General features: G+C 70.5%; 51 protein-coding genes and 2 pseudogenes (2 of these 53 running past the window's edge). 16 read left to right on the top strand and 37 right to left on the bottom strand.

Annotated elements, in window-relative coordinates:
• A protein-coding gene (locus EW117_RS23940; RefSeq protein ID WP_129789225.1) for a hypothetical protein crosses the window boundary here: on the top strand, positions 1-230 show its 3' portion. It extends 136 nt beyond the left edge of the window; 230 of the gene's 366 nt are visible here — the last part of the coding sequence; its start codon lies off the left edge, out of view; the stop codon is at positions 228-230.
• Positions 231-476: 246 nt separating this feature from the next.
• On the opposite strand, the gene EW117_RS23945 is transcribed toward EW117_RS23940, so the two are convergent.
• Positions 477-1,652, bottom strand: coding sequence for an MFS transporter (locus EW117_RS23945; protein WP_165362841.1), 1,176 nt, complete (start codon positions 1,650-1,652; stop codon positions 477-479).
• Between the two features lie 38 nt (positions 1,653-1,690).
• Positions 1,691-2,035, bottom strand: a complete 345-nt coding sequence (locus EW117_RS23950) for a VOC family protein (RefSeq protein WP_129789227.1) — start codon at positions 2,033-2,035, stop codon at positions 1,691-1,693.
• 54 nt (positions 2,036-2,089) lie between these two features.
• On the opposite strand from EW117_RS23950, the gene EW117_RS23955 reads away from it, so the two are divergent.
• On the top strand, positions 2,090-2,533 hold the full coding sequence (locus EW117_RS23955) for a MarR family winged helix-turn-helix transcriptional regulator (protein WP_129789229.1): 444 nt from the start codon (positions 2,090-2,092) through the stop codon (positions 2,531-2,533).
• A 1,084-nt stretch (positions 2,534-3,617) separates the two neighbouring features.
• Here the strand turns inward: EW117_RS23955 and EW117_RS23965 are convergent.
• Both EW117_RS23965 and EW117_RS23970 read right to left on the bottom strand, forming a co-directional pair.
• A complete protein-coding gene (locus tag EW117_RS23965) occupies positions 3,618-4,463 on the bottom strand; it encodes an RCC1 domain-containing protein (RefSeq protein ID WP_129789231.1) in 846 nt (281 codons plus the stop codon).
• 19 nt (positions 4,464-4,482) lie between these two features.
• Positions 4,483-5,013, bottom strand: a complete 531-nt coding sequence (locus EW117_RS23970) for a GNAT family N-acetyltransferase (protein ID WP_207212022.1) — start codon at positions 5,011-5,013, stop codon at positions 4,483-4,485.
• A gap of 690 nt (positions 5,014-5,703) precedes the next feature.
• Between EW117_RS23970 and EW117_RS23975 the strand changes: the two genes are divergently transcribed.
• Both EW117_RS23975 and EW117_RS30695 read left to right on the top strand, forming a co-directional pair.
• On the top strand, positions 5,704-6,333 hold the full coding sequence (locus EW117_RS23975) for a M23 family metallopeptidase (protein ID WP_129789234.1): 630 nt from the start codon (positions 5,704-5,706) through the stop codon (positions 6,331-6,333).
• A 78-nt stretch (positions 6,334-6,411) separates the two neighbouring features.
• A complete protein-coding gene (locus tag EW117_RS30695) occupies positions 6,412-6,798 on the top strand; it encodes an ABC transporter permease (RefSeq protein WP_340641110.1) in 387 nt (128 codons plus the stop codon).
• A 216-nt stretch (positions 6,799-7,014) separates the two neighbouring features.
• Here the strand turns inward: EW117_RS30695 and EW117_RS23985 are convergent, their stop codons facing one another.
• Together EW117_RS23985 and EW117_RS23990 are read right to left on the bottom strand one after the other, a co-directional pair.
• Positions 7,015-8,385: a sensor histidine kinase gene (locus EW117_RS23985; RefSeq protein ID WP_129789237.1), complete on the bottom strand. Its 1,371-nt coding sequence runs from the start codon at positions 8,383-8,385 to the stop codon at positions 7,015-7,017.
• Positions 8,382-9,059 carry a response regulator transcription factor gene (locus EW117_RS23990; RefSeq protein ID WP_129789239.1) on the bottom strand — a complete coding sequence of 226 codons (678 nt, stop codon included), beginning with the start codon at positions 9,057-9,059 and terminating at the stop codon, positions 8,382-8,384. The genes EW117_RS23985 and EW117_RS23990 overlap by 4 nt, the downstream gene beginning before the upstream one ends.
• Positions 9,060-9,222: 163 nt before the next feature.
• Between EW117_RS23990 and EW117_RS23995 the strand changes: the two genes are divergently transcribed.
• Entirely contained in the window at positions 9,223-9,654 is a 432-nt protein-coding gene (locus EW117_RS23995) for a hypothetical protein (RefSeq protein WP_129789240.1), read from the top strand.
• A 180-nt stretch (positions 9,655-9,834) separates the two neighbouring features.
• On the opposite strand, the gene EW117_RS24000 is transcribed toward EW117_RS23995, so the two are convergent.
• On the bottom strand, positions 9,835-10,347 hold the full coding sequence (locus tag EW117_RS24000; RefSeq protein ID WP_165362842.1) for a helix-turn-helix domain-containing protein: 513 nt from the start codon (positions 10,345-10,347) through the stop codon (positions 9,835-9,837).
• A 47-nt stretch (positions 10,348-10,394) separates the two neighbouring features.
• Positions 10,395-13,028, bottom strand: coding sequence for a right-handed parallel beta-helix repeat-containing protein (locus tag EW117_RS24005; RefSeq protein ID WP_165362843.1), 2,634 nt, complete (start codon positions 13,026-13,028; stop codon positions 10,395-10,397).
• A 372-nt stretch (positions 13,029-13,400) separates the two neighbouring features.
• Here EW117_RS24005 and EW117_RS24010 point away from each other — a divergent pair, with 372 nt between their 5' ends.
• Both EW117_RS24010 and EW117_RS24015 read left to right on the top strand, forming a co-directional pair.
• Positions 13,401-14,387: an IS630 family transposase gene (locus tag EW117_RS24010; protein WP_242504504.1), complete on the top strand. Its 987-nt coding sequence runs from the start codon at positions 13,401-13,403 to the stop codon at positions 14,385-14,387.
• A 41-nt stretch (positions 14,388-14,428) separates the two neighbouring features.
• Positions 14,429-14,989, top strand: coding sequence for a hypothetical protein (locus EW117_RS24015; protein ID WP_129789244.1), 561 nt, complete (start codon positions 14,429-14,431; stop codon positions 14,987-14,989).
• A 121-nt stretch (positions 14,990-15,110) separates the two neighbouring features.
• On the opposite strand, the gene EW117_RS24020 is transcribed toward EW117_RS24015, so the two are convergent.
• Positions 15,111-15,518 (bottom strand): hypothetical protein, encoded by a 408-nt coding sequence (locus EW117_RS24020; RefSeq protein WP_129789246.1) that lies wholly within the window; start codon positions 15,516-15,518, stop codon positions 15,111-15,113.
• Between the two features lie 374 nt (positions 15,519-15,892).
• Here EW117_RS24020 and EW117_RS30865 point away from each other — a divergent pair.
• Positions 15,893-16,219 (top strand): annotated as a pseudogene (locus EW117_RS30865) (transposase family protein); the annotation flags it as partial.
• Positions 16,220-16,295: 76 nt separating this feature from the next.
• Positions 16,296-16,532, top strand: coding sequence for a hypothetical protein (locus EW117_RS24030; protein WP_129789248.1), 237 nt, complete (start codon positions 16,296-16,298; stop codon positions 16,530-16,532).
• A 643-nt stretch (positions 16,533-17,175) separates the two neighbouring features.
• On the opposite strand, the gene EW117_RS24035 is transcribed toward EW117_RS24030, so the two are convergent.
• From EW117_RS24035 to EW117_RS24090, 12 genes are all read right to left on the bottom strand, one after another.
• Entirely contained in the window at positions 17,176-18,324 is a 1,149-nt protein-coding gene (locus EW117_RS24035; protein WP_165362844.1) for an MFS transporter, read from the bottom strand.
• Positions 18,325-18,810: 486 nt separating this feature from the next.
• Complete coding sequence (locus EW117_RS24040; RefSeq protein ID WP_129789252.1) at positions 18,811-19,302, bottom strand: hypothetical protein; 492 nt, start codon at positions 19,300-19,302, stop codon at positions 18,811-18,813.
• 1,304 nt (positions 19,303-20,606) lie between these two features.
• A complete protein-coding gene (locus EW117_RS24045; protein ID WP_129789254.1) occupies positions 20,607-20,828 on the bottom strand; it encodes an excisionase family DNA-binding protein in 222 nt (73 codons plus the stop codon).
• Positions 20,829-20,930: 102 nt separating this feature from the next.
• A complete protein-coding gene (locus EW117_RS24050) occupies positions 20,931-22,046 on the bottom strand; it encodes a tyrosine-type recombinase/integrase (RefSeq protein WP_340641111.1) in 1,116 nt (371 codons plus the stop codon).
• Positions 22,047-22,474: 428 nt separating this feature from the next.
• Positions 22,475-22,852: a metal-sulfur cluster assembly factor gene (locus EW117_RS24055; protein ID WP_129789258.1), complete on the bottom strand. Its 378-nt coding sequence runs from the start codon at positions 22,850-22,852 to the stop codon at positions 22,475-22,477.
• A gap of 10 nt (positions 22,853-22,862) precedes the next feature.
• Complete coding sequence (gene sufU / locus EW117_RS24060; RefSeq protein ID WP_129789260.1) at positions 22,863-23,345, bottom strand: Fe-S cluster assembly sulfur transfer protein SufU; 483 nt, start codon at positions 23,343-23,345, stop codon at positions 22,863-22,865.
• Between the two features lie 31 nt (positions 23,346-23,376).
• A complete protein-coding gene (locus EW117_RS24065; protein WP_129789262.1) occupies positions 23,377-24,714 on the bottom strand; it encodes a cysteine desulfurase in 1,338 nt (445 codons plus the stop codon).
• A gap of 41 nt (positions 24,715-24,755) precedes the next feature.
• On the bottom strand, positions 24,756-25,526 hold the full coding sequence (sufC, locus tag EW117_RS24070) for a Fe-S cluster assembly ATPase SufC (protein ID WP_129789264.1): 771 nt from the start codon (positions 25,524-25,526) through the stop codon (positions 24,756-24,758).
• Between the two features lie 38 nt (positions 25,527-25,564).
• Complete coding sequence (locus tag EW117_RS24075) at positions 25,565-25,909, bottom strand: non-heme iron oxygenase ferredoxin subunit (RefSeq protein ID WP_129789266.1); 345 nt, start codon at positions 25,907-25,909, stop codon at positions 25,565-25,567.
• Positions 25,906-27,111: a Fe-S cluster assembly protein SufD gene (gene sufD / locus EW117_RS24080; RefSeq protein WP_129789268.1), complete on the bottom strand. Its 1,206-nt coding sequence runs from the start codon at positions 27,109-27,111 to the stop codon at positions 25,906-25,908. The genes EW117_RS24075 and sufD overlap by 4 nt, the downstream gene beginning before the upstream one ends.
• Position 27,112: 1 nt before the next feature.
• Positions 27,113-28,549, bottom strand: coding sequence for a Fe-S cluster assembly protein SufB (gene sufB, locus EW117_RS24085; RefSeq protein WP_129789270.1), 1,437 nt, complete (start codon positions 28,547-28,549; stop codon positions 27,113-27,115).
• Positions 28,549-29,316 carry a helix-turn-helix transcriptional regulator gene (locus tag EW117_RS24090; protein WP_129789272.1) on the bottom strand — a complete coding sequence of 256 codons (768 nt, stop codon included), beginning with the start codon at positions 29,314-29,316 and terminating at the stop codon, positions 28,549-28,551. The genes sufB and EW117_RS24090 overlap by 1 nt, the downstream gene beginning before the upstream one ends.
• 337 nt (positions 29,317-29,653) lie before the next feature.
• Here EW117_RS24090 and EW117_RS24095 point away from each other — a divergent pair, with 337 nt between their 5' ends.
• The 6 genes and pseudogenes from EW117_RS24095 to EW117_RS24120 all read left to right on the top strand — a co-directional run bounded on the left by EW117_RS24095 (position 29,654) and on the right by EW117_RS24120 (position 36,420).
• Positions 29,654-30,631 carry an ABC transporter ATP-binding protein gene (locus tag EW117_RS24095; RefSeq protein ID WP_422891551.1) on the top strand — a complete coding sequence of 326 codons (978 nt, stop codon included), beginning with the start codon at positions 29,654-29,656 and terminating at the stop codon, positions 30,629-30,631.
• Positions 30,628-31,395 carry an ABC transporter permease gene (locus EW117_RS24100; RefSeq protein ID WP_129789276.1) on the top strand — a complete coding sequence of 256 codons (768 nt, stop codon included), beginning with the start codon at positions 30,628-30,630 and terminating at the stop codon, positions 31,393-31,395. The genes EW117_RS24095 and EW117_RS24100 overlap by 4 nt, the downstream gene beginning before the upstream one ends.
• 275 nt (positions 31,396-31,670) lie before the next feature.
• On the top strand, positions 31,671-32,900 hold the full coding sequence (locus EW117_RS24105; protein ID WP_129789278.1) for a S8 family peptidase: 1,230 nt from the start codon (positions 31,671-31,673) through the stop codon (positions 32,898-32,900).
• A gap of 159 nt (positions 32,901-33,059) precedes the next feature.
• Positions 33,060-33,983 (top strand): COX15/CtaA family protein, encoded by a 924-nt coding sequence (locus EW117_RS24110; RefSeq protein ID WP_129789280.1) that lies wholly within the window; start codon positions 33,060-33,062, stop codon positions 33,981-33,983.
• An 18-nt stretch (positions 33,984-34,001) separates the two neighbouring features.
• Positions 34,002-34,097: pseudogene (locus EW117_RS24115) on the top strand (ATP-binding cassette domain-containing protein); the annotation flags it as partial.
• A gap of 310 nt (positions 34,098-34,407) precedes the next feature.
• A complete protein-coding gene (locus EW117_RS24120; protein ID WP_242504505.1) occupies positions 34,408-36,420 on the top strand; it encodes a glycoside hydrolase family 48 protein in 2,013 nt (670 codons plus the stop codon).
• Positions 36,421-36,553: 133 nt separating this feature from the next.
• Here the strand turns inward: EW117_RS24120 and EW117_RS24125 are convergent, their stop codons facing one another.
• The 13 genes from EW117_RS24125 to EW117_RS24180 form a co-directional block, all read right to left on the bottom strand.
• A complete protein-coding gene (locus EW117_RS24125) occupies positions 36,554-37,537 on the bottom strand; it encodes a hypothetical protein (protein ID WP_242504506.1) in 984 nt (327 codons plus the stop codon).
• Between the two features lie 163 nt (positions 37,538-37,700).
• The gene (locus EW117_RS24130) at positions 37,701-38,333 is read right to left on the bottom strand and encodes an NUDIX domain-containing protein (RefSeq protein ID WP_129789282.1); all 633 of its coding nucleotides are present in this window, start codon (positions 38,331-38,333) and stop codon (positions 37,701-37,703) included.
• A gap of 42 nt (positions 38,334-38,375) precedes the next feature.
• On the bottom strand, positions 38,376-40,052 hold the full coding sequence (locus EW117_RS24135; protein WP_129789283.1) for a CTP synthase: 1,677 nt from the start codon (positions 40,050-40,052) through the stop codon (positions 38,376-38,378).
• 126 nt (positions 40,053-40,178) lie between these two features.
• Positions 40,179-41,921 (bottom strand): murein biosynthesis integral membrane protein MurJ, encoded by a 1,743-nt coding sequence (murJ, locus tag EW117_RS24140; RefSeq protein ID WP_129789284.1) that lies wholly within the window; start codon positions 41,919-41,921, stop codon positions 40,179-40,181.
• A complete protein-coding gene (locus EW117_RS24145; RefSeq protein ID WP_242504507.1) occupies positions 41,918-42,877 on the bottom strand; it encodes a hypothetical protein in 960 nt (319 codons plus the stop codon). Before EW117_RS24145 ends, murJ begins: the two co-directional genes overlap by 4 nt.
• 101 nt (positions 42,878-42,978) lie before the next feature.
• Positions 42,979-43,938 carry a copper transporter gene (locus tag EW117_RS24150; RefSeq protein WP_129789285.1) on the bottom strand — a complete coding sequence of 320 codons (960 nt, stop codon included), beginning with the start codon at positions 43,936-43,938 and terminating at the stop codon, positions 42,979-42,981.
• Between the two features lie 91 nt (positions 43,939-44,029).
• A complete protein-coding gene (gene steA, locus EW117_RS24155; RefSeq protein WP_129789286.1) occupies positions 44,030-45,253 on the bottom strand; it encodes a putative cytokinetic ring protein SteA in 1,224 nt (407 codons plus the stop codon).
• A gap of 5 nt (positions 45,254-45,258) precedes the next feature.
• Positions 45,259-47,013 carry a DNA repair protein RecN gene (recN, locus tag EW117_RS24160; RefSeq protein WP_129789287.1) on the bottom strand — a complete coding sequence of 585 codons (1,755 nt, stop codon included), beginning with the start codon at positions 47,011-47,013 and terminating at the stop codon, positions 45,259-45,261.
• Between the two features lie 8 nt (positions 47,014-47,021).
• Entirely contained in the window at positions 47,022-47,963 is a 942-nt protein-coding gene (locus EW117_RS24165; RefSeq protein ID WP_129789288.1) for an NAD kinase, read from the bottom strand.
• On the bottom strand, positions 47,960-48,940 hold the full coding sequence (locus EW117_RS24170; RefSeq protein WP_129789289.1) for a TlyA family RNA methyltransferase: 981 nt from the start codon (positions 48,938-48,940) through the stop codon (positions 47,960-47,962). The genes EW117_RS24165 and EW117_RS24170 overlap by 4 nt, the downstream gene beginning before the upstream one ends.
• Positions 48,941-48,951: 11 nt before the next feature.
• Positions 48,952-49,128: a hypothetical protein gene (locus tag EW117_RS29540; RefSeq protein WP_165362845.1), complete on the bottom strand. Its 177-nt coding sequence runs from the start codon at positions 49,126-49,128 to the stop codon at positions 48,952-48,954.
• Between the two features lie 280 nt (positions 49,129-49,408).
• Positions 49,409-50,422, bottom strand: coding sequence for an HAD-IIA family hydrolase (locus EW117_RS24175; protein ID WP_129789290.1), 1,014 nt, complete (start codon positions 50,420-50,422; stop codon positions 49,409-49,411).
• The gene (locus tag EW117_RS24180; RefSeq protein ID WP_129789291.1) at positions 50,419-51,621 is read right to left on the bottom strand and encodes a hypothetical protein; all 1,203 of its coding nucleotides are present in this window, start codon (positions 51,619-51,621) and stop codon (positions 50,419-50,421) included. Before EW117_RS24180 ends, EW117_RS24175 begins: the two co-directional genes overlap by 4 nt.
• On the opposite strand from EW117_RS24180, the gene EW117_RS30560 reads away from it, so the two are divergent.
• Positions 51,565-53,118: a hypothetical protein gene (locus tag EW117_RS30560; RefSeq protein ID WP_129789292.1), complete on the top strand. Its 1,554-nt coding sequence runs from the start codon at positions 51,565-51,567 to the stop codon at positions 53,116-53,118. The two genes, EW117_RS24180 and EW117_RS30560, sit on opposite strands and share 57 nt — an antisense overlap.
• A gap of 34 nt (positions 53,119-53,152) precedes the next feature.
• Here EW117_RS30560 and EW117_RS24190 read toward each other — a convergent pair whose 3' ends face one another.
• The 3 genes from EW117_RS24190 to EW117_RS24200 form a co-directional block, all read right to left on the bottom strand.
• Entirely contained in the window at positions 53,153-54,970 is a 1,818-nt protein-coding gene (locus EW117_RS24190; protein WP_129789293.1) for an L-lactate permease, read from the bottom strand.
• Positions 54,971-55,144: 174 nt separating this feature from the next.
• Positions 55,145-56,464, bottom strand: coding sequence for a glycolate oxidase subunit GlcF (gene glcF / locus EW117_RS24195; protein WP_129789294.1), 1,320 nt, complete (start codon positions 56,462-56,464; stop codon positions 55,145-55,147).
• On the bottom strand, positions 56,464-57,671 hold the 3' portion of the coding sequence (locus tag EW117_RS24200; protein WP_129789295.1) for an FAD-binding oxidoreductase. It continues 55 nt past the right edge of the window; 1,208 of the gene's 1,263 nt are visible here — the last part of the coding sequence; its start codon lies off the right edge, out of view; its stop codon occupies positions 56,464-56,466. The genes glcF and EW117_RS24200 overlap by 1 nt, the downstream gene beginning before the upstream one ends.

The following is a 57,671-nucleotide window of genomic DNA, read 5'->3' on the forward strand; positions in this document are numbered from 1 at the left end:
TCGGCAGGGCTGTATCCGGGACCAGCGAGAGCAAGTCGGGTCTCCTCGACACGCTCTACATACCGGGTCGGCACGACCCCGTAGAGGTCAGGGAATTCGTTGACGCGAGTGCACCCGATCTGGCACTTCACTGGTGGGCCAACGCCCTTAACCGCATGTTCGGCGTTGTCACCGACCCAGTGACCTTCGCGAACCGGTCGGATCCCGATGAGCTCCGCCCCAGAAGATGAACCTCGACCAGTCGTGTATTTCAAGTGCACCTTGGCCTCGCGCGCCGCACTCTCGTCTAGATCATGGCGCCAGATATCTCTGAACTCGAGCAACGCCGTATAGATCCGCTCCATCTCCGGTGCGATACCCGACGCCGTGCTTTCGCTGCAACGCACGATTCGACATCCCAACGCGAGCATCACACCGGATTGCAGCAAACAACTCGACTCGACTCTGGTCCATGGCTTTCGGCGCACGCCTTCGTCCTAGCGGGCGCACTCGACCCGCCCCGCTACTCGTCCCACACGGCCGCCTCGTCGCCCCTCGACAACGGTCACCAGCGTGGCGATCAGTGCCATGGCGGCTGCGGGAACGCCGAGCAGAGTAATGGCAAACCACTCCTGAGACACGCCACCGAGGACACCTCCAATCGCGACGCCGACATAGATCGCTGAGGAGTTGAGCCCGAACAACAATGGCGCTGAGGCTGGCGCGATCGTCACTAGCCGGTGTTGCTGCACCACCGAGGCCATCCCGTCAGCCGCTCCCCAGAAGACAGCCCAGACGATCACGATCACCAGATGGCCGACGGTGAGCGGGCTGACCGCGAGCAGCACGGTGCCGCCGCCGAGAGCGACCATTGCGACTCCCATCCCTGAGTGCTTGTCCACCCAGAGCCCGGCGAGGAAGTTGCCGGCCAAGACGCCTAGGCCCCAGGCAAAGAGGATCAGGGTGAGCGCTTGGGGAAACGAGTCGGTCGTGGCGTCGTCGGTGATCGCGCCGATGTAGGTGTAGACGGTGTAGTGCCCACCCATGACGAACGCCATCGCAACCAAGATTGTGAGCACCTTGCCCTGGCGCAGCGGCGCGAGGCGAGCGGTCAGGCCAACGGCTGGGAGTGACACCCTCGGCAACCACACCGAGATTCCCAAGGCCGCGAGCACGCCCAGTCCCGCGACGGCCCACAACGTGAGTCGCCAATCGACGCTGCCGATCAAGTTGCCGAGCGGCATGCCCAGCGCGGTCGAGAGGGTCAGGCCGCCGATGACCAGGGCCATCGCGCGACCGCGGCGTTCCTCGGGAGCGATCGCGACAGCCGCACTTGATGCCGACGCCGTGATCGACGCAGCACCCAGAGCAGTGAGAACCCGAGCCGACATCATGGTCGGATAGTTCGGACTCAACGCTGTCGCGATATTCCCGACAACGAACACGGCTAGCGCGAACTGGAGCGCCTTCCGGCGATCAAAAGCACTCAGCAGCCAACTCAACGCCGGGGCCGCGACCGCAATTGTGAACGCGAACACGGTCACCAGCTGCCCGGCCGCGGCGACACCCACGTCTATGTCCGCAGCGATGGCCAGCAGAAGACCCGCGATAACGAACGCGTCGGTCCCGACCGCGAACGTCGCCAGCGCTAGCGGCAGTAGCGGTTTGACCAAGCCCGGCGACCTAGCAGCACTCATTCGGGTGGTCCCGCTCAGGCCTGTTGTCCCGGCTCCTGCGAGAGGCTGAACTCCACGCCCTGATCATCGACACAGTGCGCGAACGCGCCGGACGGGATCGTCACGGGATCCTCGGCGGTGCCACCCAGTTCGCGTACCCGCGCTACCGCCGCGTGGATGTCTTCGACGGCAAAGAAGATCCGCGGGTGCCGCGACGAGTCCTCGTGGGGCGCACCGCCCATCGGCGTGGGCCCGTCGATCATCGAGTAGCCCGGAAAGTTCCCCTCGCGGAACGCCCAGCCGAACAGCGAGCCCCAGAACCGTTGGGTCGCTTCAATATCGCTGCTGGGGACCTCGAAGTACGTGACGTTGCCAGCCATGATCTACCTCCTGATGTCAGTGTATTGACATCGACTGTATGTCAGACTGCTGACATGGATCAAGAGCCAGTCGGCGAACTGGAACTCTCAGTGGGCTACGTCCTCAAGCAGGTGCATGCCTCGCTACGCTCTGCAATGGACGTGGCCCTGCGGCCGCTGGACCTGACCGTGCCCCAGTACGCCTGCCTGGAACTGCTCGGGCAGAGCTCTGGACTGTCCAACTCCGAACTAGCCCGCCGCGCCTTCGTGACCCGGCAGTCAATGAATCTCGTCCTGCGCCGGCTGCAAGAACGCGGGCTCCTCACCCGACCCGACCAGGCACCCCACGGGCGCGCGTTGCCGAGCATGCTCACGCGGGACGGGCAGGCGGTCCTACGCCGCGCCAGCACTGCAGTTCGCACCGCGGAGAAGCAGGCGTTCGCCCCCTTGTCCCCAGAACAGCAACTTCGGCTACGCCGGGACCTCGCAGCGTGCGTCGCCTCCACGCCAAGCAGCTAGGACCTCCGCGCCTGACCGACACACTCCCTCGCGGCCCTGGCGGAGCTGTCGCTGGGCGCCGGGCCCGGACCCTCCGGCGCGGAGGCGGCCGGTCACCAGTAGCCACCCACGGACGGCTCGCTGACCGGCCAGCTTGACCTCGGGCCGGTCAGCGTTCATCCCGTACCCCAGGGCCGCGCGACAGGGTCCGCCCTATTGTGGACGCTCCTCGGTTCGACCGACTCTGACCCTGATCTAGCAGCATCGCGCGCTTGGGCACGCTAGCGCGGACGATCTATCGCGACACACGGCGAGAGATCCAATCCTGACCTCTGGGCTTCCGGCGCGGGCCGCGGCGCACACGGTGGCAGCGGCGGTCGGAAACACCCAGCAACTGTCGGAAGACCTCGCAGCACCGCTGCTACGACAGGCGTCCGACGCCTACATCCAACGCTTCACGACGCCCGCGGACATCGGCGCGACTGTCCTCACGAACGCCGCGATCATTGCCGGCGTCACAATGCGCGGGGCGACGTCTCAACCTGGCGTCAAACCCCGGCAGCCGCAGGCCGACATACCCTCGTAGGCCTGCGAGCCGCACCGCCAACCCGAGGCGAGGAGCCAGAAGGATGCGTACCCGTGACGGCCGGTTGTGCGCCGGGTCGGACCGGCTCGGCGCCCGCCCCGACCTGGCACACGACGTGGCGTCCCGGACGTTCTGCGCGCGCTCGGCCCCCGCTCAGGCGGTCCGTCGCACTGCCTCGGCTGTCCAGCCGCAGAACCCTTCCTGGACGGGCACTGTGCGGCCTCCTCGAGGCTGCCCCCGCGCACAGCGTGGCGTCGTCCACTTAGCTCTGGGCTGCGGTGAGTGCGGGCGCCGTCCAGCGTGCTGTACATCAGGACCGCGTGTTCGGCGATACCGCCGTTGTGAGTGATCACTGCGCCGCCCCTGTCCGTCGGCTGGACGAAGGCGCCGAGGCCATCACCGGCTTGGGGTGCGGCGTGTACATCTCTTCCTCTGCTGGTACCTGGCCGTTGCGTTCACGGAACGGGCGGACGGCCGTTACGCAACTCTGCCCGTGTTCGAGGCGAGCAGCGGTTGGCTCTAGGCGGATAGTCGGAGCGGCGGCCATCCCGCGACGTCGCACTGACCGCGCTCGTTGCTCCCGCTAGCGACGACCGACCCGTCCGCCCGCAGCCCGAGCGTGTGCCTGGACCCGGCAGCCACCGCGACGATCTCGCACCAGTCGGCGACATCGCACTGACCGGCGTCGTTGCTGCCGACGGCCACGACTTTGCCAGCCGTGGTGACGGCGACGGTGTGGTAGCTCCCGGCGGCCACTGCCACGACGTCCGTCCAGGCCTCGACCTCACACGCACCGCCTGTGCGGTCTCCCACCGCGACGGCGCGTCCGGTGCTGGTCAGGCCGACCGTGTGCAGGTAGCCGGCTGTGACGGCAGTCAAGCCACGCCACGCGTCGACCGCGCACTGCCCACGGCGATCATTCCCGACGGCGATCGCGGTCCCGTCCGCTCTGAGGCCTACCGAGTGCCAGTCGCCGCACGTCACCGCGACGATCTCGCGCCACGGGCTCACGTCGCCCGCGCCTTCGGTGAGCCTTCCCACGCCAAGCACGGTGCCGTCGGCACGCAGTCCCAGCGTGCGGCGCCACCCCGCAGCGACAGCGGTCACCTCGCGCCAGGAGGTGACGTCGCACTGGCCGTCACCGTTCCAGCCCGTCGCCACCACCGTGCCGTCTGATCGGAGTCCAACGGTGTGGGACCGTCCAGTGTTCGAGGCCGTGTGCACGTTGCCTGCCGCCACGCCGATGACATCGAACCAACCATCGGTACGGCACTCAACCGCGTTTCCCGCACCGGCGGCTACCACGGTGCCGTCCTCGCACAGCCCGAGCGAGTGGCGCGGCCCGGCCGCAAGGAAGTGACCCACGAGCGCAGCCTAGGCCAGGTCAGCTCGTAGCCTCTTCGACGACACGGACCTCGCCATGTGCGGTCCGGAGGTCGCGAACCATCTCGTGATTGACCCCGTCGACCATCTCGACCCGCACCCCGGTATCGACGTACCCGCACTTGCGGTAGGCACCCTGCGCGCGGACGTTGTGCTCGTTGACGTGGAGACGCACCTGCTGGACGCCGACAACCCGGAGCCAGGCCTCCGTCTCCGACAGCACCGCTTGCAGAACACCGCCGCCACGGTGCCCGGGCCGCACGTAGACACCCACGACGGCGGCACGCAGGTGCGGACTGGTCTCGCCGATGTAGTCGGGCTCCCCCGGTGCCGTCACGCGCGCCGTCACTGTGCCGGAAAGGTCGCCGTGCTCATTGACCGCGACGAACTGCCCCACCGAGGTGCCGGACGCTGCCATGCGGGTCAGCTCCTGCCAGTAGCTGTCCGGACGCTCGAGTGCGACCTCGATCCTCTCGAGGTAGGCCAGGTGGGCGATCGGGTCTCGCAGCGCCTCGAGCCGCAGCTCCCGCAAGCTCCGCCACTCCTCGACGCGAACCCTGCGCACAGTGAACGACCCCAACACTTCACGTCCCCTTACTGTCATGGCGCAATCGTCGCAGAACATGTTCGAGCTCCAGGAACGTATCGCCGGCGTCTCGAAATAGCGGACGCATCACTCAGGTGGTCCTCTTGCCCCGAACCGCGCGGACAGTCGCGACGACCAGCAGCCACCGGACCACGGTCCGCATAAGGACGACCCCGCTCGCGTGCCCATCAGCAAGAACGCCGAGGCGTACAGGATTAGCGGCGCAGGGTCCTTCAGGCTGGCGGCCACTCCGGCCCGCAGCGAGCCGCTCGGACCTGGCAGGCGACAGAAGTTCCGCGCAGCGGGCGGCAACAAGACCGCGAGCAGCGCTCCAAGAGCCGAGAGAGCGGCAACACCAGAGCGCCGGCACGCCAGTCGAGCAGGTCGTTCACCGGGGCGGCGACGAGCCGTCCGGCGAGCCCGCCGGGCACCGTTTCCAGAGATACATGTTCCCCCGGCCGCGATTCTGGGCGGGCGGTTCCGATGCACCTCTGGGTACTGGCCTATGGAGCCGCAAGGACGGCCATGTCGATGCGGTTCCGCCCGGCGCCCGTGCCCACCGCCCACGCTGGCAGTTGATGCCGGGCTGCCCGGACGCGCCACGATCGGCCATTACGCCGTCGGTTTGCCGGTGATGTGGGGTGGCATGACACTCCTGACCTCTGTATCCGGGAACCCGTCGCGCGCGCCATCCTCGACAAGCTCACCGCATCAGCCGCGCCGCATGCACCCGTCCCGGCAGATGGGCAGGCGGTGTCGTCGCGGGTGGTGTTCCCGTTGCCGGCCGGCGCATGGATCCGCACCTCGGGCTTCGGTATGCGGGACCTCGGCGATACCGGGCATTACAAGCTGCATGCCGGGGTGGACTATGCCGCAGCGGCCGGCACGCCGGTTCTTGCGCTGGCCGACGGCGTGGTCGCTTCCGTCGAGACCAGCCCGACCGGTGGCAACATGATCGTCCTTGACCACACCATCGCCGGACCCGACGGGACCCAGCATGTGGGCTCGGCATACCTGCATCTGAGCGACGGCTCCGCCACTGTGACTGACGGGGACAGCGTCGCTGCGGGGAACCAGATCGCTCAGGTCGGTTCGACGGGACGCTCGACCGGTCCGCACCTCCACTTGGAGATCAGGCCGGGCGGACCGTACTCCACCGCGGTCGACCCCGAACCGTGGCTGACGGCGTACTCCCCCACCACCCTCGATGGCTCGGCTGTTGGTTCTCATCAGACCTGCCAGTTTCTCAATGACTTACCAGAGTAGATGTCATTCCGAGATTTCATTGAGTATCTCCGGCGTTGCAGCCTGCGGCGGACAGACCCGCTTAGGATCGTCGTTGGCGTGCCGACAGCCTCTGTTCGGTTTGACTCGCTGCCGCTGACGTACTGCGCGGCGACTGGAGAGCGGGTCGAAACCAGCCTGGGGCGGGTCGCTGTCTCGGAGCTGGTGGGCGGTGGGACCTGTTCGGCAGTTCCGCTGGTAGAAGGGCCGCACGTTCTACTCAGGCTGGTACTGGGCACCTCGACCGACCAGACCCGCACCACCGGAGTGGTCAGCCTGCCCGGTGCGTTCGTCGGCGCGGTCTTCGCCGGGTCGCCGCCGCTGGAGGTTGCGGGCTTCCAGCTGCTCCTGCTGGCCAGCATCCTGGCCGTCGGCGGGATCCGCGTGGCCGCCCTGGGCTGGAGGCTCGGCGCCCCGGCACATCTGCCGGAGGGCACCGCCCGGTGAGCCTCACCCGGGCATACGAGCCGTCCGCGCTGCCGGACCGGTCACGCGCTGCGCCCACAGCGCAGCATGCTGACCAGGCTGATACCGCCGGCCGTCCCTAGCACGCCCACAGCGATGTTTCCTGCGGCGTGAACAGGGCCGCTAAAGCCAGGGCAATCAAATCGAGCACACCGCAAATCCCCCCGTCGTACCTGCACACAACCTGAACAGCGTGGGTCATCGGCCCACCGCACCGGCGCCCGCGGGCAGGACCAGGACCAGAAGCGCTCCGGCGGGACTGCTCTCCACGCAGAGCACACCGCCGTGCGCGACGGCAATCTCACGAGCGATCGGCAGACCCAGGCCGGTACCGCCGTCGGCGCGCGAGCGGCTCTCGTCGAGGCGCACGAACCGGTCGAAGACCCGTTCCCGGTCGGTCTCCGGAATCCCCGGACCGTCGTCCTCGATCTCCAGACGGGCGCCTGGAGGGTCCGGCGCGAGCCGGATCCAGACAGTCGAGCGCGCGTGCCGGACGGCGTTCTCCACGAGGTTGCGCACGGCGCGGGCCAGCTGATGTGGGTCGCCCTGGACCCTGGTTGGCGGCGTGGTGACGACGAACCGCACGCCGATGGACCGGCTCAGCCGGTTCGCCTCAGTACGCACGAGATCGTCGAGATCGACGTCGACCACGTTCAACGGCAGACCTCGTTCGTCCACGCGGGCCAGGAGCAGCAGGTCGGCCACCAGCCGGTCGATGCGGTCCAGGTCGGCCAGGACGTCGTGACCGGTCGACTCCCAATCGGTGCTCTGCGGGTGTCGTGCGGCGACCTCGTGGGCGGCCCGGATGCTCGCCAGCGGGCTGCGCAGCTCGTGCGAGGCGTCACCGACGAACCGCCGTTGCGCGTCGCTGGCGTCCTGGAGCCGGCCGAGCATGGCGTTCATCGTGACGGCGAGCCGGGTGATCTCGTCTCCGCCGTCGGGCACGGGCACGCGGGGGGCGAGGGTGGCGTTGCCCTGGATCTCGGCGACCTGGGACCGGATCGCCTCGACCGGTGCGAGCGCTCGACCGGCGAGCCAGAACGAGGACAGGGCCACGGCGACCAGTACGATCGGGTAGCCGATCGCCAAGAGGTTCACGACGACGGCGGTCGACTGCCCGACCAGCTCCAGGCTCTGCGCCACGAGTACGACCACGTGTCCGTCCGGGCCGGCGACGCCGTGCGCGACGACGACGAAGGCCTGCCCCTCTCCGATCGGCAGGTCTTCCGACCGCACGACCTTGTTGGTGCCGGGTGCGGAACGGTTGTCGATCACGGGCGGCTCGCCGTCGATCTGCGGGCTGGCGGCCAGCACCGTGCCGTCCGTCGCGACGACCTGGACCAGGGACTGGTCTCCACCGCCCGAGCCGAGGTCGGCAGGGACGCCGCTGACCGCGATCTGGCCGGCGGTGTCGGCCGCCTGCTCTGCCGCAGACTCGGTCAGGGACTGTTGGAGCTGGTCACGCTGTACGAACACGAAGACGACGGCGGCAATCGCCAGGAAGATCGCGACGGCGGCGGTGGCGGCCGCGGTGGTGCGGAACCTGACGCCGCCCAGCGGGAGGGTCATCCGCCGTCGCCCATCAGGCGGTAGCCCGCGCCCCGCACGGTGCGGATCGCGCGCCGGCCGAACGGCCGGTCCACCTTGCGGCGCAGGTAGCCGATGTAGACCTCCACGACGTTGTCGTCGCCGTCATAGTTCAGGTCCCAGACGCTCTGCAGGATCTCGCTCTTGGACAAAACGACCCCGGGGTGGCGCATGAGGAACGCCAGCAGCCCGAACTCGCGCGGCGTCAGCTCGACCTCCGTGTCGCCGCGCCGTATGAGCCTGGTCGCGGGATCCAGGCTCAGATCGCCCGCGACCAGCACCGTCGGCCGCTCCGGAGCCCCGCGGCGTACCAGCGCCCGCAGCCGGGCCACCAGGATCATGAACGAGAACGGCTTGGTCAGGTAGTCGTCGGCGCCGAGGTCGAACGCGTCGACCTGGTCGTAGTCACCGTCCTTCGCGGTCAGCATCAGCACGGGCGTCCAGTTGCCATCCTCACGCAGCCGGCGGCACACGTCGTACCCGTTCAGCGTAGGCAGCATGATGTCCAGGAGAATCACGTCGTACCGGGTAGCCATGGCGGCCAGCCGTCCCTGCTCGCCGTCGTGGACGGTGTCCACGACGAAGCCCTCTGCGGTCAGGCCCCGGCTGACCGTCCTGGCCAGACGGACCTCGTCCTCGATCATCAGCACCTTCACGGAGCCTCCCTCTGTCACCCCATGGTGGCTGCGCGTGGCTGTGAGCGCGCTGAGAAGACGTTACTGAGCGGCTCTCAGGTCGTCTCAGCGTCCTCACAGCGACGTTCTCGCAGGATCGGGACTGCCGGTCACACCGGGTGACCGCCTACCGAGGAGAGACCTCATGAAGAAGATCACACGCAAGGCAACGGCCGGCACGGCCGCGGTGCTGCTGGCCGGGCTCGGCGTCGGCGGCGCGGTCGCGGCGCACGCCCAGTCGCAGGCGCAGATCAGCCAGCCCGCCGTGCACCAGAGCGTGGAGCAGTCCGACGGCGACGGCGAGCAGGACCCCGCCGCGGAGGCCGCCGAGGAGGCCAAGGGCGGCGCCGAGACCAACGACGGGCCCGAGGCCGTCGAGACGAACGACGATCCGGACAAGGGACCGGACGCCAACCCGAACGAGCCGGGCCACCAGGACGCCGACGAGTCCGGGGAGTCCGAGGCGGAGGGCGGCGCCGAGGCCACCGAGGAGAACGACGGCCCCGACCGGGGGCCGGACGCCAACCCGAACCAGCCCGGCCACCAGGACGCCGACGAGAGCGGCGAGTCCGAGTAACGGACACCCGTGGGTGGGGCTCCTCGCATCCAGCGGGGAGTTCCACCTCTTCCTCGGTGCAGACCGTTGGCGCAAAGACGATGAGAAAGCACGCCGAGACTCGCGTCACCCGGCCCGGCCACCGACAAGTACGACGAGAACCTACAGGCGGTGTGGGCTCTCATCCAACTTGTCGGTTTCTCACAGATTTGTCGAGTAGTTGCCATTGCCGACATTTTGTTGACAATCTGCGGCGTGCCTGCCGACGGCGGGGAGGACTTGCTGAGGATGATCGTAGGCGTGTCGATGGCCTCCGATCGGTTTGATTCGCTGCAGCTGACGTACCGCGCGGCGAGCGGGGAGCGGTCGGGACCGGCCTGGGGCGGGTCGCTGTCGAGGAGCTGGTGGCGGCGGGGCCGGTTCGGCAGTTCCGTTGGTACAAGGGCCGCAGGTTCTACTCGGGCTGGCACTGGTCGTCCACGACGGGCGCGATGGTCGTCTACGAGAGCCGGCTGGACCGATCCCGTGCTCGACGAACCGGGCCCGCCACTTGCCGACCGTCACGACGTGACAACCCAGCTTCTCGGCCACCTGCGTGTTGTCCAGCCCGTCGGCACAAGCGAGGACGATCTTCGACCGCAACGCCAACGCCTGAGACGACTTCGCCCGCCGAGCCCACCGCCCCAGCTGCACACGATCAACCTCGCTCAGCACCAGCTCGGCCTTCCGCCGCCCTCTTCTCGCCCCACCCCATCGGACAATTATTCACTCAAATTCAGGCGCAGGACACTAGACCGCGGGTTCGAATCCTGCCGGGGGCACCAAACGGATAGGCGACGCCGCCTCGTACGGCGGGTGGGGAGATCTTTGGGGGCCGACCGATGAGGCCACACCGACAGCAGTTGGTCGTAGAGCGTCACGGGCTGCGGCCAGTCGGTCTGCTCGAAGGTGGGCGCCTGGGCGTACCGCGCTGCGCGGCGGAGCGGGCAGGCGCACGACTCGGTGCACCTGCCCGCTCCGCCACGCCCGCCGCGTGATGTTGCGGCCGCTACTTGCGCACGCCGGTCGCGCTGAACTCCTGTACGCCGACGCGTCCGTTCTGGTTGCTGTTGCGCACGTAGAGCCGGATGTTGGTGGTGGCGAGGTCGGCCGGCGGCCGGTAGACGACCGGCGCCGTCGTGCTGATCGCCTGGTAGGGGAGGATGTCGATCCAGGCGTTCTGGCTGGCGCTCCAGCGCTGCACCTTCCAGTGGGTTGTCATCCAGGTGCAGCAGTTGTCCTGCTGGATGGTGAAGGCGAACCGCTCGTAGTCGGCGCCCAGATCGAACTGCACCCAGGACTCGTTCATGTTGGAGCTGGCTTCGCCGGTCTCGGTGACGCCGTCCCAGAGCTTGCCGAGGCCGCTGTCCCAGGCACTGCGCTGCGACACGGTGGAGTGGTCGGCCAGGTTCTCCCTGGGCACACTCCACCGCAGCCCGGCGTACGCCGGTTCCAGGCCCGCCTCGTTCATGATGGTCTGCGCCTCGGCCGGCCACGCACCATCTGTCACCACGTGCGGTGGCCCGTCGCTGTCGAAGATGGCCCCGTTGAGCCAGTTGTTGGCGAAGTCGGTGTAGTTGTGCGACGCGTACACCGACAGGGGCCGGCGGTAACGCGGGGAGAAGTCGAACCGCCCGCCCTTTCCGACGTTGTAGTCCCAGCGGGTCTGGTGACTCTGGTTGTCGCTGTAGTAGTTCGCTGTCGACGTCGCCTGGTGCACGTAGTTGTGGCTGATCACGCTGCCCGGCCACGACCCGAACGAGTAGACGGCCCCCGAGTCGTGCACCCCCCCAGGACTGCTTGGACGTGGCGTTGTACACCTCGTTGTGACTGAACGTCGTCTTGCCGATCCCGTCTACCCCGTCGAGGAGGCTGGTCTCCTCCGCCTTGCGCTGATGGAAGCCGCTGTATGCGGTGTCGTAGACGAGGTTGTGCGTGACGGCCACGTTGTAGGTGTTCATCAGGCTGATCCCGGTCGCCGGGAAGAAGTCGTCACCGGTGTCGGTCACGACGTTGTTGCTGATCTTCACGTTCTTGGTGCGCTGGGCGCCGCTTACGTGCACGTCCATCCACCGGCCCACGATGATGCCGGCGGCGGTCAGGTTGTGGAAGAGGTTGCCGGTGACGGTGACGTCCTCGGCCCCGGTCAGCAGCTGCAGGCCGCCGCTGCCCATCTTGCGCACGGTGTTGTCGGTGAAGGTGATGTCGCGGGCGTTGGTCAGCTTGATCTGACCGGGCACCTCGCCGCCGTAGCCGTCCTGGTTCGGATCGTTGAAGGGGTCGTCCGCGTACTGCGCCTCCGCCTGCGTGCCACCGATGAACCGGTCACGAGGCAGCAGCCAGTTGCCGTGCTCGAACGTGATGCCGTCGAACGCGATCGCGCTCGCCTTCGCGGACGGGCTGGACCCGGCCACGTTCACCAGTGTCTCCACCGTCGGTACGTACGCCCCGGCCTGGTTGACGTCCTCTCCCGCCCGCGGGTAGTAGAACACCTTGTCCGTCGCCCGGTTCAGGTACCACTCGCCGGGGGAGTCCAGCTCCTCGAACGCGTTCAGCACGTAGAACGTGTCGTCGTAGTCCAGCGAGAAGCCGTCGTCGCGGTTCAGCCGCGCCTGGAAATGCGGCTGCGCCAGGCGCACCCGCTTGTCGGCGCCGCTCGTGCTGATGTCCACGACCGGGAAGTAGTCGACCTTGAAGCCGATCGCGATGTGCAGCAGCCGAATGTCGCGGACGTTGGTGTACGCCGGAACACTGGCCGCCGGGAACTGCACGCCGTCGTAGGAGCGGGTCGGCCGCTCCGGGTTGGCCGGCGGGTTGGGGATCGATGCCTCGTCGAAGAAGCCGTTGCCCACGATGCCCTTGCCCATTGCCAGCTGAGCGCGCCGGTCACCGACGTAGAGCTGCCGGAAGTAGTCGGCGTAGCCCGCCGACTCCGGCACGTCGGCCACGAGGTACGGCCGGTCGGTTACCTGTTTCCAGCCCGTGACGGCCTTACCACCGTCAATGATGGGCGTCTCACCCGGATACGCCTGGTAGACGACCTTGAACCCGTTGGAACCCGAGTCCGCCTCGCTCAGGCTGAAGGTGGCCGTCCGGGTATACCGGCCCCCGCGCAGGCAGACGTGGAGGTCGGCCTGCATCTCCCTGTTGAGCCTGTGCTGTCGGACGTGGTTCCGGGCCCGTTCCAAGGTCGCCCAGGGCTGATCCGGTGAGGTTCCGGCGTTACGGTCGCTGCCCGACGCGGAGACGTAGAAGTTACAGGGGCCCGCCGTGTGCGCCGGAGCGGCGGGCACCAGGCACGCGGCCAGTACGAGTCCGGCGACGGCCGCCATGGTCGCTCGCTTACGAATGGTCATGCCGTTCCACTCCTTGCGCGGTGGTTGCGGGAGAGCGGTGATCCGGATGGATCTCGGTGTACCGCCCGGCGAGGACGTCGGGCCGGGCGCACACCCGCGGTACCGAGCTTGATGGCTTGCCGTCTGGTCACGTCTGGCATCTCGGTCCTCCATTGGACGTCGTCAACGCGAGGGCCCCGCTCTGGGGGCTGGCGGCGACGAACCTACAAAGATATGACGTATATTGTCAACGACTCGATCGCGTATGGACGAAACGGGACCAAGAGGGTAGGCGCTGCGGCCTAAACATCTAATCTTCTGGAGCCCCGGATCTGCCTAGTGTCTTGCGCCTGGCGGTGGGCTCGGCGGGCGAAGTCGTCTCAGGCGTTGGCGTTGCGGTCGAAGATCGTCCTCGCTTGTGCCGACGGGCTGGACAACACGCAGGTGGCCGAGAAGCTGGGTTGTCACGTCGTGACGGTCGGCAAGTGGCGGGCCCGGTTCGTCGAGCACGGGATCGGTGGCTTGCACGACGAGGACCGCCCGGGTCGGCCTGCGTCGATCACGGTTGATCAGGTCGAGGACGTGGTGATCGCGACCCTGGAGGAGACGCCGAAGAACGCGACGCACTGGACGCGGTCGAAGATGGCCGAACGCACGGGCTTGTCGAAGTCGACGATCGGGCGGATCTGGAAGGCGTTCAACCTCAGGCCGCACCGCACGGGCGGGTTCAGACTCTCCAACGACCCGCTGTTCGTGGAGAAGGTGCACGACGTGGTGGGCCTGTACCTGAACCCGCCGGAGAACGCCGTGGTGTACTCGGTGGACGAGAAGTCGCAGGTCCAGGCACTGGCGCGGTCCCAGCCGGCGTTCCCGATGATGCCGGTCATGCCCGAGAAACGCACCCACGACTACGTGCGCCACGGGACCACCACGCTGTTCGCCGGGATGAACGTCGCCGACGGGACCGTGATCGGCAAGACCTACCGGTCCCACCGGGCGAGCGAGTTCAAGAAGTTCCTCGCCCTGATCGACAAGAACGTTCCCGACGGGCTGGACGTGCACGTGATCTGCGACAGCTACGGCACGCACAAGCACCCCACCGTGCAGCGCTGGCTGACCGCCCACCTCAGGTTCACGATGCACTTCACCCCGACCTACAGCTCGTGGCTCAACCAGGTCGAGCGCCTGTTCGCCCACGTCACCGATGACCTGCTGTGCCGCTCCGACCACCGCTCGGTCCAGGCCCTGGAGGCCGATCTGCACGCCTGGGTCAAGGGCTGGAACGAGAACCCGAAACCCTTCGTCTGGACCAAGACCGCCGACCAGATCCTCGAATCACTCGGCCGACTTCTTCACCGAATCTCAGACGCGGGAAACTAGGAGGTGACACTGTGAACACAACTTTCACTCGTGCCGTCGCCGTGCTCGCCAGCGGCGTACTGGCACTCACGCTGGCGGCCTGCGCCACGGGATCCTCCGGAGACCAGGTCACGGACGCGCATGCTCCCCGGGTCAAGCTCTATGACTCGGTTGCCGATCTCGCCGCGGACAGCGGCCTGGTCGTCACCGGTCAGGTGGTCGACCAGACCACCGCGACCGATATCGATGACGTCTCTGAGTTCACGCTGTCGACGTTCGAGATCTCGACGGTGATCGCAGGGGCAGCGGATGTGGCCGGGCAGCAGGTCGTGGTCCGTCAGCACGGCTCGGCCGAGCACCTGCCGCCGGCACCGCTCTTGGAGAAAGAGGGCGCCTACCTCCTCTACCTGACGCCTTCCGGCCTGGACGGCGAACTCGCCAAGCACTACTACATCACTGGCGCCAATGCCGGTATGTACCAGGCCACTGGTAGTCTCGCTCGCACCGCGACCGACACCTTCACGCAGATCGCTCCGGAAGAAGGAGAGAACCTCCGGAGCAACTCACCTCTGTGGACGCCCTCGGCTGAGCACGCCCGTCGTGAGGGCCCGCCGAGGAACTGAACTCGTCCCGGGCCCTCACTGCTTTCCGGTGCGCACTGCCCACGGAAAGCCGCCGGCCATCGCAGCGCGAGGACCGGCGGCTTCCTGTCTCGATCGCCCCGGGCCGGGGCCACCGCGTGTGTTACAGCAGCACGGAGACGACGGCGTTCGCCACGACGGCGGTGTTCACGTCGGCGTCGACCTCCACGACGGCGTCCACGATGGCGCCCACGAGGACGTCCACGTCGACGTCGGCGTCGGCGTCCACGCTGGCCTCGCCGGTCACCTCCACGACGGCGGCGACGACGGCGTTCGCGATCACCGTGGCGTCCGCGTCGGCGTCCACGGTCAGCACGGCGGTCACGACGGCGTGCGCGATCACGTCGGCGTCCACGGACGCGTCCGCGTCGAGGTCCAAGTTGATGATGGCGGAGAGCGTGGGCTCGATCGGGTCAGCCTGGGCCGGGAGTGCTGCGAGGCTCATACCAGCGAGTGCGATGGCCGAACCGGCGATGATGCGGCGGCCCGTCTTCTTGAGAACCGAAACCATGAATCTCTCCTCCTACGTACGGTGACATCGGCGAAGGGATGATCTCCCCGGGAATGATCGTAGGGAAATTTTGCGCGAACCACATCTTGAGTGGCGAATATATTCGGCAATATGTCGGAATGAGCCCCTTTCGTAAGGGCGCCTATCCACTATCGAATGCCGCGACCTCCTCTCGGTTATTAAACGAATCAGTTCGGCGCAAAGGGGTGCCGCATCGGGCCCAGGGCTCCGGCAAAGTCGTGACTATAGGAGCGGTGGGAGGGGTGCTGCGTTGCGTCTTTGCTGGTGAGACGAGGCGCGGGGACGTGTGACCGGCGAGTTGGATCGGAAGTTCTCACGCTCACCGGTCCGTCTCGAAGGAACACGCCCCCGCTATGCCATCGTCTCGCACGCGCTCGACTGCGTCCAAGTCCGTCTCGTCGAGGGCCGTCGCCCGCGATGTCCTGCTGCTCGACCCGCTGGGGAAGGTGCCCGACCCGCGTGCACGGCGCGGGCGCCGGCACAGTGTGACCGCGTTGGTCGCGGTAGCGGTATGCGCGGTCCTGACCGACGCTCAGGGATTCACCGCGATCGCCGAGTGGGCCCGCAATGCCGGCAAGCGACGACTGGCCCGGCTGGGTATGACACGCCCGCCGGCGGACGAGTCGACGTTCCGGCGCCTGTTCGCCAGGCTGGACGCGGACCTGCTGGACCAGATCCTGTGCTCGTGGACGTGCACGAAGGCCGCGGTGATCGACGGGCTGCGTGTCTGCGCGATCGACGGGAAGTCGGCCCGCAGTGCCCACAAGAAGAGCGCGACGACATCGTTTCCTGGTCTCCGCGTTCGACCACGCCACCGGGATGGTCGCCGCCCAGGTCGGTATCGGGTCCAAGGACTCGGAGATCACCGCCGCCCGTACCCTGCTGGACCTGCTCGACCTCAAAGGCACCCTGTACAAGGTCACCCGTACCCGGCGTCGCCTGCGCCCCGCCACAGCCCAGGCCGCACAGGCCGGTTCGGGGCGTGCATCGTGAGCAGCCCGGACCAGGCATCTGGCACCGACTCGACCGAACCCGATCTGCCCGGAGAGGAACCCCAGGACGAGCCACTGGCCGCCCAGGACGGCACACCGGTTGATCCGTCTCGCCTCTCGCTCCTGCGGATGCTGGGCTGGCGACCCGGCGAGCCCCTGCCCGACGTCGACAGCTTGGGCAACGCACTGGGCGAGGTCGGTAACGACGCACCGCTCCCTGCTGCCCCGGGCATGGGCGGGGCCGGGGCGCACTCGAATGCTGACCTGCTGCTTCCGGCGGAGCCGGAACCGGTGGTGCCGATCAACTGGAACACCCTGGACGCGGAGCAAGCCGAGCAGGAGTGGTGGCAGCTGGACGCGTTCGTGTACTGGCTGCGCGACAACTTCGGGCTCACACCACAGGAGCTGCCCCCGATGTGGCACCGGCACCCCGAGCTGATCTGGGAGCTGTCCGCGCTACGCACCTCGTGGCTGGCCGGGCACGCCGAGGACGCCCACCCCGGATCACCGAACGCGATCGACTACAGGCTGCACGCCGAACCACGCCGGCCACCCGCCCAGCGGCATACCGTTCATCCGCCGCACACGTGTCCTCTCAGAGAGCTGGGGATCAGTCGTGCAGGACGGCGCTCCGTGGGGTGGTCTCAGTCGGGGTTGCGGCGGGCGAGGGCGATTCCCGCGCAACTGAGGGCCACCGTGGCGGCAAAGGTGAGGGGAAGACCGATGCCATCGGCGACGAAGCCGATCACGGGAGGCCCACCGAGATACGCGAAGTACCCGACAGCGCTGACCTGCGCGGTCATTGCCGCGGCTCGGCCGGGCGCGGATCGGCTGGCACGGGAAACTGCTATGGGGAAGACCGGGCCCAGTACCAGCCCGACCAGGCCGATGGCCACAGCCATGGCGACGGGATGGGAAGCCACTGAGCCGAGCGGCACGAGGCAGATCACGACCACAGCAATGGTCGTCAGGACTGTGCGTTCCGTGAAGCGGTTCAGCACGGTGTCGCCTGCTGAGCGGGAGACGAACATCGCCAAGCTGAACAAGGCCAACGTGTTGGCCCCCAGGGAGGCGGGCGCTCCCAGGTCGCGGGTGATCAGCAGAGCTGACCAGTCGGTGATTAGCCCCTCGATGAGCAGGCCAGAGACGGCGAGCACGGCGATCGTCACCGGCAGGCCGAAGCGCCTGTTCCGCACGAAGACCGGGGTGTCGTGGGCTTCTCGTTCTGTAGGAGTCCGGGGCTGGGACCACAACGTCGGAGCACACACCAGCGTCAGGGTCACGAGGAGGACAGCGACGGCGAGGAAGTGCTCAGTCACCGTGGCGCCGATATGCGTGGCTGCTACGCCGCCGAGGGCGCCGGCGAGCACGCCGAGGCTGTACCCGCCGTGCAGTCGTGACACTACCCGGTGGCCGGTGTGCTGCTGGTAGGTGATGGCGGCGGTGTTCATGGCGATGTCGAGGACGCCACTGGCTGCACCGAGCAGCATGAGCACGCCGGTTAACTGCCACATGCCATCGACGACGCCGATCAGCGGCAGCGACACGCTGAAGGACAGCGCCGTGACCACACTGACCGGTCCTGACCTCACACGATCGAGGATCCGTGCGGTGAGCAGCAGTGCGGGGACCGATCCGGCGGCGACACCGAACAGGGCAATACCCAGTTCGCTGTCACTGAGATTCAGGAGGTGCTTGACCTCTGGAATGCGTGGGGCCCAGCTGGAGAGAACAGCCCCATTGACGAAGAAGACGACCCAGAGACGAGCAGCGAAAGAACGATTGTGTGTCAAGTGCAAGGCGACCCTCAGGCCGCCCTGACGACTACATTCGCCTTTCCCCCGGACGGTCAGGAGAGGCGGTCTATGACGTTTGGAACACTCTCACGATACCAACCGAAGTATCAAGCCAAGATTCACATAGCGAAGATTCTCCCTTCTGTTCACTGTTCCTTGTTCTGCGGTGAGGTGTGCCGGTCACCGGCCGGGGTGAATGGCTGACAAGGACTCGGCCTTCCTCCAGGGGCAACGGTGCCAGGCTGTGCCAGCTGGGAGTGGCGGCCTGCTGCCGATCGGGCTGGGCAACGTGGCTGGCGGTCCCTGCTCTTGAGGTCCGGACAGGAGCGAGCAGGCCGAGTTTCGCGGAGGAACGGTTGCGACCGCTGCTGCACGAAGGGGTGACAGGCCCCCGTCTCGATTCGTCGGACCCAGAGCCGCTCTACCGGAGAGTTCCCAGGTGGTTGTGCCGACATGTCGCCGACAACAACAGCGGCCCAACCGCTACATGACGGAGGCCGACGCATCGAGGCCCCTGACGGCGGGCCGGTGGGTGTGCCCGCCAAGGAGCGAGACGCGGCCGCTGCGGTCGCGCTCGAGCGTGAACCGTCGGCTGGCACCATCAGCGGCCGAACGGCGCACCACCGACAGCCGAGCCTCGCGCGGGTACCCGGCACCGCGGTCCGGGCCGCCACGAGTGCCGTCATGGACGGGCAGCCGCAGACAAGCGCCCTCCCAGCCCTCCGGACTCAGGATGGTGGTGCCATAGTGCCGGGCCCGAGCCAGCAGCCAGCGCTGCTCCGCCCCGGACACCCGAGCGCCCGGACCGACCACGACGACGTCGATGCCGCCGATGAGCGCAGCGAGGACCGCAAGGGTCTGACCGCCGGTGTCCGGGACCAGGAACGTACCCTCCATGTCGACGCCGGCCTCGGCCAGGGCGACCATGCCGAGCACGGGCCAGCCCACCACCGCGAGCCACGCCCCACGCTGCATGGCTCCCAGCAGCCAGCCCAACAGGCCTGCCGAGCGCTGACCACGGTGACGGCGCCGGCCGGGAGCACGCCGTCGGGCAGGAGGCCGGTCAGCGGCTCTGGGCGCTGCGGGGCGAGCGCGAGCGCTTCGGACCGGTGGCGCACGTCGATGCGCCGCTCCGCCGAGCGCAAGGCGGTGCGCGCCGCCTCCAGCGCCGACACGCGACCCGATCCGAACATGAGTTCGATTCTACCTGTCTGTCGCGCACCTTCCAGGGGCCGTCTTTCGCTCCGATGGCAGGTAGCTCCGGGCCGATCCGGGCGTGTGGTGCTCGGTGCGCACCTGGTCGCTGACCACGGACGCCCATCGGGGTGTCTGGAACCTCGAAGGGGGCAGGGAGCGATCATGACGATCCCCATCCGACAGAGCCTGAAAGGCGTGTTCCTGGCCGGGCTGCGGCCCGGTACTACACGTACCGGAATCCCGGTGCTGCGCGCGGTGGTGCGTGCCCAGCGGTGGCGCCACGACGAGCAGGACGAGACGTTCACCGCTCAGCAGGCCGTCAACCTGCGATCTGGTCGTCTTCCACGAAGGCACCCAGCGGGCCAGCACCCGGTTTCGTCCCGGTGGCGCGTTCGTCGCGTCCGGGCATTCCAACACCTACGAGGCCCTGCGCGACGGCAATCCGGTGCAGTGTCACGAGTTCGTGGCGCGCCGCCTCGGGCACGACGCCGCGCGCACCCGGTACAAGGTCACCCGCACCCGCCGCCGACTGGGCCCCGCGAGCCCCTCGGCCGCACCGGCAGGCTCGAGTGCCCGTGCCACGCAGGCCGGAACGGGGCAGGCGTCATGACCAGCCCGGACCAGGCACCCGAGCCTGACCCCGCCGCCGAGCCCGGCCCGGACAGCGCGCGGGCAGGACAGCCCGTTCGCCGGGATCGGCGGCGCGATGCACTCCCCCGGATCACCGACACGGTCGGACGGGGCAAATGAGCCAGAGGAGTTCTTGCCCGTGCAGGAGGCGGCGCTGGGTAGGCCGTCGCAGGAGTCGCTGCTGCGGCTGCCGGGCTGGCGACCCGGAGACCCCCCGGACGACGGCGAGGTTGCACGGTCAGACGACACGGACGAAGAACCAGATGGAACAGACCTCCCGCGAGACTACCGATGCGACCACACCGCACGAACAGTCGGCGCGTTCCGGCCGCCCGCGACCTGCATGGCTCCGTCGTCGCCCCGGCTTCTGGCTTCTTGCTCGTCTACGAACCAGGTGCTCAGGACTCACCCGGCCGATCAACGCACGGCAGAGGCCACGAACATTGCACCGCTCACCGCGCGTTCGATACGGGCACCAGCAACGCTGCCCTCGTCTCGTCGAGGTCGATGCGGATCAGGCGCCCGATTCGGTACGCCCGAACGGACCCGTCCGCGATGCGCCGCCGAATCGTCTTCACCGAGACGCTGAGATCGTCTGGCGCCGTGGCGAGGGATACAAGGCGGCCGCCTGGCACACTTTTCTTAACCCTGACTGCCGGGGGCTGGGAACTCATCACCGCACTCCTCTCTTACGGCGCTTCGGCCGTCGTCACCAAGTAGGTGCGCAACCTTTCCCATCATGGGCAACCGTCCATGCCAGGCCCGAGCAGATCCCCTCAACGGTGCCGGCCCACCTCTCCCGCGTCCGCGCGGGCGTCCTCCCGCGCCTTCCGCGCCCGCCGGGCGGCAAGCTCGTCCTGGAACGCGGTACCGACCTTCTCCGCGATAGCGTGCCGCCGCTCCTCATCCCCGATGTGCTGGTAGTGCAGCACGATCGTCGGGTGGGCATGCCCTGCGATCGCCATCAGCTCCTTCAGCGTCGCCCCGGCGCGCGCGGCCCAGGTCAGCGCGGTGTGCCTCAGGTCGTGGATGTGCAGGTCGTCGAGCCCAACCTTGCTTCGGGCCAACTTCCAGTTCCGTTCGACGACTGACGCGTGCAGGACACCTCCGCGCTTCGCGGGGAACACCATCCCGTCGCTGCCAGGTCCGGCGTACTTCTCGAGGTGCTCTTTCAGGATCGGCACGACGAACGATGGGATCGGCACGTCACGGACCGACATCTTCGTCTTCGGCGGACCGATCTCGTTGTACCGTCGGGCCTGCTTGTTGTTCGCTGCCGTGCCCCGCACTTTCACCACAGCACGGCCGGAATCAGTCAGAACCAAGTGCCGACGACGTAGCGCGCGCAACTCTCCGTTGCGCAGACCAGTGGTCACCGCCAGCGGAACCAGTGCCTGCAAATAATCGGGCAACAACTCCGTCAGATGCCACATCTGGTCGGGCGTGAGCACCACAGGCTCGTGTATCGCCTCGTACTGCAGACCGCGCTTCACCTTGGCGGGCGACCCGTCCAGCAACTCGTGATCGACCGCGTCATTCAGGATCGAGGAAAGCACCTGGTACGCGCTGAACAGGACCCCTCGCCCGTCGTTGTTGCCCTTGTACCCATTCGCCTTGCGGACATTCGCCTCGGCGGACACCGTCGCTGCCAGGCGCGTGTACCAATTCGCCACGTCCAGACGGCTCAGATCGTTCAGCGCGATGTCCCCCAACTCCGGGAGAATCCTCTGCGCCAACGCCCGCTCGTACCGGTTCCGTGTCGACGGCCGGAGCTTCTTGTTCGCGACCGACCGCTCAGCCCACTCCGCAAGCGTGATCGCCCGCTGTCGTGCCAGGCGCTCCTCACGCTCACGTACCTTCGGCGGTCTCCATTCACCACGGTCGATGAGTATTCGCTCTGCGTTGAGCTAAGCCTCGGCCGCCATCTTGTCCCCGAAGGAACGATTGTGTTTCTCCGTGTCCGGGCCAACGTAACGTGCCCGGACGCTCGTGACCCTGCCGGTCACTGCGCTCGTGCGCTCCCCCAGGAGACCGAAGGTGCGCCGGGTAGTTCTGCTGCGTGCCATGGGTGGGTCCTCTCGCCCACCAGGTGCACCCACCGCGACAGCAAGCCTCGCTGGGACTTCGATACACCCGCACACATCCCGAGGATGGCCCGTTACCTGCGGACTCATCCCCGGCCTCGTCGGACTTCAGTGGGACTTCGTGTGGCCTCCCGAGGCCACTCGCGTCCACTTCCGTCTCACGGGCCCGAAGAAGAAACAGCAGGTCAGGTGGCATTTCCCCAGTTCAGGGAGCTGCCACCTGACCTCCAGAATCCTCAGACGTTGAACCCGAGCATCCGCAGCTGCTCCTTGCCGTCGTCCGTGATCTTCTCCGGACCCCACGGCGGCATCCAGACCCAGTTCACGCGGAACCCGTCCACGATGCCCTCGAGCGCCTGCGCGCTCTGGTCCTCGATCACGTCCGTCAGCGGGCAGGCCGCCGACGTCAGCGTCATGTCGATCGTCGCGTGGTTGTTCTGGTCCACCTGGATGCCGTAGATCAGGCCCAGGTCGACGACGTTGATGCCCAGCTCGGGGTCGATCACGTCGCGCATCGCCTCTTCGACGTCCACCACGGTGGTGGGCGAAGTGCCCGCACCCTCAGCGGGAGCGGCCGGGGCTTCCTGCCCGACGTCGGTGCTCGCCTCAGTCATCGGTCTCTCCTCAGTTCGTTGCCAGTGCGCCGCTGCGCGCCAGCGAGTCCTTGAGCGCCGCCCAGCCGAGCAGCGCGCACTTGATCCGCGCGGGGTACTGCGACACGCCGGTGAAGGCTGTCGCGTCGCCGAGGGCGTCCTCGGCATCGTCGTCGTCCAGGCCCTTGCCCCGGGACGACATCAGGTCGTGGAACAGCCCGTCGAGCCGGGCCACCTCGGCGAGGGGAGCTCCCTCGACCAACGAGGTCATGACCGACACCGAGGCCTGGGAGATGGAACATCCCTGGCCTTCCCACGAGACGCCCGCCACCGCGCCCTCCGGCGTGACGTCGACCCGCAGGGTCACCTCGTCACCGCACGTCGGGTTCACCTGGTGCGACTCCCCCGTGAGATGCCCGTGGTCCGCCGACGGAACGTCGACGAGCCCGCGGCCCACCGGGTGCTTCGCGTGGTCCAGGATGACCTGCTGGTACATCTGCTCGAGCGTGCTCACGACGCTGCCTTTCTCGGTCTCCCTGAAGATCTCACTCTGCTCCGAAGAACGCCCGGACCCCCGCCAGTGCTTCCCGGAACGCCACAACTTCTTCGACCGTCGTGTAGACGGACGCCGACGCGCGCGCCGTCGCCGCGATGCCGAACCGGCGGTGCAGCGGCTGTGCGCAGTGGTGGCCCACCCGGACGGCGATTCCCTTGTCGTCCAGCACCTGCCCGACGTCGTGCGCGTGCACGCCGTCGACCACGAACGAGACCACAGCCAGGCGGTTGGCGGTGTCGAGAGGCCCGATCACCCGTACGCCCGGGATCTCGGCGATCTTCAGCATCTCGGCGGCCAGCTCGGCCTCGTGCCGCGCGACGCCGGCCATGCCGAGCTCCCCGAGATACTGAGCCGCGCACCCCATGCCGACGGCCTGGGCGACCATCTGCGTGCCGGCCTCGAAGCGCTGCGGCGGCGGCGCGTACGTGGTGCTCTCCATGGTCACGACCTCGACCATGGAGCCGCCGGTGACGGTGGGCGGCATGGCCTCGAGCAGCTCGCGCCGCCCGTACAGGGCGCCGACGCCCGTGGGACCGAGCATCTTGTGCCCGCTGAACGCGGCGAAGTCGACGCCGAGCTCGTGGAAGTCCACCGGCATGTTCGGCACGGACTGGCAGGCGTCGAGCACCGTGAGGGCGCCCACGCGCCGGGCCGCCGCGACCAGGGTGGCGACCGGCGCCACTGCCCCGGTCACGTTCGACACGTGCGCGAAGGCCAGCACCTTGGTGCGGTCGGTGACTATCGCGTCGAGGTCCGCCAGGTCGAGCCGGCCGTCGTCGGCCACCGGGATCCAGCGCAGAACCGCGCCCGTGCGGGCGCACAGCTCCTGCCACGGGACCAGGTTCGCGTGGTGCTCCGCCTCGGTGACGACTATCTCGTCGCCCGGCGCGAGCCGGAACCGCGCGGCCGCCTCTCCCCCGCGCCCCAGGGACGCGTTGGAGAAGGCGTAGGCGACGACGTTGATCGCCGCCGTCGCACCGGGCTGCCAGACGATCTCTCCCTCGTCTGCCCCGACGAACGCGGCGACCGCCGCGCGCGCCTGCTCGTACGCCTCGGTGGCCTCCTCGGCGAGCTGGTGCGCGCCGCGGTGGACCGCGGCGTTGCGCTGCTCGTAGAAGTCCACCTCGGTGTCGAGCACCACCTGCGGCTTCTGCGACGTCGCGGCGGAGTCCAGGTAGACGAGCGGTTGACCGCCGCGCACCGTGCGCTCAAGCAGCGGGAAGTCCGCCCGGACGGCGGTCAGCTCGGTCGTGGAGAGCGTGCCGGTGCCGGCAGGCTCGACCTCGAGCGCCGGGTCGCCCGGTCGCACGGTGGCGGTGGTGGTCATGGTGTCCTCTCGCAGAGAGTGAGCGTTTGCTCAGCGGTGAATCAGGCCGAGACCGTCTTGTTCGCGCCGAGGTACTTGTCGTAGCCCTCTTCCTCGAGGCGGTCGGCCAGCTCGCGGCCACCCTCCTCGGCGATCTTGCCGTCGACGAACACGTGCACGAAGTCAGGCTTGATGTAGCGCAGGATGCGCGTGTAGTGCGTGATGAGCAGGATGCCGATGTCGGTCTGCTCCTTGGCGCGGTTCACGCCCTCCGACACGATGCGCAGCGCGTCGACGTCGAGGCCCGAGTCGGTCTCGTCGAGGATCGCGAAACGGGGCTTGAAGAGCTCCATCTGCAGGATCTCGTGGCGCTTCTTCTCACCGCCGGAGAAGCCCTCGTTCACGGAACGCTCGGCGAAGGCCGGATCCATGCGGAGGTTCTCCATCGCGCCCTTGACCTCCTTGCCCCAGGTGCGGAGCTTCGGGGCCTCGCCGGAGATGGCGGTCTTGGCGGTCCGCAGGAAGTTCGCGACCGAGACGCCGGAGACCTCGACCGGGTACTGCATGGCGAGGAACAGGCCGGCGCGGGCACGCTGGTCGACGGTCATCTCCAGCAGGTCCTCGCCGTCGAGCGTGGCGGTACCCGAGGTGACCGTGTACTTGGGGTGGCCGGCGAGGGCCGACGCGAGCGTCGACTTGCCCGAGCCGTTGGGGCCCATGATCGCGTGGGTCTCACCGCTGGCGATGGTCAGGTCGACACCGCGCAGGATGGGCTTGGGGCCTTCCTTGGTCTCGACGCTGACGTGCAGGTCGCGGATCTCGAGGGTGGGCATATCGGTTACTCCAGGGTTAGCTTGCGAAAGTCAATGGGTCAGGAAACGGGGACGGTGACGTCGATGTCGACGAGCACCTTGTCGCCGTCGACGGTCACCGGGTAGACAGGCACCGGGCGTACGGCCGGAAGCTGGACGGGCTGACCGGTCCGCAGGTCGAACTGGGAGCCGTGCAGCCAGCACTCCACGAGGCAGCCCTCCACCTCGCCGTCCGACAGCGAGACGGCGCCGTGGGAGCAGATGTCCGAGACGGCGTGGAAGTTGCCGTCCGCGTCCCGTGCGACGGCGACCGGGACCGGGGCGCCGTCGGCGCCGTCGAGCTCCACGAGCATCGCCTCCTCCGGTGCCAGGTCGTCGGTCATGCAGGCCAGCTGCGCGGTCATGCGGCCGGTGCTCCGGTGATCACGCTCATCGACTTCTCCAGCTCGGCCTCGATGGAGGCGAGCAGGCGCTCCTCGACGGACGGGACGCCGATCTCGTGGATGAGCTCGGCGAAGAAGCCGCGCACGACGAGACGACGGGCCTCGACCTCGGGGATGCCCCGGGCCTGGAGGTAGAAGAGCTGCTCGTCGTCGAACCGGCCGGTGGCGCTGGCGTGGCCGGCGCCGGCGATCTCGCCGGTCTCGATCTCGAGGTTCGGCACCGAGTCCGCGCGCGCGCCGTCCGACAGGACCAGGTTGCGGTTGAGCTCGTAGGTGTCGGTGTTCTCGGCGTTGGCCCGGATCAGGACGTCGCCCACCCACACGGTGTGCGCCCCGGAACCCTGGAGCGCGCCCTTGTAGGTCACGCGGGACTTGCAGTCCGGCACCGCGTGGTCCACGAAGAGGCGGTGCTCCTGGTGCTGGTCGGTGTCGGCGAAGTAGAGGCCCACCATCTCGACCTCACCACCGGTCGCGGTGAACTCGGCGTCCGGCGTAATGCGGACGACGTCGCCGCCGAACGTCACGACCACGTGCTTGAGCTTCGCGTCGCGGCCCAGGCGGGCCCGGTGCGAGGAGGCGTGCACGGCGCCGTCGGCCCAGTCCTGGACGCTGACGACGGTGAGATGCGCGCCGTCCTCGACGACGATCTCGACGGTCTCGCTGAGCAGGCCGCTGCCCGCGTGGTCGATGAGCACCACGGACTCGCTGTGCTGCTCGGCGCGGACGAGCACGTGGGCCGCCGTCGCGTCCTGCGACACGCCCTCGAGGCGCACGGAGGTGACCTCGGAGGTCACGGCCTCCTTCGGGATGGTCACGATCGTGGCCTGCTCGAAGGCGTTCCACGCGGTGACGGCGGTGCGGTCGCCGGGCCGGCCAGCGGTGCCGAGGCGAGCGTCGTCGCGTGCGACGGTCTCCACCTTCACCTCGGGGGCCGCCGTCACCTGGACGGTGACGCCCGAGGTGCCCAGCTCAGCCTGGAAAAGCGGCTGCAGCCGGTCCGCCGGGGAGAAGCGCCACTCCTCCTCGCGGCCGTTGGGGACGGGGATGTCCTCCAGGGAGAACGACGTGCGGCGCTCTGCTCGCGAGCCCTGAGGCTTGCCGCCGACGCCGTGCGTGTGGGCGCCGTCGGCAACAGCGCGCGAGTGATCGGTCGTGAGAGTCATATCAGCCGACGGACCCTTCCATCTGCAGCTCGATGAGGCGGTTGAGCTCGAGTGCGTACTCCATGGGCAGCTCGCGCGCGATGGGCTCGACGAACCCGCGCACGATCATGGCCATGGCCTCGGTCTCTTCCAGACCCCTGGACATCAGGTAGAAAAGCTGGTCCTCGCTCACCCGCGAGACCGTGGCCTCGTGCCCCATGGACACGTCGTCCTCGCGGACGTCCACGTACGGGTAGGTGTCGCTGCGGGAGATCTGGTCCACCAGCAGCGCGTCGCAGAGGACGTTGGACGCGGAGTGGGAGGCGCCCTCGAGCACCTGGACCAGACCGCGGTAAGACGTGCGGCCGCCGCCGCGCGCCACGGACTTGCTCACGATCGACGACGACGTGTTGGGCGCCGCGTGCACCATCTTGGCGCCGGCGTCCTGGTGCTGGCCCTCGCCCGCGAAGGCGATGGACAGCGTCTCGCCGCGGGCGTGCTCGCCCAGCAGGTAGATCGCCGGGTACTTCATGGTGACCTTCGAGCCGATGTTGCCGTCGACCCACTCCATCTGGGCGCCCTCGGCAGCGGTGGCCCGCTTGGTGACCAGGTTGTACACGTTGTTCGACCAGTTCTGGATCGTCGTGTAGCGCACGCGGGCGTTCTTCTTCACGATGATCTCGACGACGGCGGAGTGCAGGGAGTCCGACGTGTAGATCGGCGCCGTGCAGCCCTCGACGTAGTGCACGTACGAGCCCTCGTCGGCGATGATCAGCGTGCGCTCGAACTGGCCCATGTTCTCGGTGTTGATCCGGAAGTAGGCCTGCAGCGGGATCTCCACGTGCACGCCCGGCGGCACGTAGACGAACGAGCCACCCGACCACACGGCCGAGTTCAGCGCGGCGAACTTGTTGTCGCCCGACGGGATGACCGTGCCGAAGTACTCCTGGAAGAGCTCCGGGTAGTCGCGCAGGCCGGTGTCGGTGTCGACGAAGATGACGCCCTGCTCCTCCAGGTCCTCACGGATCTGGTGGTAGACGACCTCGGACTCGTACTGGGCGGCGACGCCCGCGACGAGGCGCTGCTTCTCCGCCTCGGGGATGCCGAGCTTGTCGTACGTGGCCTTGATGTCCTCGGGCAGGTCCTCCCAGGACGTGGCCTGCTTCTCCGTGGAGCGCACGAAGTACTTGATCTTGTCGAAGTCGATCCCCGACAGGTCGGAGCCCCAGTTCGGCATGGGCTTCTTGCCGAAGAGGCGCAGCGCCTTGAGACGCTGGTTCAGCATCCACTCGGGCTCCTTCTTCAGGGCCGAGATGTTGCGGACCACTTCCTCGCTCAGGCCTCGCTGCGCGGACATGCCCGCGGCGTCGCTGTCGTGCCAGCCGTACTCGTAAGAGCCGATGCTGGCGATGATCTCATCGTCGGAGCGCTGCTCTGGCGCTTGCGTTTCTGCGCTCATCACTTTCCTTCGGTGGGGGTCGTCGCGGGGATGTTCTTCGCGGGGGTGTGCAAGGGAATGTTCACGGGGATGTTCGTCGTGCAGGCGTACGCGCCCCCCGCGATGGTCGCGAGGCGCTGGACGTGCGAGCCCAGCAGCTCGCTGAACGCGCGGGCCTCCTGCTCGCACAGCTCGGGGAACTCCTCGGCCACGTGCTGGACCGGGCAGTGCCCCTGGCACAGCTGGACCGCCCGGGCCACCGTGCCGGCCGTGGGACCGGTCAGCGGCGTGGGGACCGGACGTACGGAGGCGGCGTACCCGTCGGCCGACAGCAGCTGGACGAGCTGTGCGGCCCGGCCCTCGGCGGTCTCGGCCGTGAGGTGCGGCGCGTAGCTGCGGGCGACGGCGTCGAACCGCTCCTTGGCGAAGCCGGCCACCGCCTCGCTGCCGCCCGTCTCCCGCAGGAACCGCAGGACCTGCCGGGCGATCTCCTGGTAGCCACCCGCCAGCTCGGACTGGCCGCCGCTCGTGACGACGTACCGTCGGGCGGGACGCCCGCGCCGGGGAGTGCCCGACCGCGAGGCCTCGTGGACGGTGATCTTGCCGTCCTCCTCCAGGAGGGTCAGGTGCCTGCGCACGGCCGGGGCCGTCAGCTCCAGGACCGCAGCGAGGGCGCCGGCGGTGACCGGCCCGCGGGACGCGACGAGCTCGAGCACTCGCCGGCGGGTGGTGCCGTCGGTCTCGTGGCTCGCCACATGCCCGGCTGACACCTGTGTCGATGCGCTCATGCTGTCACCTCCCTCACGTCGATCCTCGTGTCGATCCCGAGGCATGGTTCACCCCGGGTGTGCACGCCTTCCTAGCGCCAATGCTTTTGAGAACATCCTTGTTCCCTAATTCGAGATGCGCAAGGAAGGCGAGCCTCAGTTGGGCTCGATCGCGACACATCTCACACGTGCGGTCCACACCCAGGTCACCTGGTGAGACGACGGCCCTCGTGCCGCCGCCTACGATAAAGCGGTGCCCCTGTCCGACGCGCCCGCGCTCGACCCCGTTCAGGCGGCCGCCGCGGGCACCACCGCGGCCGGCCCCGCCGGTGCCGCCAGTACCGACCACGAGGTCGCCGTGGAAGTACGCGGCCTCGTCAAACGGTACGACGGCCGCGCGGTGGTGGACGGCCTCGACCTGGTCGCCCGCCCCGGCGCCGTGACCGCCGTCCTGGGCCCCAACGGAGCGGGAAAGACGACCACCATCGAGTGCTGCGAGGGCCTGCGCTCCCCCGACGGCGGCACCGTCCGCGTGCTGGGCCACGATCCCGTTGCCGACGCGCGCGCCCTGCGACCTCGCGTCGGCGTCATGCTGCAGGACGGCGGCCTGCCCACCGGGGTACGCGCGCTGGAGCTGCTGCGCCACGTCGCCGCCATGTACGCGACCCCACGGTCCGTGGACGAGCTCGCGGAACGCCTGGGCCTGCGCGGCTTCGCCCGCACCACGGTGCGCCGCCTCTCCGGCGGGCAGCGGCAGCGGGTCGCGCTCGCCGCGGCGGTCGTCGGGCGGCCCGACGTCGTCTTTCTCGACGAGCCCAGCGCCGGTATGGACCCCCAGAGCCGGCGCGCCGTCTGGGACCTCGTGCGCGAGCTGCGCGCCGACGGCGTCGCCATCGTGCTGACCACCCACCTGATGGACGAGGCCGCCGACCTGGCCGACCACGTGCACGTCGTGGACCACGGCCGCGTGATCGCGTCCGGCACCGTCCGCGAGCTGACCGACGGTCCCGGCGCCCCGGGAACGATCCGCATCGAGGCCACCCCAGGCCTGGACCTGACGAACCTCCTCCGCGCCCTCACTTCGTTGAGTGCTGGACATTCGCCCCATCAGCAGGCCTCGGACGGGCGAGAATCCAGCACTCAACGAAGCGAGGGGTGGACGGCCGGCGAGAGCGAGCCCGGGGTCTACGTGCTGACCGGGGCCGTGGAGCCCGCCACGCTCGCAGCCGTGACGGCGTGGCTCGCGGAGCGCGGCGTGCTGGCCCGCTCGGTCACCACCGGTGCGCGCACCCTCGAGGACGTGTTCCTCGACCTCACGGGGAGGAACCTGCGATGAGCGTCGAGACCACGCCGCCCGCCGCCGCACCCGCCGTCCGCCGGATCGCCGCCCAGGCCGCGTTCGAGACGCGCGCCATCCTGCGCAACGGCGAGCAGCTCCTCGTGACGATAGTGCTGCCCGTGCTGGTGCTCGTGGGCCTGGTGCAGACCTCGTTCCTGGACCTCGACACGCAGGGGTTCTCGCGGATCGACTTCGTGACGCCGGGCGTGCTCGCACTCGCCGTCATGTCGACGGCGTTCACCTCCCAGGCGATTGCCACCGCGTTCGACCGGCGCAACGGTGTGCTGCGCCTCATGGCCACGACTCCGCTGGGCCGCACGGGGCTGCTGGCCGGCAAGGTGCTCGGAGTGCTGGCCGTCGAGGTGGTGCAGGTGGTCGTCATCGCCGGCGTCGCCCTCGCGCTCGGGTGGCGTCCGGAGCTGGGCGCGCTGCCCGCCGTCGTCGGCGCCGGACTGCTGGGCACCGCCGCGTTCACCGCCCTGGCGCTGCTGCTGGCCGGGACCCTGCGCGCCGAGGGCGTGCTCGCCGTGGCCAACCTCGTGCTCGTGCTGCTCACCGTGGGCGGTGGCGTGCTGCTCCCGGCCGAGCAGCTCGCCGGGCCGCTGGCGCACGCCGCGGTGCTGCTGCCGTCGGGCGCCCTGGGCGAGGCGATGCGCGGTGCCCTGCTGCACGGGTCGGTGCCGCCGTTCTCCGTGGTGATCCTGCTGGGCTGGACCGCCGCGCTCGGCGCGGGCGCGGCCCGCCTCTTCCGCTGGCACTGAGCTGTCCCGCCCGGCTCGCCGACTTCGGTCACTTGCCCGCCGGGTCTCGGTGACTTCGGTCGGTTGCTCTGAGATCGGTCGGTTGAACGACCGATCTCAGAGCAACCGACCGATCTCACGGCGGCGGTCAATCAAGCGACCGACCTCCTGGATTGCCCTCATTCGGGTAAACACGTAGCCGACCCCATACGCGGAAGGTATGACCAATTCGTTGGGTTGGCGGGTGAAATTTGCACGTTTAGGGTGCATTTCACCTACACTCCCCAGGAGGCAGCGTGACTTCCACTCACAGCAACCGCCGTCGGCTGATCGTCGGTGCCGGCATCACGATCGCCCTCGCGGCGGCTCCGGCTGCGGCAGCCATGACGTCCTCGGCGACGCCGGCAGCGGCGCCCGTCGCAGCGTCGGCGCCCGTCGCGGGCGCGCTGATCGAGGACTCGTACATCGTCGTCCTCGAGGACAGCGATGTCGCCAAGGCCGAGGTCAGGAGCACGGCGAACGGCCTCGCGAAGAAGTACGGCGGCGAGGTGCGCCACTCGTACACCAACGCGGTGCGCGGCTTCTCGGCGTCGATGTCGGCGAGCGAGGCCAAGCAGCTCGAGGGCGACCCGTCGGTCGCGTACGTGGAGCAGAACCGCGTGATGACGGCGACCGACACGCAGTCGCCGGTCCCCTCCTGGGGCCTGGACCGCATTGACCAGGCGGAGCTGCCGCTCGACGACTCGTACACGTACGAGAGCTCGGGCACCGGCGTGACGGCGTACATCGTCGACACGGGCATCCTGACCACCCACGAGGACTTCGGCGGCCGCGCGGTCAGCGGCACCGACACCGTGGACGGCGACGACGACGCCACCGACTGCGCCGGCCACGGTACGCACGTCGCGGGCACCGTCGGCGGCTCGGACTACGGCGTCGCCAAGGACGTCTCGCTCGTCGCCGTCCGCGTCCTCGACTGCGAAGGCTCCGGCAGCTTCGACGGCGTCATCGCCGGCATCGACTGGGTGACCGCCGACCACGAGGCCGGTGCGCCGGCTGTCGCCAACATGTCGCTCGGCGGCGGCTTCTCGCAGGCCGTCAACGACGCCGTGTCCGCGGCCGTCGCGGACGGCGTGACGTTCGCGCTCGCCGCCGGCAACGACGGCGGAGCCGACGCCTGCGACGGTTCGCCGAGCTCCACCCCGGAGGCGCTCACCGTCGGCGCCACCGAGGACACGGACGCCCGCGCCGAGTACTCGAACACCGGCAGCTGCGTGGACATCTTCGCGCCGGGCTCCGACATCACGTCGGCCTGGTACACCAGCGACACCGACGAGAACACCATCAGCGGTACCTCGATGGCCACGCCGCACGTCGCGGGCGCCGCGGCCCTCGTGCTGAGCGGCAACCCGGCCGCCACGCCGGCCGAGGTCGGCGACGCCCTGACGGGGGCCGCCGTGCCGGACGTCGTGACGGACCCGGGCACGGACTCGCCCAACCTCCTGCTGAACGTGGCAGGCCTCTGAGGTCCACCACCCGGCACGTATCAGACGCTCAGGTCACTCCGGTGGCCTGAGCGTCTGACATGTCTGGGGCGCGTTCCTGACAGCTAGTCCGCAAAGAATCACACCCGGTGCGGGACGAGCACGGGAGGCGGTGGCGCCGTCGGGCGCTAGCGTGGGTCCGTGACCGCAACCGCCGCCCCCACCTCCCGGTTCGCCGCGCTCGCCGGACGCATCGACCGCTTCCGCCACTGGACGCGCGTCGTGCTCATCGCGAACCTCGTCGGCCAGATCGGCATCATCGGGACCGGCGGCGCGGTGCGCCTGACCGAGTCGGGCCTGGGCTGCTCCACCTGGCCGGAGTGCGAGCCCGGGCAGTTCACGCCGCAGTTCCACGAGGCCACCTCGCTGCACCCGTACATCGAGTTCGGAAACCGCACGCTGACCGGCGTCCTGGGCATCATCGCGGTGCTCGTCGCGGTGGCGGTGTGCACGGACCTGAAGCGCTCCGCGTCCTACCGCGCGCTCGGCCTGGTGCCGATCGTGGGCGTGCTGGCGCAGGCCGTCATCGGCGGCGTGGTCGTGCTGCTGCACCTGCACCCGGGCTGGGTGTCCCTGCACTTCGGGGTCTCGGGCGCCCTGGTGGCCGCGTCGCTGTACGTGCTGCACCGGCACGGTGAGGGTGACCACGAGCCCACGCTCGTCGTGGGGCCGCGGGTGCGCGCCCTGGCCTGGGGCCTGGCCGCGCTGACCGCCGTGGTGGTCGTGCTCGGCGTGCTCACCACGGGCGCCGGTCCGCACAGCGGCGACGCCGAGGTGGGGTACCGGTTCGCCATCGACCCCGCGCTGCTGACCAAGTGGCACGCCGCCGCCGTGTGGACGTTCCTGGCGGTCCTCGTCGCCTACCTGGTCGCCGTGCGCGGCGGACCCGCTCCGGTGCGCCGGGCCGCGCTCGTCCTGCTCGGCATCACGCTCGCACAGGGGCTGATCGGGTACGTGCAGTACTTCACCGACCTGCCCGAGCTGCTGGTGGGGCTGCACATGATCGGCGCGGCCGTGCTGATCGCAGGGACGACGCGGGTGTGGCTGACGACGCGGGTGCGCTGAGCCGGTCGTGACAGCGCTCTGACAGTCCCCTGCAAGCAGCCCCGCGGCGTCCTCGGGCCCAACGGCGCGGGCAAGACCACCACCATCCGCATGCTCGCGACCCTGATGCGCCCGACGCCGGAGAGGCGCGGTCGGCGGGTGGGCCGTGTCAGCCGCCCCGTCGGACCAGGGCGCTGACTGGCCGCACCAAGTGCGCCGACAGCACCCCCACCCCTGCCGGCGCCCCCAGCGGCGGCGAACCGGCCCCGCCCGTGTGAATCAGTTAAGTCCGTTGCCTGCTCCGGCCCGCGCGCCGACCGTCTGAGGAGCGCCCGCACCGCGGGTGCCGTTCGACGACGCACGCACCGGAGGCCACGCCATGAACCGAGTCCGAAGGCGGAGAGTCCTAGCCGCCGCAGCACTGGCAGCACTGTCACTGGGCGCCATGGGCATCCTTCCCGCGGCCGCCGGCCCGGCGGACGCCGACCCGGACCCCGTCACCCGAGCGGCGCCGGGCACCGTGACCGGCGAGTACGCGGACCGGTTCCTGGAGATGTACGCCAAGATGCACGATCCCGCCAACGGCTACTTCTCGGCGCAGGGCATCCCGTACCACTCGGCGGAGACGCTCCTGGTGGAGGCGCCGGACTACGGCCACGAGACGACGTCGGAGGCGTACAGCTTCTGGCTGTGGCTGGAGGCGTCCTACGGGCAGATCACCGGCGACTGGGAGCCGTTCAACAACGCGTGGGACACGCTCGAGGCGTACATGATCCCCACCACCGAGAACCAGCCGACCAACAGCGCGTACAACCCGGCCTCCCCCGCGACCTACGCCCCGGAGCACAACCACCCGAGCGCCTATCCGGCGCAGCTCGACACAGGCATCGCGGTGGGCCAGGACCCGATCGGCGCCGAGCTCCGCCAGACTTACGGCACCAGCGAGGTCTACGGCATGCACTGGCTGGCCGACGTCGACAACGTGTACGGCTTCGGCGCCGCGCCCGGCTCCTCCGAGCTGCTGGGCCCGGACTACGAGGGCACGTCCTACATCAACACGTTCCAGCGCGGCCCGCAGGAGTCGGTCTGGGAGACCATCCCGCAGCCCGCGATCGACGACTTCTCCTACGGCGGCCCGAACGGCTACCTGGACCTGTTCACCGGTGACGCGAGCTACGCCCGCCAGTGGAAGTACACCAACGCGCCCGACGCCGACGCCCGCGCCGTCGAGGCCGTGTACTGGGCCAAGCAGTTCGCGAACGAGCAGGGTGCCGGGGGCGAGATCTCCGGCACCGTCGACAAGGCATCCAAGATGGGCGACTACCTGCGGTACTCCCTGTTCGACAAGTACTTCAAGGAGATCGGCTGCGAGTCGACCAGCTGCTCGCCGGGGTCCGGCCGCAGCTCGGCCCACTACCTGCTGTCCTGGTACTACGCCTGGGGTGGCGCGCTGGACACGAGCGGGCCGTGGGCATGGCGGATCGGCTCCTCGCACGCCCACTTCGGCTACCAGAACCCGCTGGCCGCCTACGCGCTGTCCACCGACGCCGACCTGGTGCCGGCGTCGCCGACCGCGCAGGACGACTGGTCGGTCAGCATGGACCGGCAGCTGGAGTTCTTCCAGTGGCTGCAGTCGGCCGAGGGCGGCATCGCGGGCGGCGCCACCAACAGCGTCGACGGGGCCTACGGGTCCCACCCGGCGGGCACCCCCACGTTCTACGACATGGTGTACGACGAGGCGCCCGTCTACCACGACCCGCCGTCGAACCAGTGGTTCGGCATGCAGGGCTGGGGCGTGGAGCGGATCGCCCAGCTCTACCACCAGACGGGTGACGAGCGGGCGCAGGCCATCCTCGACAAGTGGGTGCCCTGGGTGCTCGACGAGATCACGGTGACCGCCGACTCCTGGCAGGTGCCGTCCGAGCTGTCCTGGAGCGGCGCCCCGGACACGTGGAACCCGAACAGCCCCGGAGCCAACGCGGGCCTGCACGTCGACGTCACGTCCCACGGGCAGGACGTCGGAGTGGCCGGCGCCATCGCGCGCACGCTGATCTACTACGCCGCGGCGTCGGGCGACCAGCAGGCTGCGGATACCGCCAAGGCCCTGCTCGACGCCATGTGGGAGCAGAACAGCGACGAGAAGGGCATCGGCACCGTCGAGTCCCGCGCCGACTTCGGCCGGTTCGACGACGAGTACCAGGCCGGCGGCAACGGCGTCTACGTCCCGCAGGGCTGGACCGGCACCTACCCGAACGGCGACCAGGTCTCGGCCGGCGTCTCGTTCCTGGACATCCGGTCCTTCTACGAGGACGACCCCATGTTCGGCGAGGTCCAGGAGTACCTCGACGGCGGCGACGTCCCGCAGTTCACCTACCACCGGTTCTGGGCGCAGACCGCCGTCGCGACGGCGATGGCGGAGTACGACCGCCTCCTAGGCGCCGGCGCCACCCCCGAGTAGCCCTGCACCCACCGCGAGGTAGAACTCTGGCGAGGTAGAACCAGGGCGAGGTAGGACCTCAGCTTGGCTGCGGTTCTACCTCGCCAGAGTCCTACCTCGCCAGAGTCCTACCTCGGCAGGAAGGGCCGAGCGGTCAGACCTCCGGGGTCCAGAGGTCCTCGCCGTTCGGGGGCGTGCCGACCGCGCCCACGGCGACCGGCACGGCCTCCGGGACGTCGCCCAGGGCGCGCTGCGAGACCGCGCCCGACGAGAAGTTCGCGTAGCACTCGGGGCAGTACCAGTCCGGGGTCGGCACCGGCGTGTCGAAGCCGCCGTACACGACGTCCGGCTCGAGCTTCATGTTGTCGTGGATGCCCTGGCCCCACACGATGCGCTTGGTGGCGCCGCGCTGACCGCACGACGGGCACGACGGACGCATCTGCGCCCGCTGCGACAGCACCGCGTGCGGGTGCAGGAGCGCGTGGCACGGGCCGCAGACGAGGAAGGTCTGCTCGATGAGCTCCGCGAGGGGGCGCTCGCCGGTCTCGCCGGTGTGCGCGCCGTCGTCGTGCGGCCGCAGCTGCATGACGTCGACGAACCGCTCGCACGAGGCGCAACGCTCCTCGCGGCGCAGGTCGGCGCCCGCCACCTGCTTGTGGCCGAGCAGGCGCAGGACGTGCAGATTCGGCGACAGCTCGTCGGTCTCGCAGTTGCCCGCGTCGAGCGTGCCGGTGGCACCGTGCTTGTACTGGTGGGCGATGCCGTCGAGCACCAGGCGGGCGTGCTCCTGCGGCAGCCAGCCGGACGACCGGGCGTACGCCGCGGCACCGTTGAACAGGTCGTCCCAGACCACTGGCTTGTCCGGGCCGAACACCTCGTCACTGACCCAGTCCTCGCCCTGGCTGGTGCCCATGAGCTCGACCGCGGCGACGATGCCGGGCTCGGAGCCCACGACGGTGACGACGACGTCACCGCGCTGGGGGCCGTCGGCCCCGCCGGGGAGGCGGTGCTCGTGGCTACGGCTCGCGATGGCGACCGCCTCGCCCAGCCAGTCCTCGGACCAGTTGAGGTAGACGGACGGAACGAGCCACGCCGGGAGGGACGATACGTTGGGAAGCATGTCGGGTTCGCTGGTCACGCGGGGAGAATAGCGCAGCCCGGTGACACGGATATAACGGGCCCGATAGGCGGCGTCCGAGTGCGGCCCGGATCATCGGCAAACTGTCAGGTGATCGGTCGCTCGTGTCGCCGATCACCTGACATTTGTCGATCATTCAGGGATTTTTCCCGTACCCACCCGCTCAGGTCCTGCGGTACTCCCACGGGCTGTCCACCGGGCGGAGCGTCTCCCAGTCCGAGGCCCGCCCGATCGCGGCCGCGAGCACCCCCGCGATGGTCGCCGCGTTGTGCAGCCGGCCCGCGAGCGCGAGCGCGGCGGCTTCCTCGAGCGGCACGGGGACCACGACCATGTCGGCTTCCTCGGCCTCGCGGGTGTGCCGCTCGCCGTCGGGCACCGGGGTGAGGTCGCGCGCCAGGTAGACGCGAATCGCCTCGTTGCTGCCGCCCGGCGTGGGCAGCAGGTCCAGGAGCACGTCCCAGGTGGCGGCCGTCATGTCCGCCTCCTCGGCCAGCTCGCGGGCCGCCGCGACGTGGGGGTCCTCGCCGTCCAGGTCGAGCAGGCCGGCGGGTGCCTCCCAGAGGAAGGCGCCGACCGGGTGCCGGTACTGGCGCAGGAGCAGGACGTCGCCGTCGTCGTTCAGCGCCACGACGACGACCGCGCCCGGGTGGTCGACGTACTCGCGGCGCACGATGCCGCCGGCCTCGCCCAGGTCGACCTCGTCGGAGACCATGTCGACCACGAAACCCTGGAACGGGACGTCGAGCCGCCGTGCGGGGCGCGGGTCGATGACGTCCGTGACCTCTTCGCCGTTCACACCGTCACCTTCCCCCGGACGAGGCCGCGATTCCGATGCCGCTCACGAGGACTGCTTCTCGAGCGCCGCTGCGATGAGGCCGGCGAACAGCGGGTGCGCACGCGTGGGTCGCGACTTGAACTCGGGGTGCGCCTGCGTGGACACGTAGTACGGGTGCATGTCGGCCCGCAGCTCGACGAACTCGACGAGCGACGAGTCGGGCGACGTGCCGGAGATCAGCAGACCCGCCTCCTCCAGCTCGCCGCGGTAGGCGTTGTTCACCTCGTAGCGGTGCCGGTGCCGCTCGGACACGCGCTCACTGCCGTACGCCTTGGCCACCACGGAGCCGGCGGTCAGCTGCGCCTGGTAGGCGCCCAGGCGCATGGTGCCGCCCATGTCGCCCTCACCCTCGACGATCGCCTTCTGCTCGGCCATGGTCGCCACGACCGGGTGGCTGCTCGTCGGGTGGAACTCGGTCGACGACGCGTCGTCCCAGCCCAGCACGTTGCGCGCGTACTCGATGACCATCGACTGCAGACCCAGGCAGATGCCGAGGGTCGGCACGAGGTTCTCGCGCGCCCAGCGCAGCGCCCCGACCTTGCCGTCGATGCCGCGCACACCGAAACCGCCGGGTACCAGCACGGCGTCGACGCCCTCGAGCGAGGCCTTGGCGCCCTCCGGCGTCTGGCAGTCGTCGGCCGCGACCCAGCGGATGCCGACCTTCGCGTCGTTCGCGAAGCCGCCGGCCCGCAGCGCCTCCGTCACGGACAGGTAGGCGTCGGGCAGGTCGATGTACTTGCCGACCAGCGCGACCTCGACGTTGTGCTCCGGCTCGTGCACCCGCTCCAGGAGGCGGCTCCACCCGTCCCAGTCGACGTCGTGGAAGGGCATGCCCAGGCGGCGCACCACGTAGGCGTCCAGGCCCTCGGCGTGGATGACGCGCGGGATGTCATAGATCGACGGGGCATCGGCGCAGTTGATCACTGCCTCGTTGTCGACGTCGCACATCAGCGCGATCTTGTTCTTGATGCTCTCGGGCACCACGCGGTCGGAACGCAGCACGATGGCGTCCGGCTGGATGCCGACCGTGCGCAGCGCGGCCACGGAATGCTGCGTGGGCTTGGTCTTCAGCTCGCCCGACGGGCCGATGTACGGCACGAGCGAGACGTGCAGGAAGAACACGTTGTCGCGGCCGAGCTCGTGTCGCACCTGGCGCGCGGACTCGAGGAAGGGCTGCGACTCGATGTCGCCGACGGTGCCGCCGATCTCCGTGATGATCACGTCGACGGCCTCGGATGCCTGCTCGCGCATCCGGAACTTGATCTCGTCGGTGATGTGCGGGATGACCTGCACGGTGTCGCCCAGGTACTCGCCGCGGCGCTCCTTCGCGATGACGCGGGAGTACACCTGGCCGGTCGTCACGTTGGACGACGCCGGGAGCTCGATGTCGAGGAACCGCTCGTAGTGCCCGATGTCCAGGTCGGTCTCGGCGCCGTCCTCCGTGACGAAGACCTCACCGTGCTGGAACGGGTTCATCGTGCCGGGATCCACGTTGAGGTAGGGATCCAGCTTCTGCATGGTGACGCTGAGGCCACGCGAGCGAAGAAGACGGCCGAGCGACGACGCCGTCAGCCCCTTGCCGAGAGAGGACGCCACACCACCGGTGACGAAGATGTGCTTGGTCGGCGTGGAGGCGCCGGACCGATGACGGGACTGGAGACTGCTTCGGTGTTCGACCACGGAACTCCATCCTATCCGAGGTACAGCGTGCTGGTGGTGTAATCACCCGCACAGCCGTTGTTCACTCAGGGTTTGCCGGTTGGTTCCGACGAGTCTGCCCCCGTGGAGCCCGTCGCGCTCGGTAAATCAGGCCTTTCGGGAGAACTTCCTCCCCATTTTCCGTACCCGCGGTCCGACGGCGGCACGCAGGTCCCGGTCGAGCAGCACGGCGAGCAGCAGCGTGACGAGCGCGGCCAGCAGGCCCACGGCGAGTCCGAGCCCGAGGGCGGCGGCGAAGTCGCCGCCGTCGAACGGCACCTCGCGCGCCGGTGCGTACGCGAACCACCCGAACGTACGGCTCTGCGGCGCCAGCCACGCAGGCACCAGCCACCCGACGGTGGCCCCCACCGTCGTCGCGACGACGAGTACCGCGAGCGCCCGCCAGACGCCGCCCAGCGCCTCAGGGCCGAGGTGCCTGCGGACGGCGAGGAGCAGACCGAGACCGGCCACGACCATCCCGGCTGTGCCGACGGCCCCCAGGACCGCCATGACGTCGGTCCGCAGCAGGTACTCCGAGCAGGACGGTCCCGCGCAGCCGCGCCAGGGCGCGCCGCCGTCGAACAGCAGCGGCACGACGGCCGCTCCGATCGCGGACACGCCCCACCCGCTCGCGGTGGCGATGACGGCGGCCCGGCCGTGGTCGACGGCGTACAGAGCGCGCGACAGGTGCAGGATCAGCGCGAACCCGATCAGGCCCGGCGCCATCGCGGTGAGCCCGACGGCCATGCCGAGGGCGTCGCCGAGCACGATGAGGTCGAACACGTCCTCGACGTACGGCGCGGCCGCGACGAGGGCCGCCACGCCCACGGCGGTCACGAGCAACAGGGTGCGCGTCGTGCGGGCCACGAGGGAGCGCAGCTCGTCGAGCCGGCCGGCCGACGCGTGCTCAGCGAAGTGCGGGAAAGCGCTGGTCGCGATGGGGAACGCGAGCACCGCGTACGGCAGCAGGTAGACCTGCTGCGCGTACAGGTAGACCGAGAGCGTGCCGTCGCCGCCCGCGGCGTTGGCCGCGCGCAGCGTCAGGAACACCGAGAGCTGCTGGGCGACGAGCGCGCCCACGCCGGCAAAGGCCAGGCGCGCGGCGCGCGGGCCCTCCCCCGACGGGAACCGGAGCGTGGGCCGCAGCCGCAGCCCGGTGCGCCACACGGGCACCACGAGTGGCAGCGCCAGGAACAGGACGCCGACCGTGGTCCCCCACGCCAGCCACTCCAGCGCCCGGCCGGACAGCTCGGCGACGTCCTGCTGGTCGCCGTGTGCGAGCGCGCCGAAGACCGCATAGACGACGATCACGACGAGGCTGGAGACCAGTGGCGCGAACGCCGGCCAGAAGAACCGCTTGTGCGCCTGCAGGATGCCGCCCAGCACGACGGCCAGGCCGTACAGCGGCACCTGGACGGCGAACACCCGCAGGAACGCCGTGGCGACGTCCACCTGCGCCGGGTCGTCCAGCCCGGTCAGGCTGATGATCGGGCGGGCCAGGAGCGCCATGAGCCCGGCCAGCGGCACGAGCACGACGAGTGTCCAGCCGAGCAGCGCCGAGGCAATCCTCGACGCCTGCTCCTTCGAAGCTGCGGTGCCGTCGGAGGTGAACGCCGCGCGGCTCAGCGGGCCGGCCAGCAGCGGCACGACGGCGCCCGCGAGCGCGCCGCCCGCCGCCACCTCGAACAGGAGGTTGGGCAGCTGGTTGGCGGAGTTGAAGACCGTCCCGACGCCGTCGGACCCGAGCCATGCGCCCTGCGCGAGCCAGCGGCCGAAGCCGACCATGCGGCTGGCGAGGGTGACGACCGTGACGAGCAGCGCGGCGCTCGCCAGGGTTCTGACGCGGCTCACGCGCCCGGGGAAGCCATGGGGTCGGTGACGGAGGTCGAGCGCACCCCGCTGGTCGAGCCTGTCGAGACCTCGTCACCGGTCTCGGCAGCCTCGGTCACCGACCCGGGCACGGTGTCGGCCGCCGGCCGCCGGCCGAGCATGTCCACCTTGTTCAGCCACTCGTTCCCGGCGATGACCTTCGAGAAGCTGACCTTCTCCGACGCCAGCATGAGCCCGACGACGCCGGCGAGCGCCGCCCACCGCACCGCCCGGGGTGCGCCGAACGCGATCTGGCTGCCGACCAGGGCGCCGACTGCGTTGGCGCCGCCGTCGCCCAGCATGTCCTTCTCCCCCAGGTCGCCGGGGGCCGCCGCCGCTGCCGCGCCCAGGACGGCGCCGGTGGCGCCCGCCCCGCCGAGCATGAACGGGAGGCTCGCCGCCGCACCCGCCTTGAGGGCACGGCCGGGCCGCAGGTCGAAGAGGTTGATCAGGTTCGCGGTGCCACCGATGAGGGCGCCGTTGAGCCCGACGTCGACCAGGTGCCCGAACGCGCTGCCCGTGCGCCGGGTGCCCACCGCCGCCGCCACGAGGGCGGAGCCGGAGATGCCGAGCACCTTGAGCCCGCCGGTCGTCAGGTGGCCCTCCTTGAGCGCGCCCAGGTGGCCCCTGAGGCCCTTGGTACGCACGGAGGTGTCTTCGGCCAGGTCGTCTACCAGGCCGAAGGCGCCCGCGGCGGCCGTCGCGAACGCCGTCGCCCCGGGGGCGTTGCCGCCCCCGACTGCCGCGCCGGCCACGAGGCCCGCCGCGACGGCGGGGCCTTCCAGCAGGCTGATCGGCTCGCCGCGGTGGTTGGTCCGCGTCCACGTCGAAGGGCCGCCGAGGCCGCCCTCCGCCACCTTCTCCTCGAGCTTGCGGCGTGCGAACGCCGTCGCGACTCCGGCAACGATGCCAGCGGCGATGAACCGTCCTGCACCCATGACGACTACCCCTCGTTCGAGACTCTATTGGTTGTGAGCGTGATCGTTGCGACTATGCGCCCGTTTCAGGCGCAACGATCGCGCCCACAGCGAAGGCTCGCCTAGCCGACCGGCGGCAGGACCGCCGTCGCGTCCTCCTCGAGGCCGTACTGGCCGACGACGCCGTCCAGCCGCGCGGCGACGGCGAGCGGCACGTTGGTGCGGCCCACGAGCCGGTCGACGCCGCTCACCGTGGTGACCTCGGCGGCGATCTCCTCGTCGTCGCGCACCGCCTGCACCGTGTCGCCGGCCTCGTCGGTCGGCCCGGCGAGCACCGCGGCGCCCGAGACGTCCTGGGCCGCGCGCGTCACGGCGGTCCACACGTCCGGGGTCGGCTCGGTCTCCTCGGTGGCGCCCTCCGCCGTGGCCTGCGGCTGCCCGGCCGAGCCCACGAGCAGCACGAGCGCCTGCGCGGGCGCGGTCTGCTCGTCGCCCGGCTCGATGAAGCCGAACCGTTCCAGCTGCGCCTCGAGGTCAACGGCCTGCGAGCTGCGGACCGCCTCGCCGCCCCCGCCCTCGCTGCCGGTGAGCGCCAGCGCGAGTGCCGCGCCGAGCGTTGCGCTCGAGTCGTCGCCCTCGGGTGCCGCGGCACCGAGGCTGGCGCGCAGGCCCTCGGCCACGGTCTCGCGGGACGACTCCTCGGCGCTGTCGGTCCAGACCTCCGTGAGCACGGACTCGGACACGACGTTCGCGCCAGCGGTGTCGAGCTGGTTGAGGACGCCCTCGTGGATGTCCTCCGGGATCTCGCCGAGCTGGACGACGGCCACCCGGGTGTCCTGGAGCGAACCGGTGACGAGCTGCGTGCCCACTGCCTGGATGTAGCGCTCGTCGCCGTCGAGTGCGCTCTGCGTGGCGTCCAGCTCGGTGCGCAGCTCGGTGCGCTCGGCGCGCAGCGCGTCCACCTGTTCCGTCAGTGTCTCTCCGATCGCTCCCTGCAGGGGGCCGGCGCCGAGGATGATGCCTACCGCGAGGGCCAGGAAGACGGAGATGAGCGAGACGAGGTGGTATCGGAAGTCGATCACGGTAGGGAGGAGTCCTTAAGCATGTTCCGGGCGGTCATAGCCCGGCATCAGGTCGGGGCGGCAAGAGGTCCAGGAGCGAGCTCCGGACCGGTCAGCCGCCGAACAGGTTACCGATCGAGGACACGACGTCGTCGAAGCGTGCCCCGATCAGTCCGAAGAAGGTCTGGCCCGCCGACGTCGAGGCCAGCGCCGCGAGCACCGCCGCGACGCCCGCACCCGAAAGCAGCGTGAGCTGGGTGTTCGAGATGCGCGTGCGGTACAGCCGGGACACACCCTTGGCGTCCACGAGCTTGCCACCGACCCGCAGCCGGGTGAGGAAGGTCGAGGCCATGCCCGCGCGTCCCTTGTCGAGGAACTCGACGAGGGTGGCATGCGTGCCGACGGCGACGATGAGCTCCGCACCCTTGTCGTCGGCCAGGAGCATGGTGATGTCCTCGCTGGTCCCGGTGGCGGGGAAGACCACGGGGTCCACGCCGAGCGCCTTCACGCGCTCCAGCCCGGGAGCCTTGCCGTCGCGGTACGCGTGCACGACGATCTCCGCGCCGCAGGCCAGGGCCCGGTCGGACACGGAGTCCATGTCGCCCACGATCATGTCAGGCTGCCAGCCCGCGTCGATGATCGCGTCCGCGCCGCCGTCCACACCGATCAGCACCGGCGAGTTCTCCCTGATGTAGGAGCGCAGCAGCGCCAGGTCCTCCCGGTAGTGGTAACCGCGCACCACGATCAGTACTTGACGCCCCTCGATGGAGGTGCGGATGTCGGGCACTCCCACGCCATCGAGCAGGAGGTCCCGCTCGCGGCGCAGGTACGTCATGGTGTTCTCGGCGAACCGCTCGATCTCGGCCGACAGCCCCTCGCGGGCAGCGGCCATGTTCGCGGCCACCGTCTGCGACGTCTGATAGGTGCCCTTGGCCACCACCTCGCCGCCGACGACTATCTCGCCGCCGACGATCTCGACCTCGGCGCGCTCGTCCAACCCCATGATCGTCGGGCCGAGGTCGTCCACCAGGACGATCCCGGCCTCGACCAGGATGTTCGGACCCGTGTTGGGGTACCGGCCCGATGTCGACGGAGCGGCGTTCAGCACGGCGACCGGCCCGGCGGACACGAGGGCGTCCGCGGCCACGCGGTCGATGTCGACGTGGTCGATCACCGCGACGTCACCGTGGTCGAGCCGGGACGTGAGCTCCTTGGTGCGCGCTCCGATCCGGGCAGGACCGTGCACGGCGGCCTGCGTCAGTGCCAAGGACTGCGCGGTGGCGCTCTTCGCGGCGCTCTTGTCGGCGCGCTTCTCGGGTCGGGAGATCAGCTTCATCCGGTCTATCGTCCCACGACCGAGGATTCCAGGAGCTCCAGCGCGTGGGTCCGCGCCGTCTCCGAGTCGTCCTGGCCGGACAGCATGCGCGCCAGCTCCCGCACTCGTGCGTCAGCAGTGACCTCTCGCACGCCCGTAACCGTGATCATTCCGTCATCTTCACCCTGCGTGGTGGCGTCTCCGTCGGAGCTCTTGGTGACCACGAGATGCGCGTCCGCGAAGGCCGCGACCTGGGCCAGGTGGGTCACGACGACCACCTGGGTGCTGCGTCCGAGCTGCGCCAGACGGCGGCCCACCTCGACGGCGGCCCGGCCACCCACGCCGGCGTCGACCTCATCGAACACGAACGTGCTGCGCGGGGTGTCGGCTGTGCGCTCCGCGGCGGCGCCGCCAGACGTCGCCAGGGCCACCTCGAGCGCGAGCATCACGCGGGAGAGCTCACCGCCGGACGCGCCCTTGCCGAGCGGCCGTTCCGGCGCGCCCGGGTGCGGCACGAGCAGGAAGGTCACCTGGTCCGCGCCGAACGGGCCCGGCTGCTCGAGCGGCTCCACCGAGACGACGAGGTGGGCGCCGCCCATCGCAAGACCGTGCAGCTCATTGGTCACGGCGTCGGCCAGCTGGGACGCGCCACGGGCCCGCTCGGCGGTGAGGATCTCGGCCAGCCGCGCCAGCTCGCCGTCCAGCTCCGCCACGCGGTCGCGCATGGACGCGAGCCGGTCCCCGCCGTCGTCCAGGTCGAGCAGGCGCAGGCCCGCGTCGCTCGCCCACTGCAGCACCTCGTCGATGGTCTCGCCGTAGGAGCGGGTCAGCGCGTTCAGCTCAGCCATGCGGTTGTGCGCCGTCTCGAGCCCGGCCGGGTCCGCCTGCAGGTTGTCGACGTAGGCGGCGACGTCGGTGGCGACGTCGGACAGCAGGTAGCCCACCTCGGCGAACCGCGTGGCGAGCGCGCCGAGCTCCGCGTCGGAGTGCGCGGCGGCGTCCAGGGCGCGCCGTGCGCGCTCGACCAGCGCTATCGCGTTCTCCCGCGCGCCGTCGGCGTCCTCGCCGGCCACCGCCTCGTGTGCCTCGGTCGCCGCGGTGCGCAGGCCCTCCGCGTTGGACAGGCGCTCGATCAGGGCCTGCAGCTCGGCATCCTCGCCCGTCTGCGGGTCCACCCGCTCGATCTCCTCCAGGCCGATGCGCAGCAGCTCGACCTCGCGCGCCCGCTCGGCGCCGCGTGCCTCCAGGTCCGCGATCTCGGTCAGCAGGCCGCCCCGCTCGCTCCACGCCGCGCGGTAGGCGCCCAGCACCCGCTGGTGGGCCGGGCCCACGAACGTGTCCAGGGCGTCGCGCTGCTTGGCCGACGTGCGCAGCCGCAGCTGGTCGGACTGGCCGTGCACCGTGAACAGGTCCTCGGCGATCTCCGCGAGCACACCTTGCGGCACGGCCCGGCCGCCCAGGTGGGCGCGCGACCGGCCGTCGGCGATCGTGCGCAGGATCACGACGGTTCCGTCGTCCTCCACCTCGCCGCCCGCCTCGTCGACCCGTTCCAGCACGGCGTCGCGGCCGGAGACCCGCACCCGGCCCTCCACCGCCGCCGACGACGCGCCGGGGCGCACCGACTGCGGATCCGCCTTGGCGCCCATGAGCAGGTTGAGGCCCGTGAGCACCATCGTCTTGCCCGCGCCGGTCTCACCCGTGATGACGGTCAGGCCGTCGGACAGGGGTACCCGGGCCGAGCGGATGACGCCCAGGTTCTCGATAGCGATCTCCTCGAGCACCTGACTCCTCAAATCTCTGGTGTGGTCTCCGCAGAAGGTACATCCTCCGCGACAGCGTTCCCCGACCCGACACGGTCCCGCCAGCCCGATACGGGAAGATTGAACTTCGACACGAGGCGGTCCGTGAACGGCGCCGTCGAGAGCCGTGCGAGCCGCACCGTACCGCCCTGACGCACCACGACGCGAGATCCGCGGGGCAGCCGGATCTCCCGCCGCCCGTCGCAGGTCAGCACGCCCTCGACGGTCGACTGCGGCAGCACGTCGACCGTGTACCGCGACCGCGGGCCGATCACGAGCGGCCGCGCGAACAGCGCGTGCGCCGCCAGCGGCACCATGAGCACGGCGTCGACGTCGGGCCAGATCACCGGGCCGCCGCCCGAGAAGGCGTGCGCGGTGGAGCCCGTGGCCGTCGACATGATCAGGCCGTCGCACCCGAACGAGAGCAGCGGACGCCCGTCCACCCCGATCGCCACCTCCAGCATGCGGTCGCGGGTGGCCTTCTCGACCGTCGCCTCGTTCAGGGCCCAGCCCACCACCGGCTCCGCTGTGCCGGGCAGGTGCACCGCGACGTCGACCGTCGCGCGCTCCTCCACCTCGTAGTCGCGGGCCGCGAGCCGCTGCACGGCAGCCCGCAGGTCCTCCCGCTCCGACTCCGCAAGGAACCCGACGTGCCCCAGGTTCACGCCGAGCAGGGGCACGTCCGTGCCCCGGGTCAGCTCCGCCGCCCGCAGGATCGTGCCGTCGCCCCCGAGCACCATCACCGCCTCGGCCCCTGGGACGCCCTCGCGGACGCGGTTGGCGGCCATGTGGTCGCCGAACTCCTCGGCCAGCGCGTCGTCGTGCAGCGTGTACTCGAAACCCGCAGCCTTCAGCTCGCGCACGGCCTCGGACAGTGCCGCGACCGCCCGCGGGCGCCCGCCATGGGTCACGATCAAGACGCGCCTGGTCACGGCTTCCGCCCCTTCTGCTCGTCGGACCGCTCGATGTCCAGCCCGTCACCCCGCCACCCGCGCACGACGACGGCCGGCGGCTCCGGCGGGTGACCGGGCCGGTCACCGGTCTCGCCCTGTGCCGGGTCCCAGGCCACCGCTGCGGCGACAGCGTCCGCCACGGCCCGGTCGTGCTCGCGGGCCTGGTCGCCGGCGCCCCCGGCGGACAAGGGTCCGGCACCGGGGGCCAGCCACACAAAAAACTCGCGGTTACCACTCGGGCCCGGCAGCGGGCTCGGTACCACCGCGCACGCCCTCAGGCCCGCCTGTTCCGCGGCACGCACCACGCCCCGGACCGCGTCGGCGTGCAGGGCGGGCTCACGCACCACGCCGCCGCTGCCCAGCCGCTCGCGCCCGACCTCGAACTGCGGCTTGACCATCAGCAGCGCCTGCGAGCCCGGCCGCAGCACGCCCGCCACGGCCGGCAGCACCACGGTCAGGGAGATGAACGAGAGGTCGGCGACCACCAGGTCGGGCGCCTGCGCGAGGTCGTCCGGCGTCAGGTCGCGGACGTTGTGGCCCTCGACGACCGTCACCCGATCGTCGGCCCGCAGCGCCGGCACCAGCTGGTCGTGCCCCACGTCGACCGCGACCACGTGGGCGGCGCCCCGGCGCAGGAGCACGTCGGTGAAGCCGCCCGTGGACGCCCCGAGGTCGGCGCAGAACGCGCCCTCGACGCGCGGCCCGCCCGGAACCCGGGCCAGCGCGTCCAACGCGCCGGCCAGCTTGAGCGCGGCGCGCGACACGAACTCGTGCTCCGGGTCGGGCCCGGGCGCGACGGACACGTCCGCGCCGTCGGCCACCGCCGACGACGGCTTGACCACCGCCCGGCCCTCGATCCGCACGCGACCGGAGGCGACGAGCTCCGCGGCGTGCCGCCGTGACCGGGCCAGCCCACGGCGGACCAGCACCGCGTCCACCCGCGCGCTCGCTGTCATCGTCACCACCGTCAGGCGTCACCGCTCAGATGCGCCCGCAGGGCGTCGTGCACGGTCTCGAACCGGGCGACGTGGTCCGCCGGCGGCAGGTCGTCGAGCCCGTCGAGCGCATCAAGGGCATTCCGGACGCCCGCGTCGGGATCGGCCGGGCCGCTCGAAGGTCCTTCGGTCTCGTAGAACTCGTCCATCGTGCGTCAACGCTCCACTGTGCTCGTTCGTGCCCGTCGGCGCCTGTCGCGCCTGCCTCGGGCCGTCTGCCTGCTGCCACACACGGTACCCGCCACCTCCGACAGAACCCGGGAGAAGTAACCGGACTCCGCCGACGGCGACGGGCCCCGCAGCCGAATGCAGACTTTCTCGCGCCCGCGACGAGCGACTGCAGACCTTGGTGCGGACGGGCACCCCGTATCCGCTACCAACTCTGCACTCACCGAATCAGGGGGCGGCGAAGTCTGCGCTCGGAACGGCTCAGGCGGAGACGGCAAGGTCCGGGACCGTCTCCTCCGCCACCGTCTCCCCCGCGTCGACGGCGGACCACACCGCGGCGCACGCGGCGCGCACCAGGTCGATCCCCGAACCGTCGAGCCGCAGCCCGCCGTCGGCCACTTGGGCGGCCGCCCCACCGCAGACGTGCCAGCCGTCGGTGAGGACCGGCGCGGGGTGCGGCTCCAGCAGCGCCCGGAGGTCGGCGCCCAGGAACGACGGCCGCTCCCCCGGCACGGCGAGCACGGCGTCGCGCGCCGTCGAGACCCCCGTCAGCACGTGCAGGCCGGGGTACCCGCCGCCGCGCGCGCCCGCGAGGTCCGTGTCCAACCGGTCGCCGATCACCAGCGGCCGGGTGGCCTCGGCCCGCTCGACCGCCAGCCGGTACATGGTGGGCGACGGCTTGCCCGCGCTGTCCGGGGTGATGCCGGTGGCCGACCGCACGGCGCCGACCAGCGCGCCGTTCCCCGGCGCGAACCCGCGCGCCGTCGGGAGCGACAGGTCCAGGTTGCTCGCCACGTGCCACGCGCCGCTGCCCACCGCGTAGGCGGCCTCGGCGAGCTGGGTCCAGCCCACCTCGGGCGCGTATCCCTGCGCGACGGCGTCCGGCTCGTCGTCCGCCGAGTCCACCACGGTGAAGCCCGCCGACCGCACGGCCGTCACCAGGCCCTTGCCGCCCACGACCAGCACCTTCGCCCCCGGGTCCAGCCGGGTGGTGAGCAGCGCGGCACACGCCTGAGCGGCAGTCATCACCTCGTCCGGGTCCGTCGGGATGTCCAGGCCCGTGAGCTGCCCGGCGACGTCCTCCGGCTCGCGCGACGCGTTGTTCGTCACGAACACCAGCCGCATCCCGCCCGACCGCGCCGCGGTCAGGCTGACCGACGCGTGCTCGATCGGCAGGTGCCCCTTGTACGCCACGCCGTCCAGGTCGACGAGCGCGAGGTCGTAGGCAGTGGCGAGCGGGGCGTCGCTCGCCAGCAGCCCGGCAGCTGCCCTCACTCCTTCTCCTGCCCGACGTCGGACCGGTCGCCCTCGGTGTCCGCTGCATCCTCGGTGCCGTTCACCTCGGGCGCGGTGGGTGCCTCGCCGGCGTCCGGCTGGTCGTCCGTGGGCTCGTCCGCCTCGTCGGCGGGCTTCTCCGCGGGCTCCTCGTCGGACTCTTCAGCGGACTCCTCGTCGGACTCAGGGTCGCTCGGCTCGTCGACGGCGTCCGCCTCGGGCTCGTCCTGGCCGTCGGACGGGGGGTCGCCCTCTTCGGGCTCGTCGTCCTCGTCGTCCTCTTCTGGCTCGTCGGCCGAATCGGCAGAGTCTGCCGAATCTCCAGAGTCGGCTGAGTCCGGCGAGTCCGCGGAGTCGGCGGAGTCGGCGTAGTCGGCGGAGTCCGACGAGTCCGACGAATCGGCGGAGTCCGCCGGCTCGTCCTCGCCCTCCTCCTCGTCGTCCGGCTCGCTGTCCGAGTCCTCGGACTCGTCGTCGGAGCCAGATTCGTCGTCGGACTCGTTGTCGGAGTCGGCCTCGTCCTTCGCGAACTCCTCCGGGTGGTCGGCGACGTACTCCTCCTCGGCGAGCGCCGCGTCGTCCTCGACGTCGAACACCGTGATGTCCTCGTCCGGAGCGGTCGCGCCGATCGCCCGCTCGAGCGCCTTGCTGTCGACCGAGGCGAGCAGGGCCGCGGCCTCGTCGGTCCGGCCGGCGGCCTCGAGCGCCAGCGCGCGCGCCTGCAGGACCCGCAGGCCGAGATCACCCTGGGCGTCCTCAGCCGCGACCTTGTCGAGCACGGCCAGGGCGGCGTCATGCTCGCCCAGGTCAGAGCGGGCGCCGCTCGCCACGATCGCGAGCTCGACGCGTCCGGTCGCGTCGAGCGACGCGGCCTCCTCCGACGCCGCGAGCGCCAGTGCGCGCTCCGGACGGCCGAGGCCGCGCTCGGCATCGGCCATGATCGGCAGGTGCTCCGAGGAGCCGTTGAGCCGGCGGACGGTGCGCAGCTCGCGCAGCGCCTCCGCGAAACGGTTCGTGTGGTAGGCGGCCAGGCCCGCGGCCTCACGAACGATGTCGATCCGGCCCGCGCCGCGCACGGCCGCCTGGGTGTGCTCGTAGGCACGCTCCGGGTCGACGTCGAGCAGCCGGCCCGCCATCACGAGGTGCAGCCCGACGTACTCGGCGTGCTCCTTGCTCAGCCCGCGCAGGCGCCCGCGCACGTCGCGGTCGAGCTGGCTGAACGACGCGTCCTCGGCGATCTCCGGCTCCGGAGGGCGCGGGGCGCGCTCCTCGCGCTCGCCCCGGGCGTCCTGGCGCGGACGGTCGTCGCGGTCGCCGAACGAACGACGCGGACGGTCCCCACCACGGTCGTCCCGGCGCGGACGGTCACCGTCGTTGCCCCGGAACGAACGGGCCGGGCGGTCGTCGCGGCCCCGGGAGTCCCGGGCACCGCGGTCCTCGCGGTCGCCGAACGAGCGTCGCGGACGGTCGTCGTCCCGGCGTGCGGGACGGTCCGTGCCGCGGTCGTCACGACGGGCCGGGCGCTCGGCGCCCCGCTCCTCGAACGAACGGCGAGGACGATCGCCACCACGGTCCTCGAAGGAGCGGCGCGGACGGTCGCCATGACTCGGACGGTCGCTGTCGCTCCCACGGAACGGACGAGCCCCGCGGTCGTCGCGCCCCTGGCTGTTCCGGGCACCGCGGTCGTCGCGGTCGCCGTGGGGACGGCGCGGACGCTCGTCGTCGCTGCGCCGGAACGGACGGTCGGTACCCCGGTCGTCGCGGCGCGGACGGTCGCCGCGGTCCTCGAAGGAGCGGCGCGGACGGTCGTCGCGGTCGCCGAACGAACGGCGCTGCCGGTCATCGTCGTTGCGCCGGAACGGGCGGTCGGTACCCCGGTCGTCACGACGGTACGGCCGGTCGCCGTCCCGGCGCGCCGGACGGTCGCCGCCGCGGTCCTCGAACGAGCGGCGCGGGCGGTCGTCGTCCCTGCGGGCCGGGCGGTCGTCGTCCCGGCGCACCGGACGGTTCCCCCCGCGGTCGTCGAAGCTGCGCCGCGGCCGGTCGTCACGGTCGCCGAACGAACGCCGCGGCCGGTCGTCACGGTCGAAGCTCCGGCGCGGAGCGTCGTCCCGGCGTGCGGGACGGTCGTCGTCCCGGCGCGCCGGACGGTCGTGCTCGCGCCGCACAGGACGCCCGCCGTCGCGACGCACCGGCCGGTCGCCGCCGCGGGCGTCCCGGTCCTCGTACGGCCGACGCGAACGATCGCCCTCGTTCCCGCCGCACGGGCGGTCAGTGCGTGCGCCGCGGTCGTCGCGGCCGCCGCGGTTGTCCCGGTCCCCGTAGGAACGGCGCGGACGGTCGTCATCGTTGCGGCGGGGCGCGCGGTCGCCGGCGCCTCGGTCGTCGCGACGAGGGCGGTCGGCCCCGCGGTCCTCGTACGACCGGCGCGGACGGTCGTCGTCCCGGCGCGGAGCGTCGCCACCGCGAGGGCCGTCGTACCGGCGGCCCCGGTCACCACCGCGCTCTCCGCCGCGGTCGTCGCGACGCGGCCCCCGGCCTTCGTTGCGGCTGGCGCCCTTGCGCTCGCCGCGGCGGTCGCCCTCGCGGTCGTTCCCCTGGTCACGGGGCGTTTCGTTCACGGTGTTCCCTTCGATGACAGATGCCCGCCCATTCTCCCATGCGGGCGCCCGTCTCCCGGGACCGAAGAGCTGTGACGTGCGCGGCCGACGCCGTCCGCGCACCACGCTGTCACACCCGCGCCGGAACGACCTCCGGGTTGTAGGCGTCGGACTTGCGCAGCATGCGCATCGCCGTCAGCACCAGGGCGGCGACCACGACCAGCAGCACGACCAGACCCGCGTTGAACGCGAATCCGAAGATCCACAGGTAGCCGATGCCGCCCGCCGCGAGGCAGTAGTAGGTCATCGGCAGGATCGTCTTGCGAATCAGGTCGCCCTCGCGCCCGAGCAGGCCCACGGTCGCGGCGGCGGCCACCACGTTGTGCACGGCCACCATGTTGCCCGCGGCCCCGCCCACGGCCTGCAGCGCGACCACGGTCTCGGGCGACGCCGCGCCGACGCCGAGCCCGGTGTTGAACTGGAACAGCGAGAACATCATGTTGGACACCGTGTTCGAGCCGGCCACGAACGCCCCGAGGGCGCCGATGAACGGCGACACGATCGGCCAGCCCTGCCCGGCCAGGTCGGCCGCGGACTGCGCCACGGTGACGGGCATCGAGTCCAGCCCGGCGGCGTTGAAGTCGGGCCCGGAGTTGATGAAGATGCGCACCAGCGGCACCGCGCAGAGCAGCGCGAACGCCGCCCCGCCGAGCTGTCCTCCGGCGACCTTCCACGACGCCTTGATCTGCTCGCCCTTCATGCCGTGCAGCACGTACGTGAGGAGGCACGCGAGCAGGAAGATCGCGCCCGGCGAGTACAGCAGCTCCAGGTTCTGGCTGATCCCGGTGCCGAAGATGTTCGCCACCTCGAGCGCCGCCGGGCCCATGAGGAAGTCCTTGATCGCCGGGACGTTCCGGGTGACGAGAATCAGCGCCGCCACGATCACGTACGGCGACCAGGCCCGCGCCATCGACATCTTGCGAGTCAGCGTGGCCGCTTCCTTCGTCGGGTCGACGGTGCCCATCCAGCGGTCGCTCCAGCGCTCGCGCGGCGGGAAGTCCCACACGTCCTTGGGCATGAGGAAGCCCTTCGAGGACGTGAACATCACGAGCACCAGCCCGAGGAACCCACCCAGCATCGCGGGGAACTCCGGCCCCAGCACGTAGGCGACGGTCACGTACGGCACGATCATCGCGAGCGCGGCGTAGATCGCGAACGGCGCGACGGCGAGGCCCGAGCGGAACGACCGCTTCTCGCCGTAGAACCCGCACATCAGAGTGACCAGGATGAGTGGCACCAGGATGCCGACGATCGCGTGGATGGTCGCCACCTGGGTGGCGGTGTGGGCGACGAAGCCCAAGTGGTCCAGCCCCAGGGCGTCGGCCCGCGCCTGCACCTCGGGTGCGAGCGCGCCGGAGGTGTCGGCCAGCCCGGTCCCGATCCCGGTCAGCATCGGCGTGCCGACGGCGCCGAAGCTCACCGGCGTGGACTGGATGATGAGGCCGGCCATGACGGCGGCCGCGGCGGGGAACCCGAGCGCCAGCAGCAGCGGCGCGACGACGGCGGCGGGCGTGCCGAACCCGGCGGCGCCCTCGATGAACGACCCGAACAGCCAGGCGATGATGATCACCTGGACCCGCCGGTCGGGGCTGATCGTGGTGAAGCCCGCGCGGATGGTCTCCAGCGCGCCGCTCTTGGTGAGGGTCTCCAGCATGAGCAGCGCGCCGAAGATGATCCAGAGCAGGCCGATCGCGATCAGCAGGCCCTGCACCACCGACGCGCTGATCGCGACCAGCGACATCTTCCACGCGAACAGGGCGATGACCACGACCACCGCGAGGCCGACCGGCATGGCCGTCCGGGCGGGCCATCGGAACCCGAGCAGGAGGGTTCCCACGACGAGGATCGGGAGGAGGGCGAGCAGGGCAAGGACGCCGAGGTTCTCCATGGTGACTCCAGTCCGGCCGCGCTGCCGGGTAGGGTTCGCTAGATATTTCGCATGTCGGAACTATCACTCCACGTACCGACAAACGTAGCAGTTACCCCAGGCAAACGGGAGTACCAGAATTCACCCGAGCCCAAGCCGCCGACCGGACGCAGGCCCGGACCGGCACCCGCGGGCTCAGCCGACCAGCTCCCCCGGCCCGACGCCGCGCAGCGACGCGTCCAGGACCAGCACCATGTGCGCCGTCGGCATCTCCCGCCCCTGCCGGCGCAGCGCGTCGGTGATCTGCAGCAGGCAACCCGGGTTGGACGTGACCAGCAGGTCGGCGCCCGTCGCGGCCACGTTCGCGGCCTTCCGGTCCCCCAGCTCCCGCGCGGGCTCCGGGTTGGTCAGGTTGTAGATGCCCGCGGACCCGCAGCACATGTCGCCGTCGCCGATCTCCTTGACCACGAGCCCCGGGATCGTCGCGAGCACCGCCCGCGGCTGCGCTTTCACACCCTGGGCATGCCGCAGGTGACACGCATCGTGATAGGCGACGGTCATCGGCAACGGGTGCCGCGGCGCGACGGGTTCCAGCTCGGCCAGCACCTCCGAGATGTCCCGGGTCCTCGCCGCGAAGTCCGCCGCCCGCTCCGCGTACTCGGGGTCGTCCGCGAGCAGGTCCGCGTAGTCCTTCATGGTGGACCCGCACCCGGCCGAGTTGGCCACTATCCGCTCCACGCCCGCGCCCGCGAACGTGTCGATGAGCGCCCGCGCGTAGTCGAGCCCCTCGCTCTCGCGCCCCGCATGCACGGACAACGCCCCACAGCACCCCTGGTCGGGCGGCACGACGACGTCGCATCCCTCCGCCGCCAGCACCCGCGCCGTGGCGGCGTTGACACCCGGGTAGAACTCCCGCTGCACGCAGCCCAGCAGCATCCCGACGGTCATCCGCTTCGCGCCGACGGCGGGCACGAGCGCGGGCACCGGAACCCGCGGCCCCACCGGCGGCGCGATGGCCTCCATCGTCGCCAGCGTCGGGGACATCCGTGCGAGCGCAGGCCGCACCAGCCTCGACAGGCCCATGCGCTGGTACAGCGCGAGCAGGGGTCGGACCAGCCGCAGCCGCTCGGGGCGGGGGAACAGCGCGAAGATCGCCGACCGCAGCAGCCGCTGCCCCCGCGTTCGGTGCTCGGCGCCGCGCCGCTCGACCTGCTGCCGGGTCGCCTCGAGGAGATTGTCGTACTGCACCCCGGACGGGCACGCGGTCACACACGCCATGCAGCCGAGGCACGCGTCGACGTGCTGCACCAGCGACGGCGACATGGGCTCGCCCTCGAGCCCTTCCTTCATGAGATAGATCCGCCCGCGCGGCGAGTCCATCTCCTCGCCCCACAGCGAGTACGTGGGGCAGGCCGGCAGGCAGAACCCGCAGTGCACACAGTCGTCGATCAGCTCGCGGGCGGGCGGATGATGCTCGTCGAACGCTCCGAGCAGGTCCGGCTTCGCCTCGGTCATCAGATGCCTCCCACGAATCGGCCGGGCGCCAGGTTGCGTCCGGGATCGAGCTGCCGCTTGACCGCGCGCATGATGTCGAGCCCGCCCACCGGCCCCCACGCGTCGAGCGCCGCGCGCACGTCCCGCGAGGCGCGCAGCACGGTCACGGTCCCCTCCCGCGGGCTGGGCGCTGCCCCCCGGAGGTGCCCGACGGCGGACGCGGTCGCCTCGGGCGATCCCGTCACCACCACATGCAGCACCCCGGCGGCGGTCCCGCGCAGGGCCACGCCGACGCCGTACCGCTGCTCCGCCTCAAGCGCCGCCACCAGCAGACCAGCCACCCCGGTGAGCGTCGCGGTCGCCTTGGCATAGGTTTCGACAGGCTCAGCCCGCATCGCCCCCGGCAACGCCGCCCACCACCCGGGCGGCACGTCCTGGACCCGCCCGCCCAGCACCTCCGCCGCGGCAGCAGCCCGAGGCCCGACGGCGTTCCCCGACCCCTCCAGCAGCACCGCCGCCTCGGCGACGTCGCTCCCCGCGGGCCGGTCGATCTCCACGGCGGCAGGCGCGAGCTGCGAGGCGACGACGTCACGGGCCCGGGCGGCGACGTCGGCCAGCGGGCCGGTGGCGAGGACGAACGCCCGTTCCGGCCGGGCCGGGTGCAGCCGGAACGCGGCCCGCACCACCACCCCGAGGGTGCCGTACGCGCCGGTCAGCAGCTTGGCCAGGTCGTACCCGGCGACGTTCTTGACCACCTTGCCGCCCGAGGACGCGACGGTGCCGTCGGCGAGCACGACCGTGGCCCCGAGCACCAGGTCGCGGATCCCGCCGCGCTGCAGCCGGCGCGGCCCGGACGCACCGGTCGACAGCGCGCCGCCCACAGTGGAGCCGCCCTCGAGCCGTTCCGGCGGCAGGTCCACGACGAGCTCCTGCGCGGCTGCCCCGACGGTCTCCAGCAGAGCTGCGACGGGCAGCCCTGCCTCGGCCACCGCCACGAGGTCGCCCGCGCCGTGCTCCACGAGCCGGTCCAGGCCCGTGGTGTCCAGGACCAGGTCCACGCGCTCAGGTGGCGCGCCCCAGTCCAGGGCCGTCGCGGCGCCGCGGGCCACGGTGACCAGCCCCTGCGCGGTCGCCTCGCGCAGCACACCGGCCACTCCGTCCGCCGACGCCGGCCGCGCGACCGCCGTCGCGGGCACCCCGTCCACGGCGTCGGCCGGACCCGCCTCCC

Origin of the sequence: Promicromonospora panici (assembly GCF_900608595.1) — a bacterium.
GTDB lineage: Bacteria > Actinomycetota > Actinomycetes > Actinomycetales > Cellulomonadaceae > Promicromonospora > Promicromonospora panici.

What these genes read in the sequence shown, in the direction of transcription:
- EW117_RS23950 (WP_129789227.1), bottom strand. Translation starts at nt 2,035, where the DNA reads ATGGCTGGCAACGTCACGTACTTCGAGGTCCCCAGCAGCGATATTGAA.
- EW117_RS23955 (WP_129789229.1), top strand. Translation starts at nt 2,090, where the DNA reads ATGGATCAAGAGCCAGTCGGCGAACTGGAACTCTCAGTGGGCTACGTC.
- EW117_RS23985 (WP_129789237.1), bottom strand. Translation starts at nt 8,385, where the DNA reads ATGACCCTCCCGCTGGGCGGCGTCAGGTTCCGCACCACCGCGGCCGCC.
- EW117_RS23995 (WP_129789240.1), top strand. Translation starts at nt 9,223, where the DNA reads ATGAAGAAGATCACACGCAAGGCAACGGCCGGCACGGCCGCGGTGCTG.
- EW117_RS24005 (WP_165362843.1), bottom strand. Translation starts at nt 13,028, where the DNA reads ATGACCATTCGTAAGCGAGCGACCATGGCGGCCGTCGCCGGACTCGTA.
- EW117_RS24020 (WP_129789246.1), bottom strand. Translation starts at nt 15,518, where the DNA reads ATGGTTTCGGTTCTCAAGAAGACGGGCCGCCGCATCATCGCCGGTTCG.
- EW117_RS24040 (WP_129789252.1), bottom strand. Translation starts at nt 19,302, where the DNA reads ATGCAGCGTGGGGCGTGGCTCGCGGTGGTGGGCTGGCCCGTGCTCGGC.
- EW117_RS24045 (WP_129789254.1), bottom strand. Translation starts at nt 20,828, where the DNA reads ATGAGTTCCCAGCCCCCGGCAGTCAGGGTTAAGAAAAGTGTGCCAGGC.
- EW117_RS24055 (WP_129789258.1), bottom strand. Translation starts at nt 22,852, where the DNA reads ATGACTGAGGCGAGCACCGACGTCGGGCAGGAAGCCCCGGCCGCTCCC.
- EW117_RS24065 (WP_129789262.1), bottom strand. Translation starts at nt 24,714, where the DNA reads ATGACCACCACCGCCACCGTGCGACCGGGCGACCCGGCGCTCGAGGTC.
- sufC (WP_129789264.1), bottom strand. Translation starts at nt 25,526, where the DNA reads ATGCCCACCCTCGAGATCCGCGACCTGCACGTCAGCGTCGAGACCAAG.
- EW117_RS24075 (WP_129789266.1), bottom strand. Translation starts at nt 25,909, where the DNA reads ATGACCGCGCAGCTGGCCTGCATGACCGACGACCTGGCACCGGAGGAG.
- sufD (WP_129789268.1), bottom strand. Translation starts at nt 27,111, where the DNA reads ATGACTCTCACGACCGATCACTCGCGCGCTGTTGCCGACGGCGCCCAC.
- sufB (WP_129789270.1), bottom strand. Translation starts at nt 28,549, where the DNA reads ATGAGCGCAGAAACGCAAGCGCCAGAGCAGCGCTCCGACGATGAGATC.
- EW117_RS24090 (WP_129789272.1), bottom strand. Translation starts at nt 29,316, where the DNA reads ATGAGCGCATCGACACAGGTGTCAGCCGGGCATGTGGCGAGCCACGAG.
- EW117_RS24100 (WP_129789276.1), top strand. Translation starts at nt 30,628, where the DNA reads ATGAGCGTCGAGACCACGCCGCCCGCCGCCGCACCCGCCGTCCGCCGG.
- EW117_RS24120 (WP_242504505.1), top strand. Translation starts at nt 34,408, where the DNA reads ATGGGCATCCTTCCCGCGGCCGCCGGCCCGGCGGACGCCGACCCGGAC.
- EW117_RS24145 (WP_242504507.1), bottom strand. Translation starts at nt 42,877, where the DNA reads ATGGGTGCAGGACGGTTCATCGCCGCTGGCATCGTTGCCGGAGTCGCG.
- steA (WP_129789286.1), bottom strand. Translation starts at nt 45,253, where the DNA reads ATGAAGCTGATCTCCCGACCCGAGAAGCGCGCCGACAAGAGCGCCGCG.
- EW117_RS24170 (WP_129789289.1), bottom strand. Translation starts at nt 48,940, where the DNA reads ATGACAGCGAGCGCGCGGGTGGACGCGGTGCTGGTCCGCCGTGGGCTG.
- EW117_RS29540 (WP_165362845.1), bottom strand. Translation starts at nt 49,128, where the DNA reads ATGGACGAGTTCTACGAGACCGAAGGACCTTCGAGCGGCCCGGCCGAT.
- EW117_RS24190 (WP_129789293.1), bottom strand. Translation starts at nt 54,970, where the DNA reads ATGGAGAACCTCGGCGTCCTTGCCCTGCTCGCCCTCCTCCCGATCCTC.
- glcF (WP_129789294.1), bottom strand. Translation starts at nt 56,464, where the DNA reads ATGACCGAGGCGAAGCCGGACCTGCTCGGAGCGTTCGACGAGCATCAT.